The sequence below is a fragment of the Desulfovibrio sp. An276 genome, from assembly GCF_002159665.1.
GTDB lineage: Bacteria > Desulfobacterota > Desulfovibrionia > Desulfovibrionales > Desulfovibrionaceae > Desulfovibrio > Desulfovibrio faecigallinarum.
The window spans coordinates 57672-109564 of the sequence record NZ_NFJC01000005.1; the positions used below are offsets into that span (position 1 = coordinate 57672).

At 57.3% G+C, this 51893-nt stretch carries 43 protein-coding genes, 2 tRNA genes and 2 pseudogenes (1 of these 47 only partly in view); 19 read left to right on the plus strand and 28 right to left on the minus strand.

Annotated features, from left to right (window positions below):
- The 3 genes in view from hmcC to B5F76_RS04145 are tightly spaced (at most 37 nt apart) and all read right to left on the minus strand, a layout consistent with a single transcriptional unit that may run on beyond the window.
- Positions 1-1065 carry the 5' portion of a sulfate respiration complex protein HmcC gene (gene hmcC, locus B5F76_RS04135; RefSeq protein WP_204218321.1) on the minus strand. It extends 111 nt beyond the left edge of the window, so only the first 1065 of its 1176 coding nucleotides appear in the window; the start codon lies at positions 1063-1065; its stop codon lies off the left edge, out of view.
- A gap of 37 nt (positions 1066-1102) precedes the next feature.
- Positions 1103-2188, minus strand: a complete 1086-nt coding sequence (locus B5F76_RS04140; RefSeq protein ID WP_087351561.1) for a 4Fe-4S dicluster domain-containing protein — start codon at positions 2186-2188, stop codon at positions 1103-1105.
- 9 nt (positions 2189-2197) lie between these two features.
- Entirely contained in the window at positions 2198-3166 is a 969-nt protein-coding gene (locus B5F76_RS04145) for a cytochrome c3 family protein (RefSeq protein ID WP_087351564.1), read from the minus strand.
- Positions 3167-3696: 530 nt separating this feature from the next.
- Here B5F76_RS04145 and B5F76_RS04150 point away from each other — a divergent pair.
- Positions 3697-4458 (plus strand): sulfite exporter TauE/SafE family protein, encoded by a 762-nt coding sequence (locus tag B5F76_RS04150; RefSeq protein WP_087351567.1) that lies wholly within the window; start codon positions 3697-3699, stop codon positions 4456-4458.
- 24 nt (positions 4459-4482) lie between these two features.
- Here B5F76_RS04150 and B5F76_RS04155 read toward each other — a convergent pair whose 3' ends face one another.
- From B5F76_RS04155 to B5F76_RS04180, 6 genes and pseudogenes are all read right to left on the minus strand, one after another.
- The gene (locus tag B5F76_RS04155) at positions 4483-5112 is read right to left on the minus strand and encodes a carbonic anhydrase (RefSeq protein WP_087351570.1); all 630 of its coding nucleotides are present in this window, start codon (positions 5110-5112) and stop codon (positions 4483-4485) included.
- Positions 5113-5146: 34 nt separating this feature from the next.
- Entirely contained in the window at positions 5147-6076 is a 930-nt protein-coding gene (miaA, locus tag B5F76_RS04160; protein ID WP_087351573.1) for a tRNA (adenosine(37)-N6)-dimethylallyltransferase MiaA, read from the minus strand.
- A complete protein-coding gene (gene coaD, locus B5F76_RS04165) occupies positions 6073-6654 on the minus strand; it encodes a pantetheine-phosphate adenylyltransferase (protein ID WP_239406959.1) in 582 nt (193 codons plus the stop codon). The genes miaA and coaD (B5F76_RS04165) overlap by 4 nt, the downstream gene beginning before the upstream one ends.
- A gap of 168 nt (positions 6655-6822) precedes the next feature.
- Positions 6823-7281, minus strand: a pseudogene (gene coaD, locus B5F76_RS04170) (pantetheine-phosphate adenylyltransferase); the annotation flags it as partial.
- 57 nt (positions 7282-7338) lie between these two features.
- Positions 7339-7914, minus strand: a complete 576-nt coding sequence (gene rsmD, locus B5F76_RS04175; protein ID WP_087351576.1) for a 16S rRNA (guanine(966)-N(2))-methyltransferase RsmD — start codon at positions 7912-7914, stop codon at positions 7339-7341.
- The gene (locus tag B5F76_RS04180; protein WP_087351580.1) at positions 7914-9524 is read right to left on the minus strand and encodes an MBL fold metallo-hydrolase RNA specificity domain-containing protein; all 1611 of its coding nucleotides are present in this window, start codon (positions 9522-9524) and stop codon (positions 7914-7916) included. Before B5F76_RS04180 ends, rsmD begins: the two co-directional genes overlap by 1 nt.
- Positions 9525-9992: 468 nt before the next feature.
- Here B5F76_RS04180 and B5F76_RS04190 point away from each other — a divergent pair, with 468 nt between their 5' ends.
- Together B5F76_RS04190 and tadA are read left to right on the plus strand one after the other, a co-directional pair.
- Positions 9993-10658 (plus strand): LOG family protein, encoded by a 666-nt coding sequence (locus B5F76_RS04190; protein ID WP_087351586.1) that lies wholly within the window; start codon positions 9993-9995, stop codon positions 10656-10658.
- A gap of 8 nt (positions 10659-10666) precedes the next feature.
- The gene (tadA, locus tag B5F76_RS04195) at positions 10667-11176 is read left to right on the plus strand and encodes a tRNA adenosine(34) deaminase TadA (protein WP_087351589.1); all 510 of its coding nucleotides are present in this window, start codon (positions 10667-10669) and stop codon (positions 11174-11176) included.
- 13 nt (positions 11177-11189) lie between these two features.
- On the opposite strand, the gene B5F76_RS04200 is transcribed toward tadA, so the two are convergent.
- The 4 genes and pseudogenes from B5F76_RS04200 to B5F76_RS04215 all read right to left on the minus strand — a co-directional run bounded on the left by B5F76_RS04200 (position 11190) and on the right by B5F76_RS04215 (position 15041).
- On the minus strand, positions 11190-12548 hold the full coding sequence (locus B5F76_RS04200) for a glycerate kinase type-2 family protein (RefSeq protein WP_087351592.1): 1359 nt from the start codon (positions 12546-12548) through the stop codon (positions 11190-11192).
- A 56-nt stretch (positions 12549-12604) separates the two neighbouring features.
- Complete coding sequence (locus B5F76_RS04205) at positions 12605-13195, minus strand: imidazoleglycerol-phosphate dehydratase (RefSeq protein ID WP_087351595.1); 591 nt, start codon at positions 13193-13195, stop codon at positions 12605-12607.
- A 164-nt stretch (positions 13196-13359) separates the two neighbouring features.
- Positions 13360-14121, minus strand: a pseudogene (gene tatC / locus B5F76_RS15550) (twin-arginine translocase subunit TatC); the annotation flags it as partial.
- Between the two features lie 377 nt (positions 14122-14498).
- On the minus strand, positions 14499-15041 hold the full coding sequence (locus tag B5F76_RS04215) for a twin-arginine translocase TatA/TatE family subunit (RefSeq protein WP_087351596.1): 543 nt from the start codon (positions 15039-15041) through the stop codon (positions 14499-14501).
- 426 nt (positions 15042-15467) lie between these two features.
- Between B5F76_RS04215 and B5F76_RS04220 the strand changes: the two genes are divergently transcribed.
- From B5F76_RS04220 to B5F76_RS04230, 3 genes are all read left to right on the plus strand, one after another.
- The gene (locus tag B5F76_RS04220; protein ID WP_162608676.1) at positions 15468-16091 is read left to right on the plus strand and encodes a DUF4116 domain-containing protein; all 624 of its coding nucleotides are present in this window, start codon (positions 15468-15470) and stop codon (positions 16089-16091) included.
- A 369-nt stretch (positions 16092-16460) separates the two neighbouring features.
- The gene (locus B5F76_RS04225) at positions 16461-17216 is read left to right on the plus strand and encodes a carboxymuconolactone decarboxylase family protein (RefSeq protein WP_087351602.1); all 756 of its coding nucleotides are present in this window, start codon (positions 16461-16463) and stop codon (positions 17214-17216) included.
- Between the two features lie 165 nt (positions 17217-17381).
- Positions 17382-17684, plus strand: coding sequence for a hypothetical protein (locus B5F76_RS04230; protein ID WP_087351605.1), 303 nt, complete (start codon positions 17382-17384; stop codon positions 17682-17684).
- 116 nt (positions 17685-17800) lie between these two features.
- On the opposite strand, the gene B5F76_RS04235 is transcribed toward B5F76_RS04230, so the two are convergent.
- Positions 17801-18370 (minus strand): manganese efflux pump MntP, encoded by a 570-nt coding sequence (locus tag B5F76_RS04235; RefSeq protein ID WP_087351608.1) that lies wholly within the window; start codon positions 18368-18370, stop codon positions 17801-17803.
- 912 nt (positions 18371-19282) lie between these two features.
- On the opposite strand from B5F76_RS04235, the gene B5F76_RS04240 reads away from it, so the two are divergent.
- Positions 19283-19828 carry a hypothetical protein gene (locus B5F76_RS04240; RefSeq protein WP_087351611.1) on the plus strand — a complete coding sequence of 182 codons (546 nt, stop codon included), beginning with the start codon at positions 19283-19285 and terminating at the stop codon, positions 19826-19828.
- Between the two features lie 88 nt (positions 19829-19916).
- Here the strand turns inward: B5F76_RS04240 and B5F76_RS04245 are convergent, their stop codons facing one another.
- From B5F76_RS04245 to B5F76_RS04255, 3 genes are all read right to left on the minus strand, one after another.
- Entirely contained in the window at positions 19917-21299 is a 1383-nt protein-coding gene (locus B5F76_RS04245) for an aminopeptidase (RefSeq protein WP_087351615.1), read from the minus strand.
- A gap of 80 nt (positions 21300-21379) precedes the next feature.
- Entirely contained in the window at positions 21380-22834 is a 1455-nt protein-coding gene (selA, locus tag B5F76_RS04250) for an L-seryl-tRNA(Sec) selenium transferase (protein ID WP_087351618.1), read from the minus strand.
- Between the two features lie 19 nt (positions 22835-22853).
- Entirely contained in the window at positions 22854-24164 is a 1311-nt protein-coding gene (locus B5F76_RS04255) for a bifunctional folylpolyglutamate synthase/dihydrofolate synthase (RefSeq protein ID WP_144268383.1), read from the minus strand.
- 191 nt (positions 24165-24355) lie between these two features.
- Between B5F76_RS04255 and B5F76_RS04260 the strand changes: the two genes are divergently transcribed.
- Positions 24356-24432 (plus strand) — tRNA-Arg (locus B5F76_RS04260).
- 126 nt (positions 24433-24558) lie between these two features.
- On the opposite strand, the gene B5F76_RS04265 is transcribed toward B5F76_RS04260, so the two are convergent.
- Together B5F76_RS04265 and B5F76_RS04270 are read right to left on the minus strand one after the other, a co-directional pair.
- Entirely contained in the window at positions 24559-25449 is an 891-nt protein-coding gene (locus B5F76_RS04265; protein WP_087351624.1) for a DMT family transporter, read from the minus strand.
- A gap of 12 nt (positions 25450-25461) precedes the next feature.
- Entirely contained in the window at positions 25462-26133 is a 672-nt protein-coding gene (locus tag B5F76_RS04270; protein WP_087351627.1) for a B3/B4 domain-containing protein, read from the minus strand.
- Here B5F76_RS04270 and B5F76_RS04275 point away from each other — a divergent pair.
- From B5F76_RS04275 to B5F76_RS04290, 4 genes are all read left to right on the plus strand, one after another.
- Positions 26132-26461 carry a hypothetical protein gene (locus tag B5F76_RS04275; RefSeq protein WP_087351630.1) on the plus strand — a complete coding sequence of 110 codons (330 nt, stop codon included), beginning with the start codon at positions 26132-26134 and terminating at the stop codon, positions 26459-26461. The genes B5F76_RS04270 and B5F76_RS04275 overlap by 2 nt on opposite strands.
- A gap of 55 nt (positions 26462-26516) precedes the next feature.
- Positions 26517-26906, plus strand: coding sequence for a MucR family transcriptional regulator (locus B5F76_RS04280; RefSeq protein ID WP_342633802.1), 390 nt, complete (start codon positions 26517-26519; stop codon positions 26904-26906).
- 553 nt (positions 26907-27459) lie between these two features.
- On the plus strand, positions 27460-29787 hold the full coding sequence (feoB, locus tag B5F76_RS04285; RefSeq protein ID WP_087351679.1) for a ferrous iron transport protein B: 2328 nt from the start codon (positions 27460-27462) through the stop codon (positions 29785-29787).
- A 96-nt stretch (positions 29788-29883) separates the two neighbouring features.
- The gene (locus B5F76_RS04290; protein ID WP_087351681.1) at positions 29884-31431 is read left to right on the plus strand and encodes an outer membrane homotrimeric porin; all 1548 of its coding nucleotides are present in this window, start codon (positions 29884-29886) and stop codon (positions 31429-31431) included.
- Positions 31432-31601: 170 nt separating this feature from the next.
- Here the strand turns inward: B5F76_RS04290 and B5F76_RS04295 are convergent, their stop codons facing one another.
- Positions 31602-31949, minus strand: coding sequence for an HU family DNA-binding protein (locus B5F76_RS04295; RefSeq protein WP_087351633.1), 348 nt, complete (start codon positions 31947-31949; stop codon positions 31602-31604).
- 458 nt (positions 31950-32407) lie between these two features.
- Here B5F76_RS04295 and B5F76_RS04300 point away from each other — a divergent pair, with 458 nt between their 5' ends.
- Positions 32408-32779: a YgiW/YdeI family stress tolerance OB fold protein gene (locus tag B5F76_RS04300; RefSeq protein WP_162608677.1), complete on the plus strand. Its 372-nt coding sequence runs from the start codon at positions 32408-32410 to the stop codon at positions 32777-32779.
- Positions 32780-32914: 135 nt separating this feature from the next.
- Here the strand turns inward: B5F76_RS04300 and B5F76_RS04305 are convergent, their stop codons facing one another.
- Positions 32915-34084: an ankyrin repeat domain-containing protein gene (locus tag B5F76_RS04305; RefSeq protein ID WP_087351637.1), complete on the minus strand. Its 1170-nt coding sequence runs from the start codon at positions 34082-34084 to the stop codon at positions 32915-32917.
- A 242-nt stretch (positions 34085-34326) separates the two neighbouring features.
- On the opposite strand from B5F76_RS04305, the gene B5F76_RS04310 reads away from it, so the two are divergent.
- Positions 34327-34806, plus strand: a complete 480-nt coding sequence (locus B5F76_RS04310; protein WP_087351639.1) for a lipopolysaccharide assembly protein LapA domain-containing protein — start codon at positions 34327-34329, stop codon at positions 34804-34806.
- 159 nt (positions 34807-34965) lie between these two features.
- Positions 34966-35946, plus strand: a complete 981-nt coding sequence (locus B5F76_RS04315) for a DMT family transporter (RefSeq protein ID WP_144268385.1) — start codon at positions 34966-34968, stop codon at positions 35944-35946.
- 118 nt (positions 35947-36064) lie between these two features.
- On the opposite strand, the gene B5F76_RS04320 is transcribed toward B5F76_RS04315, so the two are convergent.
- On the minus strand, positions 36065-36472 hold the full coding sequence (locus B5F76_RS04320) for a hypothetical protein (RefSeq protein WP_087351644.1): 408 nt from the start codon (positions 36470-36472) through the stop codon (positions 36065-36067).
- A gap of 973 nt (positions 36473-37445) precedes the next feature.
- Positions 37446-39344: a DEAD/DEAH box helicase gene (locus B5F76_RS04330; RefSeq protein WP_162608678.1), complete on the minus strand. Its 1899-nt coding sequence runs from the start codon at positions 39342-39344 to the stop codon at positions 37446-37448.
- Positions 39345-39597: 253 nt separating this feature from the next.
- Here B5F76_RS04330 and B5F76_RS04335 point away from each other — a divergent pair, with 253 nt between their 5' ends.
- Positions 39598-39891, plus strand: coding sequence for a hypothetical protein (locus tag B5F76_RS04335; protein WP_087351648.1), 294 nt, complete (start codon positions 39598-39600; stop codon positions 39889-39891).
- Between the two features lie 693 nt (positions 39892-40584).
- Here the strand turns inward: B5F76_RS04335 and B5F76_RS04345 are convergent.
- Positions 40585-44817: an acyl-CoA dehydratase activase-related protein gene (locus B5F76_RS04345; RefSeq protein ID WP_087351650.1), complete on the minus strand. Its 4233-nt coding sequence runs from the start codon at positions 44815-44817 to the stop codon at positions 40585-40587.
- A 410-nt stretch (positions 44818-45227) separates the two neighbouring features.
- On the opposite strand from B5F76_RS04345, the gene B5F76_RS04350 reads away from it, so the two are divergent.
- Entirely contained in the window at positions 45228-45848 is a 621-nt protein-coding gene (locus B5F76_RS04350; protein WP_162608679.1) for a TetR/AcrR family transcriptional regulator, read from the plus strand.
- A 109-nt stretch (positions 45849-45957) separates the two neighbouring features.
- Here B5F76_RS04350 and B5F76_RS04355 read toward each other — a convergent pair whose 3' ends face one another.
- The 4 genes from B5F76_RS04355 to rsfS all read right to left on the minus strand — a co-directional run bounded on the left by B5F76_RS04355 (position 45958) and on the right by rsfS (position 50209).
- Complete coding sequence (locus B5F76_RS04355; RefSeq protein ID WP_087351683.1) at positions 45958-47514, minus strand: outer membrane homotrimeric porin; 1557 nt, start codon at positions 47512-47514, stop codon at positions 45958-45960.
- Between the two features lie 486 nt (positions 47515-48000).
- Entirely contained in the window at positions 48001-48237 is a 237-nt protein-coding gene (locus tag B5F76_RS04365) for a hypothetical protein (RefSeq protein WP_087351655.1), read from the minus strand.
- 20 nt (positions 48238-48257) lie between these two features.
- Positions 48258-49784 (minus strand): 2,3-bisphosphoglycerate-independent phosphoglycerate mutase, encoded by a 1527-nt coding sequence (gene gpmI, locus B5F76_RS04370; protein ID WP_087351657.1) that lies wholly within the window; start codon positions 49782-49784, stop codon positions 48258-48260.
- Between the two features lie 2 nt (positions 49785-49786).
- Positions 49787-50209 (minus strand): ribosome silencing factor, encoded by a 423-nt coding sequence (gene rsfS / locus B5F76_RS04375; RefSeq protein WP_087351660.1) that lies wholly within the window; start codon positions 50207-50209, stop codon positions 49787-49789.
- A gap of 147 nt (positions 50210-50356) precedes the next feature.
- Between rsfS and B5F76_RS04380 the strand changes: the two genes are divergently transcribed.
- Together B5F76_RS04380 and B5F76_RS04385 are read left to right on the plus strand one after the other, a co-directional pair.
- Positions 50357-51661 carry a phenylacetate--CoA ligase family protein gene (locus B5F76_RS04380; protein WP_087351663.1) on the plus strand — a complete coding sequence of 435 codons (1305 nt, stop codon included), beginning with the start codon at positions 50357-50359 and terminating at the stop codon, positions 51659-51661.
- A gap of 139 nt (positions 51662-51800) precedes the next feature.
- A tRNA-Gly gene (locus tag B5F76_RS04385) sits at positions 51801-51875 on the plus strand.
- Positions 51876-51893 lie beyond the last annotated feature (18 nt).

Sequence of the window (51893 nt, forward strand, 5' to 3'; positions counted from 1 at the left end):
GGAAAGACTGGGGAAGTAGCGCTCGGCTGCGGGCAGCTGGTAGTTGTAGGCAATCATGCTGATCGTCCAGCGGTTCAGCACGATACCGCAAACAGCCATTGCGGAAGCAGCGCGGCACAGAGGCACGTTCAGATCACGCGAACCCTTTGCATAGAGAATGGCAGGGGTCAGCACGAAGCCGAACATTTCAACCAGCCACCAGGCGCCGTAGGACGAGAAGAGGTAGGGGGCATTGCCATGAACCAGCATGTCCACAAAGCGCATGATGAAGTAGGAGCACAGGATGAAGGCTGCGGCCTTGGAGAAGCTCAGGGTTACGCCGTCTGCCTGGCTCAAGTGCTTCTTGTCCATGTAGGCATGCATGCCAGCGTGGGAGAGCATGCCTTCGAAAACCACCATGGATGCGCCGGCAATCATGGAGGACACGAAGAAGAACATGGGCAGGAAGGGGCTGTACCACAGAGGATGCAGCTTTCCGGGAGCGATGAGGTAGAGGGAACCGAGCGAGGACTGGTGCAGGGTGGAAAGGCAGACGCCCATGATGGTGAGCAGGATGCCGATCTTTTCAATCCAGTGCCTGTAGGTGAGCAGGAAGGGGAACTTCTTGCTCAGCCATTCTGCCGGGGCCACCGAGAACTCAAGGAAAAGAACGGTCAGATACGTTGCAACGCACAGGCCGACTTCGAAGAGCACGGAGGTGGTGCCGGGGAAGAAGAACATGTAGGGCAGACGCAGCGGATGGCCGAGGTCATACAGAAGGGCCACAACCACGAAGAGGTAGCCGAGGAAGGCGGTGAGCACTGCCGGGCGAGCCGCGGAGTGGAAGTGTTTCATGCCCATGACGTAGCAGGCAACCGTGGTAAAGTAGCCGCCTGCGGCCAGGCACACGCCGCACAGAAGGTCAAAGCCGATCCAGATGCCCCAAGGCTGGTTGTCGTCAAGGTTGGAGACGGAACCAATGCCCTGCGTGAAGCGCACGATGGTCACGACCAGACCGATTGCGAGCAGAATCCAGGTGATGATGTTGCCCGGGGTCGGCCTGAGCATCGGCCCCATGTTGAACATCTTGTCCTTGGTCGGGATGACGATTTTGGTTTCCATTCTACTTGTCCTCCCCACGTGCGGCAGCCTGCTCGTCCAGGGCCTTGTTCATGGCTTCGCGAGCCTTTTCGGCCGCTTCCTTGCCCTGTTCCCTTTCGATGAGCTCGACTGCGCAGTCGACCGTCTTCTGGCGCTCTTCCGCAACAGCCTGCTGCCTGTTGGCCTTCTCGATGGCCTCGCGGCGCTTGGTCATGCCGTAGGCGCCACCAAAGATGACAGGCCAGAAGGAAATAATCATGGGCACTGTACCCAGGGCACCGTAGGTGAGCTCGCCCATGGGCTGGGTGCCAAGATGGGTGTCAAGGCCGACCTTGGACATGAGGGGAGCTGCGGCGGAAGCGTTGCCAGTGGGAATCTGTTCTGCTCCCTTGGGTTTGGGTACGATGACCATCCAGGCTGTGCCGCCGGCATCGTGTTCGCCGTAGATGTAGTCCACGTACTTGTCGGGATCCTTCTCGATGCGCTTGCGGGCAATCTTGATGAGATCCTTGCGGCGGCCGAAGGTGAGGGCGCCCATGGGGCAGGCCTCGACGCAGCCGGGAAGCTTGCCTTCCTTCAGGCGATCCTCGCAGAAGGTGCACTTCTTGATCAGCGGATCAAAGGCTTCCTCGTACTCGAAGGTGGGAATATAGAACGGACAGGCGACCATGCAGTAGCGGCAGCCGACGCACTGGGAACCCTCGTAGTGGACGGAGCCGTCGGGGTTCTTCACATAGCATTTGGTGAAGCAGGCGCTGGCGCAGGCCGGATCGTTGCAGTGGAAGCACTGTATCTTGCGGAAGACAAAGTCGTTGTTGCCGAGATCGTAGCGGTTCACGACTGTCCAGGCAGTGGGGGTGGTGCGGCGTTTGGTGAAGGTCACGCTGTGATCTTCGAAGGGCACTGCAGGAGCGGGCAGATTGTTGACCGCGTTGCAGCCCTTTTCGCACTGACGGCAGCCTATGCAGCGGGACACGTCATGCAGGACACCGTAGCCATTGTCGTAATAGGGGAAGGTGTGGGTGCTGGCCTTGGCCACCTTGGCGGTACCGAGGGCCGAGACAACGCCGGCAGTTCCCATAAAGGTAAGAAACTTTCTGCGATTCATTGAACCCTCCTACTCGGCCGGCACAGCCTTGTGGCAGGCAACACAGTCTGTTGCCACGGGCCTTGCCACGTTCATGCCGTTGTGGCAGCCGATGCAGTTCAAGTGGTATGCGGCCTTCAGAGTAGGACGATCGGGGTTGGCCGGATCGATGGTCTTTGAATGGCAGCTGCCGCACTTCGGAGGCTGCATGGAGAGCGGGCTGTAATGATGGCAGGTAGCGCAGATAACTTCGGGCTGATAGTGGAAGGCGTCTGCAAGCTTGTCGTCCTTGATGCCTTCGACGAGGCTGGCGACATGGCGGCGGTGGGCGAACAGATGGGGCTTGTACTCGTCGGCCAGGGCGTCAATGGTGACCTTGGTGGGAGCAAAGTAGCCTACCTTCTCGTTGGCCTTCTTGTCGGTCACGACCTTGGTGGCGATTTCCAGATTCTCTTCCTCGCTCATGGCGCCGGAGGTACCCTTTGCGAGCTGTTCGGGTGTCACTTCAGCGTAGTGGCACACTGCGCACCACTTGTCGTCCTTCTTGGGCGTCACGATGCTGTGGCATCCGGCGCACTCGGCCTTGCTCTTGTAGTACTGCTCGTGGCAGCTGACACAGCTGACGGGCGTCTTGCCGTTGGCCCTGGGAGCGATGTTCGTGGCATGCATGGCGCGTTCAAGCGTGATGCCCTTGCCCTCGGGGCTGCCGGTGAGCGTGTGGCAGTCCGAACAGGACTGCGGATCGCCGGTGTGGTGACAGGTTGTGCAGTCTTCGACTGCCTTTTCGTGGACGAGATGGTTGAACACGGCAGGTTTCATGCTGCCGACGATAGCCTTTCCATCTCCTGTGACGGGAAACATGACCAGAGCTGAGGGTGCGCCGCTGTCTGTTTCCTCGAGTTCAGCTGCAATCGCAGCGCCCGTACACCAGGCGAACAGACAGAAGGTACACGCTGCAGCCTTGAGAGTCTGCGTAAGCAGTGCCTTACCATTCCTCATAAGAACATCCTTTGTATGCTAAACATCCCATACGACGGACCGCACACCGGTCCACCACCCTCACAGGGCGGTCGCATACTCCTCTTCTCACAGTAGACAAGAAGTGCCTAGAGGTCAAGGCAGGCCGGAAAGACAGCTCCATTCCTTTTACCATCCAAGTACCCTGTATCTCACTGTTTACAGGGGAATTTGCTCCCTTGTGCAAAAAAACGCAAATTCTGGCCAAGGCCGGGGAAGCGTGCACACGGGAAGGCAAAACTACTGCAAAAATACGCTTCGCACAAGGCTCGCCAAAAAACGGGCTCATTCATTTCCCTGAAAGTGTATTGTCTTGCTTTGTTATTTAACTGCACTTTTGCCAGCATATCAGGCGCAAAGCAGCCAAAGTACGAAAACGGCAGACAAAACTCCTTGGCTGCCAGGCCATGTGCATCCCTGGCTCCAGGGCCGCCTGCCCTGCACCTTAAAGGAAGAAAGTGCTTGTCAGGGAGCCCAAAAGAGGTCACAAGCTTTTGCCTGGAGGAGATCCTATGTTTACCGCAACTCTGGGAACAGTTCTTTTTTGCTCGCTTGCGGCCCTTGTAGCCGGCTTCATAGACAGCATAGCCGGCGGCGGAGGGCTCATCACCCTGCCCGCCCTGCTTCTGGCGGGCCTTCCCCCGCATCTGGCCCTTGGCACCAACAAGATGCAGTCGTCCATGGGAACGGCAGTAGCGCTCATAAGCTTTGCCAACAGCCATCTTGTGCTCTGGCGCGTTGCCCTGATGGGCCTGCCCTTTTCCCTCATTGGCTCCGGCATTGGCTCGAACCTCGCCCTCTATCTCGACGAGAAGCTTTTGGGCACCATCCTCATAGTGCTCCTACCCATAGCCATGGTCTGTACAATCGTGCCCAAGAAGGAGCGAAAGGATGCAAACGTGAGCCGGGGCTCCCACATCCTGGTTCCCCTGGTCTGCCTTGCCATAGGCACCTACGACGGCTTTTTCGGACCCGGCACAGGGAGCTTTCTCATCCTGGCCTTCCACTGGATTGTGGGTCTTGGGCTTGTGCAGGCGTCCGCCTCCGTGAAGGTGCTGAACCTCGCCTCCAACGTGGGGGCACTTTGCATCTTCTTGTGGAGCGGACAGATAGTCTGGGCCATAGCCCTTCCCATGGTGGTGGCAAGCATTGTGGGCAACTGGCTTGGCAGCAGGACAGCTGTGCGCCTGGGTGCAAGGGCTGTGCGCATCTTCCTTACCGTGAGCCTTGGCCTTCTCATGGTGACCCTGATTGTCCGCACCCTGAACGGCTGACATTGTGTCCGTATCTGTCCCGGGCTAGGGAATGGGCCTGTACACCTCATTGGCAAGGTCATATTCGAAAAGCTCGCCCTCGCGCAGGGAATAGAGCCAGGCGTGTATGGTAAGCCTCCCTTCCCCGAGCCCCCTGGCAACCCAGGGGTAGGCTTCGAGGTTTTTCAGGGAATAGACGGGCGCCAGGCGCTCGCACTCCCTTGCAAGCTCTTCTTCCTTGGCATTGGGATGAAGCTCTCTTGCCCTGGCAAGCACGGGTTCCGCAACCCGTATCCAGTCTTCCAGGGGGGTATCGGCAACACCCTTCACAAGGCCCGAGATGCCGCCACAGGCAGTGTGCCCAAGGACAATGAGGTCGCGCACCTTGAGAGAATCCACAGCGTAACAGGTGGCAGCGCGGATGCAGGCGCCAACTGGAGAGTCCAGAGGCGGGACCAGGGCTGCTATGGCCCTGTGCACGAAAAGATCGCCAGGATGGCAGGAAAAGAGCAGGGCAGGGTCCGTGCGCGAATCGCAGCAGGAGAGCATCATGGCGCCTGGGCTCTGCCTTTGGAAAAGTTCGCGCATCTTATCGGGGTACCTTTCGCAATAGTCCCTGTGATAGCTCGGGAAAGCGTTTGCAAGCCTTGTGCAGGGCCGTACATCCCTGTTCATTCCGCTGTTCTCCTTTTCTTCATGTTACCGTCTTCTATTGTGCGCAAAAATCACCCCAGGCGCGCAGGGCTGCCTCAAGGTCATCAGCCCCAAGCCAGATGGCTTCATTCCTTCCGCGAAACCAGGTGATCTGTCTCTTGGCATAGGCCCTGGTGTTCTTGAGCCACAAATCCCTTGCCTCGGAAAGATCAAGGCTTCCGGAAAGATGGGCGTAAAGCTCCCTGCAGCCTATGCCGCTCCAGCCTGGAGCCTTCGCATCCTGGCACAAAGCGTAGGCCTTCCTTGCCTCGTCAAGGGCGCCCATGGCAAGCATTTTGTCCATGCGCGCCAAAAGCCTTGGCTCAAGCTCCGAAAGTCTTGTGTTTACAACCAGGAGGGGGCCTTCGCAGGAAGGTTCCTTATGGGCGTTTTGCTGCCACCAGGTGAGGGGGTGGCCCGTGCCCATGGCAACCTCAAGACCGCGCACTATGCGCTGCTTGTCGTTGGGGTGCAGGCGGGCAAAAAGAACGGGATCCCTTTCTTCGAGCATGGCGTGCAGGGCAGGGGCGCCCTTTTTCTCCACCATGGCTTCGAGTTCCATGTGAATGCTCTGGTCTACTGCCGGAATGTCCGCAATCCCGTGCAAGAGCCGCTCGAAATACATGCCTGTTCCGCCCACAAGCAGCGGAATGCGCCCCTTTTCCAGAATCTCGTCCACCTTGCGCAGGGCCATGTCCATCCAGGTCTGCACATCAATGGCCCTGTCTGTTGCAAGAAAGCCGTAGAGGTGGTGGGGAGCCTGCGCCTTTTCCGTGGCATCCGGCTGGGCAGTGATGATGGGAAAATCCTCGTACACCTGGCGCGAGTCCGCGTTGACGATTTCGCAGCCAAGAGTATTGGCAAGACGTATGGCAAGGGCAGTCTTGCCTGCACCCGTGGGGCCGGCAAGGCAGAGGACGCGTCTTTTTTCGTATCCTTCGTTCATCCCTGCTCCCCTGTCTTTTTGTCCACCAAAACATCGTCTGGAGTGTTCTTGGCATAGCCCTTCAGGGGGGCTCCGAGACAGGGCGTGCTGTGGTGCAAGCGACCCTTCTGGTAGAGAGCCACCATGGTGTCGTGCACAAGGTCCGGCACAAGGCCCTCAATGGATCCGCCGTGGCTGACTGCAGCCTTGATGATGCTGGAACTTACGTAGAGCCAGCGGTAGTCCGTCATGAAGAAGACTGTCTGTATGTTGCGGCGAAGGCGCCGGTTCATGAGGGCCAGCTGGAACTCGTACTCGAAATCCCCTGTGGCGCGCAGGCCGCGCAATATGGCACAGGCCCCGTACTCCCTGGCAAATTCCACCGTGAGGTTGTTGTAGGGCCTAACCTCAATACGGGAGCTCTTGTCCCTCACTGCTTCCTTGACAAAGCGCACGCGCTCCTCAAGGGAGAAGAGGGGGTGTTTTCCCGCATTTTCCGCCACTGCCACTATGACCTTGTCGAAGACCTTGAGCGCCCTGCGCAGGATACTCAAATGGCCGTTGGTTATGGGATCAAAGGTGCCGGGATAGATGGCTATGCGGGAGGAGAGGCCTGTTTGCTGCTCATAGTCCTCGCCCGTTGCCCTGCAAAAGTCCGTTTCTTCGCAAAATTCGGGCGCAATGGGGCCATCTGCCGCAAAGCCCCGGGCCTCGGGCGCAAGACAGGGTGTGCCTGCAAGGCCACGCCCGCTTTTGAACACCTTGATTAGGCGTTCTTCCACATTGTCCGGCACAAGGCCGTGTATGTTGGCCCCGTGGCTTGCTGCTCCCTTCACAATAGTCGAGCTTATGAAAAGCCAGCGGTAGTCTGTGATGAGGAAGACCGTCTCCACAGAGCGATTGAGGCGGCGGTTCATGAGCGCCAGCTGGAATTCGGCCTCGAAGTCGGACACGGCCCGCATGCCGCGCAATATGGCGTCGCAGCCGCGCTCTGCAGCGTAGTTCACGGTCAGGCCCGTGAAGGGGACCACTTCCACGTTGGGCACGTCCTTCAATGCCTCGCGCATGAGTGCCACCCTTTCTTCCTGACTGAAGAGCGGCGGCTTCGGCGTCCTGTCCGCCACTGCGACAATGACCCGATCGAAGATCAGGCAGCCACGCCGAATAAGACTGATATGGCCGTTGGTGACGGGATCAAAGGTGCCGGGATAGAGGGCAGTGCGCATGGGCGACTCCGAGACTTTTTTTGGACAAGGAAAAGGCCCCTTGGGGCCTTTGGGTGATTAGTCGTTGCCCGGCATGCGGGCTATGAGTGTGGTGGTCTGGCCGAATTCCCGCTGGGTAACCACTGAGAGGGGATCTGGGAGGTTCAGGGTCAAGCCTTCCTCCACTTCCACACTCACAAAGGCGCCAGGGGCAAGCCAGCCGCACTGGACAAGGGCGTCCAGGCAGTTTTGGGTGAAGTTCTTTCTGTAGGGCGGGTCCAGAAAGACCAGATCAAAGGGACCGGCCACACTGCGGTCAGCGCCCTTGACCCTGCGCAGCAGCATGGGTGCGCTTTCCTGCACGAGGAAGGCCCTGCCCTCAAGGCCGAGGTTTTTGATATTGGTGCGAATGCAGCGGCAGGCCCTGTTGTCCAGCTCCACAAGGTGGGCAGTGGCTGCCCCGCGGCTGATGGCCTCGAAGGCCAGAGAGCCAGAGCCCGCAAAGAGATCGAGAACACGAAGTCCCTGCCAGTGCAGGCGGTGGCTCAAAATCGAGAAGAGGGATTCGCGGACCTTGCCCATGGCTGGCCTGTAGCCTTCGCCCTCCACTGTGGCAAGGCGCCGCGAACCCAATGTACCGGATATAATGCGCATCAGAGTTTCGAGAGCAGTCTGGTCATGGCGTAGTCCATCTTGGCCATGGCCTCCTGCAGGGTTGTCTGTTCTTCCCAGGGCCTGTTGTCAATGTCCTCAAGCCTGGACTTGAACATGGCCCACTTGCGTTCCAGCTCGGAAGTAAGGAAATCCCAGTTGACCTTGGGGTAGCCCTTGCTGATGTTGAGCTGGATGTCTTCCACGTTGCGGCCCTGCAGGGTGAGCTCTTCAAGGTGTCCGGGGATGAGGGGCTCAAGCCCGAAGCGTTCCTTGATAAGGCCTGCAAGGATGTTTTGCGCCTTGAGTTCCCCGTGGACCAGCACAACCTGCGGCTTGCCGCTTGCCAGGGGAGAGAGCCAGTCCAGAAGCTGGGACTGGCCCGCGTGGGCGGAAAAGCTGTTGATGAAATAGAGTTTGGCCTTGACTTCCATGTCTTCGCCAAAGAGGGTGAGCTTCTTTGCGCCGTCGACCAGGGAGCGGCCCGGGGTGCCCACTGCCTGGTAGCCCACGAAGACAATGCTGGCACCCGGGCGCCAGATATTGTGTTTCAGGTGGTGCTTTATGCGGCCTGCGTTGCACATGCCGGAGGCAGAGATGATGATGGCTGGCTTGTCGTAGGCATTGATGGCCTCGCTTTCCTCGCGGGAGAGCGTGTAGTGCAGATTGGGCAGCTCGAAGGGATCCTCGCCGCGGCTCAAGAGTGCCTGTGCGTCCTCGTCCAGAAGCTCCCTGTGGTGGCGGAAGACCTCGGTTGCGCGGATTGCCAGGGGCGAGTCCACAAAGATGGCCATATCCGAGGGGAGCTTGCCCTGCCTGTTCAGCTCGTGCAGGCAGTAGAGCATCTCCTGGGTGCGCTCCACGGCAAAGGCCGGGATGATGACCTTTTCTCCGCGGGAGTAGCTGTATTCAATGGCCTTGGTCAGTTCCTCCAGGGAGTTTTCGGCGCTCTTGTGGTTGCGATCGCCGTAGGTGGATTCCATGAAGACGTAGTCCGCCTGGGGCGGGGTCTCGGGATCGCGCACGATGAGGGCCTGGGGTCTTCCTATGTCGCCGGAGAAGATGATGGAGGTTGTCTTGTCGTCCTCGTCCACCTCAAGGCGCAGGGAGGAAGAGCCAAGGATGTGGCCTGCCTCGTAGAATTTGACCCTGATTCCAGGTGCTGGGCGCAGTTCCTCGCCAAGGCTCACGGTCTGCACAAGCTGGGCTGTCTTTTGCGCGTCCTCTGTGGTGTAGAGGGCCTGCGGGGGATTTTTGAGGCCCCTGCGGGTATATTTCTTGAGTTCGAAAAGCGCCTCCATCTCCTGGATGTGGGCACTGTCTTCGAGCATGAGGGAAATAAGCTCGCCCGTGGCAGGGGTGCAGTAGATGTCCCCCTTGAAGCCTTCCTTGACCAGCATGGGCAAAAGGCCCGAGTGGTCGATGTGGGCGTGGGTCAAAAGTACGAAGTCGATGTTGGCAGGGTCATAGACGGATGCATCCCTGTTGCGGGCCTCGATGGCCTTGTTGCCCTGATGCATGCCGCAGTCTACGCAAAAGCGGCGACCGCAGGCCTCGATGACAAAGCACGAGCCGGTGACGGTCTGTGCGGCACCAAGAAATTGTACGCGCATATGGTCTCCTTCAAGGAGCTGCAGGGGCAGTCCTTGCTGGATGGCGGGTTGGTGGGGGGCGCCCCCGGGACATTTTGGCGCAAGCCTTCGGCAAAGACTATCAAGGAAGGGCGAAAAAGCAAGATGCAGCCTGTGCATGCATTGGTCTAAAATTTGGGAAGCCAAAGCCTGCACATGAGCTGGAAATGACTCGTGGGCCCTTTTTTGTTTGCAAAAAAAACAGGACAACAAGGGCCTGCATGCGTACGGCAGATTGTCTGAAATGCTGGTACAAGGGAGGATATACAAGGCGTTCGAAAAAAGTACCTTTTGTTCCTCGCAGTATGCGTGTGCCTTTTGCCAGAGAAAAAGAGGGAAAAAAGACGGCTTGCTTGACGCAGGTCAGGCAAAGAGGCAAAAGGGAATACAGGAGGATCGGGGCTCGCTCAAGCACTTTTTTGCCGTCAACTTTTAGTCGTGGAGGAACCCATGCCGGAAGTTTCCCAGAACATCATTGACGATCTGACCAATGTGACAACCGAATCCTGGCGCACTTTGCGCATCATGGCGGAAACCGTCACAGCCCTCGACACCCTGAACAGTGTTTCGGCAAACTGCATCTCCATCTTCGGCTCTGCCCGCGTCACCCCGGACCGCAAGGAGTACAGGGACACTGTGGAAGTGGCAAGGCGCCTGGCTGAAGAGGGCTTTGGCATTATCACTGGCGGCGGCCCAGGTATCATGGAGGCAGGCAACAAGGGTGCAGTGGAAGGCAATGGCCCTTCCATTGGACTGAGCATCGAGCTTCCCAAGGAGCAGCACAGCAACGAGTATGTGCGCATATCCTGCAAGTTCCGCTATTTCTTCGTGCGCAAGCTCATGTTTGTAAAGTACGCAAAGGCCTATGTGGTCATGCCTGGCGGCATGGGCACAGTGGACGAGCTCTCCGAAGCCTTTGTCCTTGCGCAGACAAAGCGCATAAAGCCCTTCCCCATCATCCTCTACAACCAGCAGTTCTGGGGAGGCCTTGTGGATTGGCTCAAGACCACCATGGTGGATGGCAAGTTCATTGACCGCGAGGAGATAGACAGGCTCCTCATCTACTGCAACACCCCGGACGAGGTGGTGAGCACACTGTGTCGCTACACCTTCTAGAAAAAGGCATGGCGTCGGCTTTCAGGGCCATGCCCGTGGCTGGCCCTGTGCCGCGTGCCCCAATGGGCTTTTCCTGGGAGGCGCTCATGGAACGTGCCCTTTGCCTTGCCCGCGAGGCAGGAGAAGAGGGCGAAGTCCCCGTGGGCGCCCTTGTTGTGACTGGAAACGGCGAAATCGTGGGCGAGGGCGCAAACTGCCCCTGCAAAAGCCAGGATCCCACGGCACACGCGGAAATCATGGCCCTGCGCGCTGCAGGAAAACGCCTTGGCAACTATCGCCTCATGGACTGCACCATGGTGGTCACGTTAGAGCCCTGCGCCATGTGCGCCCAGGCCATTGTGCACGCAAGGCTGGACGGCCTTGTCTACGGGGCCCTGGACAGTCTTGCCGGTGCTGTGGGCTCTGCCACGGATCTTTTGGACATGCCCTTTCAAAACCACCGCGTCTGGCACATGGGCGGTGTTCTGGGCGAAGAATGCGCTTCTCTTTTGCGGGACTTTTTCAAGGATCGCCGCTGATTTCTCCGGGACCCTAGCCCCTCTTGGGGTAGACCAGGATGATGGCAGCGTCCATGACGTTTGTGCGCGTAGGACCGCTCTTGTAGAGGTTGCCGGTCTTTTCAAGGCAGTGGTAGCTGTCGTTTTCCCGCAAAAAGGCTGCCCCATCCACACCCATTTGAGGCCAGGTGCCTGCCTCGCCAGCCATGGCAAAACCGCCTGCGGCGTCCGTGGGCCCATCTGTTCCGTCCGTGCCGGCAAAAAGAGCGTAGATACCCTCGTCGCTTGCGAGCTCAAGGCCTGCCGCAAGCGCCATTTCCTGATTGCGGCCGCCAAGACCCCTGCCCCTGATGGTGACTGTGGTCTCGCCGCCTGCCAGAAGACAGACTGGCCTTGCATCGGGAGCAAGTGTTTTTTGAATCTCGCGGGCCTTGCAGACAAGCAGGCTTGCAGCGTCCCTGGCCTCGCCTGTGAGAGTGTCCGTAAGTATCTGGTGCGCAAAGCCAAGCTCGCAAGCCCTTTTGCCTGCTGCCTCAAGGGCCTGCCTCAAGGTGGCCACAAGAACGTTGTGCATGTCGGAAAAGAGCTTGTCGCCTGCCTTGGGAGTCTCGTGTATGCTCCCCTGAAGGCCCATGTCGAGGTGCCGCGCTATTGCCCTTGGAAGGTCTTGGGCAAGGCCGTATTTTTCAACGATGATCTTGCAGTCGGCAAAGGTGCTGGAATCCGGAACAGTGGGCCCTGAGGCTATGACATCGAGGTTGTCGCCCACAACGTCCGAGACAATGAGCCCTATGCCCCTGGCGGGAAAGACAGCCCTTGCAAGCTCTCCGCCTGAAAGGCGCGAGAGGTGTTTGCGCAGGGTGTTTATCTCGTGGATGGTCGCCCCGCAGGCAAGCAGGGCGCTTGTGAGCCTTTGCAGATCGGCAAGGCTAATGTCCGGTTGAAGAGCCGGTGTGAGAGCGGAGGCGCCCCCCGTGAAGAGGAGAAAGGCGAGGTCTCCCTTTGCAAGTGTCGCAGCCCTTTCCACTAGGCTTGTTGCGGCACGTTGCCCTGCCTCGTCCGGGACCGGGTGGGCGGCCTCCACAATGTCTATGCGTTGTATGTCTTCCTTCGGAAGGCCGTGTCCGTATTTTACGATAACAAGGCCCTCGTCAATATGGTCGCCGAGGAGATTTTCCAGAGCCTGGGCCATGGGGGCTGCGCCCTTGCCGGCTCCGAGAACCACGATGCGGCGATAGGAGGAAAGATCAAGGACCATGTCGGGCTCGCTTCCCCTCATCAGGGCAAGCCTTTTGCCGTCCCGGACAAGATGGCGCAGGACTGCGCCGTCCGGGGCCACTGCCGCAAGGGCAGCCCTGTTGATGTCGAGAAGAGTCTTTCTCAATACGTCCATCTTCCTCTCCTGGCAAATGCGAAAAAAGAGGGGCCTCAGGGGCCCCTCAAAAAAAGCTAGTCGAGATTGCCCTTGGTACTGCGTATGGCTGTGCCGCTTTTTGCAACCGCCTGACTCAAGGCAAGCCCCAGGCCCTTGGCAGCGCTTTCAAGCAGGTGGTGGCCGTTTTTGCCGTAGAGGAAGGACACATGCAGGTTCATGCGCACAGTGTTCGCAAGTGTCTTGTACCATTCCCGCCACACGTCCCTTTCCTCGCCTGCCATGACAGGGGGCAGGATATCGTCCCCGAGCCAGACGGTGTAGGGGCGTCCGGAAATGTCCACCGTGACCTCTGCCAGGGCCTCGTCCATGGGCACCCTGCCATAGCCCACCCGGGCTATGCCGGCCCTGTCCCCCAGGGCCTTTTGCATGGCCTCGCCAATGACCAGGGCGCAGTCTTCCACAGTGTGGTGTGCGTCTACCTCAAGGTCGCCCTTGCAGCGCAGGGTGAGATCCATGCCTGCCCAGAAGAAGGTGAGGGTGAGCATGTGATCGAGCATGCCGAAGCCTGTGGCAACGTCGATGCGGCCCTCGCCGTCAAGGCAGAGACTGACCTCTATCTTCGTCTCCTTGCTGCAGCGCTCGGCTGTGGCGCATCTTTTTTCCATCAGGCATCCCCCTCACTGGCTTTGGCAAGGCTCTTGTCGGACGGCTTTGTGTCAGACTTGTCCTTTTCCTGGGCTGTATTTGCGGCAATAGTTGCTGCTGCCTGGGCCTTGCCCTTGTCGCGGGCAGTTTCGTTCACATCGTCCTCGTCGTAGTCGTCGGCATCCTCGTCTTCGTATTCGTCTTCCTCGTAGTCGTCCTCATCCTCTTCCTCGGGCTTGGGTGCTTCCTTCTTGCCGAAGAGAGCCGCCACAAGGATGCTTATCTCATAGAGGATAAGCATGGGGACAGCCATGAGGAGCTGAGAGACAACGTCCGGGGGAGTGAGAATGGCTGCCACAATGAAGATGATGAGAACAGCGTAGCGTCTTGCCCTGCGCATCTTGGCTGCGGTGACAATGCCCATGCGCGAGAGGAAGAAGGCGAAGATGGGCATCTCGAAGATGAAGCCGAAGGCCAGGATGAGCTTCAGCACAAAGTCGAGATAGTCGCTTATCTTTGGCATTGCCTGTATTTCGGCAGTGACAAAGCTCATGAAGAACTGGAAGGCGTAGTGGAAGACAATGTAGTAGCAGAAAACACCGCCCAGGATGAAGAATATGGCCGAAATAAAGGCCACGGGCATGATAAAGTGCTTTTCCTCTTCGTAGAGGCCAGGCGAGATAAAGGCCCAGATCTGGTAGAAGATGGCAGGGCTCGCCACAAAAAGGCCCAGGATGAAGGCTATGTACATGCGGGTGAAGAACGCTTCGGGAAGCGTTGTGTACATGGCCGTACTGCCTTCCGGAAGAACGTCCAGAAGGGGTCTTGTGAGGAAGTTGAAGACCGGTTCCACAAAGTACCAGCACACAAGGAAGGCCACAAAGGCGGCCACAAGGGAGTAGAGGATGCGCTGGCGCAGCTCGCGCAGATGGTCCATGAGGGACATGCGTCCGCCTTCGCCTTCCTCTTCTGCGCCCTCTTCATCGTCCTCTTCTGGCAGGGCCGGAACATCATCGTCCTTCATGTCCGTGGTCTTCGGGGGCAGGGAGCCACCGTCGCCACCGGCAGAAGCCGGGGCCGGAACCGGGCTTTGAGCCTTGTCGTCAGCCTCTTTGGCCATGGCTGCAAAGTCCTCCCAGGACACGTCTTCAGGGGAATCACCAGACGATGCCCTGGCAGCGTCCTTTTTCTCGGATACTTTGGGATCGTTCCCTTCGGGAGCGCTTGCGGTATCGTCTGCGGGAGAAGGTGTGGGGGATGCGTCCCTGAAAGTTTCCTCTCCCTCGGCTGTACGCGCAACAATCTTTTCCTGTTCCTGCGTGCTCATGCCTGACCTCCAGTCTGGGCCTTGCCCACAGTGGAGGGCACATCGTCTGCCGCCTCCTGGGCAGTCTTTTTGAGCATGGCCTCAAGGGGGCTTCCCGCAGGAGGCTGCACCATGTTTTCATCCGCCGCCGCGTGGAGGCTTGCCTGCTCCACGCTCTTTTGCTCTGCCGGCTTCTCGGCCTGGACAGTTGCCTTGGCGCCAGTCTGAGTCCGGGCCTGAGCCGCACCTTCAGCCTGGCTTTCCTGGGCAGTACTTGCGTTTTGCGTCTGTGCTGCCTGGGCTTCCTTTTCGGCCTTGAGCTTCCTTGCCCGTGCGGCCTTGGCCTTTGCCACCTTCTTGCGTATGGCCTCGCGGTTTTCCTCGCGCTCCTCGTCAGCCACTTCGGCGTTCAGGGTGCGCTGGAAATCGGTGGAGATTCGCCTGAATTCTCCCATGTACTTGCCAACTGTTCTGGAAGCCTTGGCGAGGTTCCGTGGTCCAAGCACAAGCAGGGCGACCAGGATGATGACGAGAAATTCGGTGCTGCCTATTCCAAACATCCAAAACGCTCCGAAAAAGGAATTAGAGATCCCGTATGCAGTCCGGCGTTCAGGCCGGGACAATTTCCAGTAGCGGTTTTGGGCTTAGCCACGAAGGGGTGGGATCACAAGCTGCTGTGCCCCAGGCCTGCCGAAAACCGAACAGTTAGACTAAACGATCCTTCCGAGAGGCGCAAGCGTGTGCAAAAGGCCGGCCGGAAAATGCGCAATACTGGCCGCTCCCGGCTTTGGAGTAGCTGGTGGAGGCATTCATGAAGGGCAAGGAAGGATTTGTCACAGGTAGTCCCCTTCTTGTCAGGATAGCTTCTGTCGGGCATACTCAAAGGGAAAAGAACGGGTGCGCAGGAGGGAGAGTCCTGCGCAAAATGTCCCGGTTTTCGGGACCGGCGGATGGCGACATCAAGGGCAGCATACAGGAGGTCTGCCATGGACATCAGAGAATGGTTTCTCATCGGACTGGAAAACAACTGGCTTTCCCTGCAGAGTATCCCCCAGGACATGCGCACCGAGGATATGTACGGGTCTGCGCTTGAGCGGGGACTCATATCCCTGGCCGACGTGCCCTTTGCCTACCGTACCAGAAAGCTGTGCATGGCAGGGGTCGAGCATCAGGGCTGGGAGCTTTCCGACGTGCCCCTTGGCATGCGCGACAGGGAGATGTGCCTCATGGCCGTGAAGGCCGACGGCATGGCTCTTGCCTGGGTGCCGGAAACATTGTGCGATCATGAAATCTGCCTTGAGGCAGTGAAAAACAACGGCCTTGCCCTGCGCGAGGTGCCCTTGCGCTGCAAGAACGACGAGATTTGCGCAACAGCCCTCAAGGGCAACGGCGAGGCCCTTGAGTGGCTTTTGGAAGACAGGAGAACGCCGGAATTTTGCCGCATGGCAGTAGAAAGCAATGGCATGGCCCTGGCCTTTGTGCCCGAGGCCCTCAAGACAGAGGAGCTGTGCACCATCGCAGTGCAAAGGGACAGCAGCGCCCTGCGCTTTGTTCCCTGGGAGCTGCGCGAAAAGATGCGCGCCCTTGTGCGAGGGGAAAATTCCCGTTAGACCCTGCAAAAAAGCACCTTCCCAAACAGGGGGAGAGCCCTTCTTTATATAATCGGCCCCGCAGGCCCCTTGTCGCTTTTATTTGCGCAAAGGGTCTTGCGGGGCTGAAAGTTTCAGGCAAGAAAATGGCTCGAATGTGGTCTGGTCTCGCAAGGCAATCTTCTGTAGAAACAGGCTTTGGGTGTTCATGTGGCAGACCTGCCAGTGCCTTGTCCGAAGGTCGATACTCTTGCTTTCCCCAAAAGACTTTCAGGTCCGGTTTTTTGGGCACTGGCATTTCCTGAGTAACAGGAGGCAGTCTGCTCTGGACACCCTTTTTCCATCTTTTCGCACAAGGCCTGGGGAAAGAAGCTGCAGGAGGTTTGTCCAATGAGAAGTGATGCTGCAAAGGAAAACAGGCAAAGGTTTGCCAAAACCTTCCTTGACGATCTGAGGGCCACGGACCCGGAATTTTGTGCCATGCACGACAATCTGGTCTATGGCGAAATCATGGACCACGGAAGTCTTACGGACGAGCAGCGCGTTCTTGTCCTCCTGTGCTCCTGGACTGCCAGCCAGACCCTGGAGGGCATGGAGGACCTTGTCCTTTCAGCCCTTCGTCAGAACATTGCCCCCCTTGTCATGCGCGAGGCCATCTACCAGTGCGCCCCGTACGCCGGCTTTTTGAAGACAGCCCAGGCCCTGCGCCACTTCAACCGCGCCCTTGAGGCCAGTGGCGTGACCCTCCCCCTCGAGAGCGCAGGCACTGTGACAGAAGAGAGCCGCTTTGCGGATGGCCTTGCAGCCCAGAAAGGCATCTTCGGCCAGGGCATAGATGTCATGCACGCAAACGCTGCACCAGATCAGAGGGATATTGTGGTGAACTACCTTTCTGCCTGGTGCTTTGGCGACACCTATACCCGCAAGTCCCTGGATCTCAAACTGCGCGAGCTTTTGACCTTTTCCTGCATTGCAAGCCTTGGCGGCTGCGATCCCCAGGTAAAGGCCCACGCTCAGGGCAATGCCAATATGGGCAACTCGAAGGAAAACCTCATCGACGCCCTGGCCCAGATGCTGCCCTACATAGGCTTTCCCCGCACCCTGAACGCCCTTGCCTGCGTGAACGAGGTCTACAAGGCCAGGTAGAGCGCCGCAAAGCGGGCTGCAAAGCAGACTTCCGCCAGAGAACAGTTCCCGATCTTGTGCTTTTTGGCTCCTTCGTGCTAGCCTTCATGCCGATGCATGGGCTTTTTCCATGTTGGTTCATTACGTGGGAAGGCCTCAACCATCTAGCAACAGGGGATTTTTTCTTTGAACGAAAATATAGACGAACTCACTGTTCAGTTCGAGGACGACAACGGAACCGTTGTCATAAAGGAGCTGGACAAGGTTGTCCTCTCGCGCGGCGCCTGGACAACCATACTCTTCCGTTATCAGGAGTGGCGCCAGGATCGCGGCGACTATGGCCCGGACAAGTACACCCTGCGCCGCTACAAGAAATCAGGCGGCGTCTACCGCGCCCAGTCCAAGTTCACCATTTCGAGCCCGGACCAGGCAAGAAAGATCATAGACGCCTTGAGCGGCTGGTTGGCCGAGGCCGAGGAAAAGGCCTGAAGCCCTTTGCAAAAGGCGCAAAAACAAAAAAAGACGTCTCCGAAATGCCGGAGGCGCCTTTTTGTTTTGGGCAAACTGGCCCGAAAACTGTGAAAGACTGGAAAAAAGCGTGACGGCTAGAAGACGCCGTGATCGTGCAGGATGAGTATGCCTATGGCAAAGAGGGCGAAGGAGCCTGCAACGCCGCTCCATTTGCGCAAGGCTTCTATACGGCCGATGCAGGAGCCGGCCAGCATGCCGGCAAGGCTTATGGCTGCGCAAACAAGGCCTATAATAATGGCAGGAAAGAGTATGGGTTTGGCAAGCAGGGCAAAGGAAAAGCCCACTGCCAAGGCGTCAATGCTGGTGGCTATGGCCAAAACGACTATGGTCCAGCCCCTTGTGGGATCCACGGGCTTTGCGTCCTCGTCCTCTCCGCTCAAGGTTTCGTGGAGAAGCTTTGCGCCCACAATGACAAGCAGGGCACAGGCAACCCAGTGGTCCCATTGTTCTATGAACTGATGCACGCTCTTTCCCAGAAACCAGCCGATGATGGGCATGAGGGCCTGGAAGATGCCGAAGGCCGCTGGCATGCGGACAAGCTGGCTTGCGTTCGGGCGCTTCAGCGTGACCCCTGTGGTTACAGAGACTGCCAAAGCGTCCATGGAAAGAGCCACGGCAATGGCCAGAATTTCTATGAAATACATATATTGTCCTCGCTTGCGGGCAATGGGCGTAGGGACGAAAAAATGCTGTTACCCCGAATGGGGAGGGGAAGTTTAGCGGGCAAGTTCCGGGCTGGCAAGAAATTTCTGAAATCCGGACAGGGGTTCCTTGAAGTGTGCGGCACGTATGGATGTATATCTGTATATAGTGATTCAGTATATGCAAGAAAATCAAAATCTGAATATTCTGATGAATGCATATTACCGACAACAAAGCTCTTTTGGCAAAAACAGGAATCGCGCAATTGCCCCAAAATCTATCGCGCAACTGTCTAGCATTTATCCAGAGGGCTGGGTGGCAAGGGAAACGTGTCGAAAAAATATGCACCCCGGGCTTTTGCAAGGGGGCAGGGGGATGTGTTCGCACAAGGGTTGGCCTGATTTGAAATCTGGATAGCCTTTTTTTTGTCTCATGCCGAATAGAAAAATATCCCTGCAGACGACATGTATTTTTCAAAAACAATAAAAATTTTTTGTTTGAAACACCTGTTTTTGATGTATATATTTTATGGAAATACAGGTTGAACATTTGGGATAGAAAATCATGTCAGGAGAAATTTCCTGTTTTTGGTAGCAGCTCTTTCAGTGGTGCGGAGAAAATCTCATTTTGGGGACTTTCGGAAACATCCTGCCCGTTTGTGCTTGTCAAAATGGCACACATTGTGCATTTTCCGGGTAGAGGCGCTTGGCCTCAAGCCTTGTGTCATGCGCAGATTTCGGGATGCAGTCACCTGAAGCTGCGGGATCTGCCCCCAGGATCAGATCATATCGGGAAGCGCTCAAGTTTTCTTCAAGCTTTCCGTTAAGAACTACATGATATATCGCCTGTCCCGCCCAATCACCCTTCCGGCGCATTCCTTGCGCCCTTGGCGGGACACTTCGAAGGGGTTTTTTATGGTATACTGCTTTCGTTCAACGGTTTTCATCCTTGTCCTGACACTGGCCCTTGTCTGCGTGGTCAATGCCGAGGAAGGACAGGGTGGAGAAAAGCCTTCGCCCCTCGCTACCATGCGAGACAGCCTTGCGCAGTACGGCGAAGGCGAGAGTTCCCAAACTGTCCGGGACGAAGCGCAGGAGCAGAGCGGCTACAACGGCTGGAACTCGCTCTACAACTGTCTTGATCAGCTGCCTAATGAACAGAGGATCAAGGCCAATGCCATTGTGAGCGATTCCCTGCCCAAACTGCAGGAACTCGACGGGCAAATCCACTGCAAGGTGGATGAGCTGCAGGCTCTGACCTACAGCGACAACGCAGACCCGGAGGCTCTTCCCAAACTCGGCCTTGATCTGCAGAGGCTGCGCAACGAGCTGCGCGCGACTCTTGCCGCTGTGAATCTGCGCCTGCAAAGGGAGGCCGGAGTGCAGCTGCAGCATCCCATGGGCCGTGGCTGCCAGTCCATGCGCGTCTACGGCCAAGAAATGCAGCAGCAACAGCAATAGCTTCGGCGCACATATTCCAGGTGACGAGAAAGAAGGCGCCAGTCTCCAATGGGGAGACTGGCGCCTTCACGTATGTCATTTGTTCGGACTATCCTTCATAGAAGGCCTGGTAGGCCTTGTAGGATGCGTAGACGTCCACCACGCTCGAAAGCTCAAAGGGGCTGTGCATGCTCAAAAGTGCCGGTCCGCAGTCCAGGACGTTCATGCCAAGGGCAGCCAGAAAGAGGGAGACAGTTCCGCCGCCGCCCTGGTCCACCTTTCCGAGCTCGCCCGCCTGCCAGGGAATGTTGCGCCCATTAAGGAGGCCGCGCATCATGCCCACGAATTCGGCATGGGCCTCGCTTGCCCCGTACTTGCCGCCGGAGCCAGTGTACTTTTCGATGCACACGCCATAGCCAAGGCTGTGGCTGTTGGTCTTTTCGTGCACGTCCTGGTAGTCGGGATCAAGGCCTGCTGTCACGTCTGCGGACAGGGCATAGCTTGCAAGAAGAACGTGCCTTAGAGGTGTCGCAGGCTCGTGGGCCTGCACAACGTCCGCAAGGCAGTACTCGAAATAGCGGGAGCTTGCGCCCGTGGAGCCCTCGGAGCCGATCTCTTCCCTGTCGCTCAGAATGAGGACGCAGTTCTCGCTGTCCCTTCCCATATCCGTCAGGGCACGCAGGGCCGTGTACACGCAGATGCGATCGTCCTGGCCGTAGCTGCCCACAAGGGAGGAATCAAGGCCCACGTAGGATGCCCTGCCAGCCGGCACGACCTCGACTTCGGCGCTGACAAAATCCTCCTCGCTCACACCGTACCTTTCAAGCAGAAGGTCGAGGATGGCTGTCTTCACGGGTTCGGAAACCTTCTCCTCGTCCGCATTCAGGGGCATGGAGCCCAGGATGACATTGAGCTTCTCGGCCTCGAAGGCCTCGCGCACGGTCTTGGTGGCCTGCTTCTGGGCAAGGTGGGGGAGAAGATCCTCTATGGTGAACACGGGCTCTCCTTCCTTCTCGCCAAGGCACACGTTCACCACCTCTCCGTTGTCCCTCACGATGACGCCATGCAGGGCAAGGGGACGGGCCAGCCACTGGTATTTGCGCAGGCCACCGTAGTAGTGGGTCTTGGCCTGGGCAAAGCCTGCCTGCTCCATGATGGGGTGGGGCTTGAAGTCGAGGCGCGGGCAGTCCGCATGGGCTATGATGAGGCGCACGCCCTCCTTCAGGGGCCTTGTGCCCTTTTTGAAGGCAAAGAGGCACTTGCCGTTCAGGCTTGTGACATAGGCATTGCCCTTGGGATCGTCCCCAAAGTCCCTTGCACGCAGGAAATCCCTGCAAAAGGCCACGGTCTCGCGCTCTGTCTTGCAGCGGGAGAGAAAATCGATATAGGAGTCGCAAAAGGCGCGCACCTCCTTCCTTGCGGCCTCGTCCTTATAAACGGACCAGGCGTTTTTCGGCGCGTACGCTGCCCTGGATTTGAGTTCGTCTGCCATGGTTTCTCCAATCATACTGTCTTCAGTATTGAGTGTCCGTTTTCCGGAAATTGTCCGGAAAGCGGGTTTGTGTGTCCTGTTTATCCTGCAATGTCTTTGTGGGGATCGCACAAGGCCCTCTCCACAAGGTGGGTAATGGTTGCAAAATCCTCGTCCTCGAGGGTGCGCGCGTCAAGCAGGAAGGCATTGTCCTCTATCCTGCCTATGAGGATTGGGCGCATGCAAAGGAAGCGCTTGCGCATGTCCTCAGGCGTTCCTTCCTTCGGATGAATGGCGCACAAAACCGTGGGCAGGGGGTATTCCGGAAAGGCACCTCCCCCGCAGCGCGAGTTCCCGTCTACAAGGCTAACCTCGCAGGCATCCCCTGCATGTTCGCGCAAAAGCTCTGCAAGCCTTTGCGCCCTTGCGCCAATCTCGTCCCTGGAAGCAAGGATGCGGGCAACTGTGGGCACAGTCTTTCTTGCCCGTTCCGGGTCAAGATAGAGGCGCAGCGTTGCCTCGAGGGCTGCGTAGCAGAGCTTGTCGCAGCGCAGGGCGCGCAGGAGCGGGTTTTGGCGAAGCCTTGCCACAAGATCGTTTTTTCCGACAATGAGCCCTGCCTGGGGGCCGCCCAAAAGCTTGTCCCCGGAAAAGAGCACAAGGTCGCTTCCCTTTGCCACCGCCTCCTGTACCGTGGGCTCTCCGGGAAGGCCGGCCGCAACAAAGTCCGTGAGCGAGCCTGAGCCAAGGTCGTTGACAAGGATGAGACCGTGCTCGTGGGCAAGATTTGCCAGCTCCTCTGTGCCTACTGCCTTGTGGAAGCCGATGACGCGGAAGTTGGAGGTGTGGACGCGCACAATGGCGGCTGTTTCTTCGCCAATGGCAGCCGCATAGTCCTTCAGATGGGTCCTGTTGGTTGTGCCTACCTCGCGAAGGTGCACACCAGTAGCACTCATGACGTCGGGAATGCGGAAGGAGCCGCCTATTTCCACGAGCTCCCCGCGGGAGATGACAGCCTCCCTGCCCTTGCAGAAGGTGTCCATGACAAGGAGCACTGCCGCAGCGTTGTTGTTGACAACAAGGGCGTCCTCGGCACCGGTCAGGGTGCGCAAAAGATGTGTCAAAAGGCTGTTTCTGCTGCCGCGGCCACCCGTTTGCGTATCGAGCTCAAGATTTGTGTAGTTTGATGCTGCAAGCTCAAGAGCCTGCCTTGCCTCTGGAGCCAGGGTGGAGCGTCCGGAGTTCGTGTGTATGACAACACCTGTTGCGTTGATCACCTTCTGCAGCCTTGGGGCAATGTAGCGAGCCACATGGCGGATTAGGTGGGAAAGCCTAGTCTCAAGGGACAAAAAGGCGGGATCCGTGACCAGCCCCTTTCGCAAGCGCAGGCGCATATTGTCCCAGTAGGCGGATACGGCTTCCCGCAAAAGGGCATGGGGTGCGTCCAAAATGGCTTTGGCGTCTTCGTCCTGCCTGCCGTCCAGGGCCCTTGCCAGGGCATCGAGGCTCTTGTCCATGGAAGGGATGGCGCGAAAGAGGGTGGATGGATCGGGCATGGTGGTCTCCGTATGTGGGCTAGGCTTGGGCTGGCGCTTTCAGGGTGTCGGGCCAGACAGCAAAGAAGTCCCCAAGAAGATAGAGCGAGCCTGTCACAAGTACAGGGGCCGAGTCCGGAAAATGTTGCGGAGCTTCCTGGTATTTTCTGGCAAGGCTTGCAAGGCATGTTTTGGGGTCCGGGTAGGTCGTGACCTTTGTGACGCCCAGGGAGGCGAGATGGGCTTGCACTGTTTCGGGCTTTTCCGCGCGCTCGCCTGAAAGCATTGGGATATGCCAGGGAAGGTGTGCCAGCAAGGGGGCAAGCAGGGCAAGAACGCATTTCCAGTCCTTGTCTGCAAGGCAGGAAAAAACCACGCAAGCTGGCATGGGAACCCTCCCTTCCTTGAGAGCCTTTGCAAGGGTAGCCATGCCGTGGGGATTGTGGGCCCCGTCCAGCAAAAAGGCAGGCCTTGGTCCTTGCCAGTCACTTTGCCCATCACTTTCCTTCATTGCTTTCACAAGCTGCAGGCGACCAGGGATAAAGGCCCTGGCAAGGCCCCTTGCAATGGCCACCTCGTCGGGAACAAGGGAGAGTTTTTTGGCAATCTCCCTAAAGGCAGCAAGGGCTGTTGCCGCGTTTTCCAGCTGATGCGCTCCGGCAAGACCAGGGCAAAGGTGCTCCGGCAGGGGAGACGCTTTGGTCAGGGGTGCTGCAAAGGATCTTGCACGCTTTTGAATGACCTCCATGGCCTCGGGCACCTGGCTTGCCGTGATGACAGGTGCGCCTGAGCGTATGGCATGGGATTTTTCCAAGGCAATTTCCGCAATGGTGGAGCCCAGGATGCGCACATGATCGAGGGCAATGGGTGTCAGGACAACGCAGTCTGCGGCTGTGGCCGTAGTTGCGTCGTACTTCGCCCCAAGGCCTGCCTCGAGAATGGCGCAAGCAACGTTATTTTGCGCGAAAAGCTCAAGGCCAATGACAGTCACAAGCTCGAAGTAGGTGAGGTCCGGACAGATGGAAAGGGCCCTGTTGGCAGGTTCTACCCAGTCCTCAAGGCTTGTCCATTTCCCGTCAATCTGTACACGTTCCGCAGGCGTGTAGAAGTGTGGGGAGGTGTAGAGGCCTGTTGCCACCCTGTGTTCGCGTAAAATGCAAGCCAGAAAGGTGGCAGTCGAGCCCTTGCCGTTTGTGCCGCAGACCTGGATGGTGAAATAGGGGGGGCTTGCGAGCCCCATTTCCTTAAGGACCCTGTCCATGCGTTCAAGGCCAAGGTCCATGTGAAAGAAGTTGAGCCTGTCGAGATAGGCCAGAAGATCGTCAACTGAAGCAAGATATGTTTGTGCCATGGTGTTATTGATGAAAGCTGTTTTGATGGAAGCGGGAGAAAATATGGTGCAGCGCGGGTGTGGAGGCAGATGGGAGTGAACATCAAGAGCAGTCTTTGTCCTTGCCACCTGCAAGGCCAGACCCTTCGGGCAAAAGAAAAATCTTGACAGAGGGACCGTTTTGCTAGAAGTAAGCCTTTGTTGCCGCCTGTGGGCTCGTAGCTCAGTTGGACAGAGCAGGAGCCTTCTAAGCTCTTGGTCGGGGGTTCGAATCCCTCCGGGCCCACCATTTATCCCCAAGCGGCATATGTCTGCTCCCACCGGGAGCATTTTTTTTGCAAGAGAGGCCTCGCCCGGGTGTTTTTTCGGACGAGGCTTTTTTCATGCCCCGCAAGATGCAGGGAAGAACCCCAGGCTATGTCCTGCACTTCTTTTCCAGGGTGAGCAAAAAGACTGCGCCCATGATGAGCGCGCACCCGCCCCAGCCTATGGCCCTGAAGTTTTCGTCAAAGAAGAGCCAGACCCAGAGGGTGCCGAGTACCGGCTCTATGTTGCCCACCACTGCGGACTGCACCTGGGTGATGCATTTGAGGCTCAGGGCCAGGAAAATGTAGGCCAAAAAGTTTGTCGAGACGCTCATGAGTCCGAGCAGTCCCCAGACCTCTGCGCTCTTTCCCAGATCCAGGGGGAAGATGAAGGGCAAAAGGACAAGGGCGCTGCCAAGGAAGGCGTAGGAATAGATGGTCTGGGCCTTGTATTTTTGCACAAAGTAGAAGGTGAAGGGAAAGTAGGCCGCGTAGCCAAAGCCCGAGGCAAGGCCGCAGAGTATGCCTGCCCAGGAAAAGACGCCGCTGTGGCTTCCTCCCGAAAGGCTCACAAGGACTACGCCAGCAAGGGCAATGGCAATGGCAAGAAGCTTTGTGCGCGAGATGGCCTCGTGAAAGAGCACGCGGGAAAGGACAGCCACCCAGGCAGGAGCCGTGTAGAGAAGGACTACGGCAGTGGCGCCACCGCTCATTTCTATGGAAAGCTGAAAGGCGCCAAACATGAGGGCGCCCAGCAGGCCGCCAAAGAAGAGTATCCTGACACCATCCCTGAAGGGAACTTTCAGGCACCCCTTGACGAGAGAGTAGGCCACAAAGCACGCGCCGCCAAAGAGCGAGCGCCAGAAGGCCGTTTCCAGGGGCGAGGTGTGAAGCTCGAAGAGCAGGCGGGAAAAGGGGGTGATGAGCGACCAGAGTGCTGCCGCAAGAGCTGCGTAGAAAAAGCCCAGCACAAGGGTCCTTTGCGAGATGGGAGCTGGCATGGCAGTTATGGATCAGATGATGGTGGTATAGAGAATTCTTGCCCCGGCAAGCCTTGCAAAGAGAGCTCCTGCCTTTTCAAGGAGAGGTGCGAGAGAGTCTTTTCCGCAAAACGCGTAGACAACAAGGAGGGCCCTTCTTGTGTCCTGGGTCACCATGGTGCGGTTGCTGTCGCTCACAGGGCTTCCGAAGGGGCCTGCATCGTCCGAGAGCAGGGGCATGTTTTGCAAGGGCAGGCTGCCCTTGCCAAGGCCCTGATAGGTTTCCCCCTCAAGGCCAAGCCTCAAGACAACGTTTCCGGCAATGGCGGCTGCGTCGTAAATCCCGCAGGAATGACCGCACTGGAGGGAGAGGACGTTGTTTGTATCGACCAGGGAGTTGATGCGATAGATGTCCTTGCCCTGGCGCAATCTGCGGTAAAGAGCCTCAGAGGAGACGCGATAGCGGCCGGGGTCGGTGCCAAAGGCCTTGAAGGCGGATCTGGCCTCCCCGATGCCTGGCATTTGCGCAAGGGGAATGGTGGAAAGATCCTTCCGCAATTGGGGCCCAGTCTTCCGTTCAAATTCCTCCCAGATGGAGGAAGTGTCTGCAAATACCCTTGCCTCAAGGCCCATAAGCCCCAGGGCCGTGTTGGGCCAAAGAGTTGCAAGGGCTGGATCAATGACAAGGGAAGGAAAGTTCTCCATGCGTGCCTCCAAAAGCCTTCGGGAGATTGTCCGAAGGCGGGAAGGGCAAGATAGCCAAAAAAGGTTGTGCCCTCAAGAAAGGCAAAAGGACTGTACAAGCACTGCCCTGAGCCATGCTTTGGGGAGCATGCTCTATTGTTTCACTAAACATGGGAGAGATTTCACTGCCACAACTGAAGGGGCAAAAAAGGCTTTGAAGGGGGAAGCAGAGCATGCCAATAGCGAGGTTTGGGGAAGCTTTTGGCTTTTTGTTTGCAAGAAATACAAGCAATGGACTTCACATGGGGAAAAAGTGAAAGTTTGGCTGGACAAGAGAACAAAACAATGATTATATAAGGTATCAAAACAGCCATTATTTCAGTTTTTTCAGGGAGGGAATCAACGTGGCGAACACGGACATCATGCAACAGGCCATTGAAATTGCTCGTGCACAAGCAGGCGTGCGCCCCATGACTGCAGCAGAAATTGCATCCTATGTCAGCGAGCTGGTGCAGACGCTTGGAAACGTCATGAACCCCGAGGAGGCAAAGCCCAGCCCTGCAGTGGATCCCAAAAGCTCCATTGGCGAAAGCTACGTAACCTGCCTTGAGTGTGGCAAGAAATACAAGGTAATCGGCAACCGTCACCTCAAGAGCCACGGCCTCACCACTGAAAGCTACAAGGAAAAGTGGGGTCTGAAGAAGGACGTGTCCCTTGCCGCCAAATCCTTGGTGCGCACGCGCCGCAAGAAGATGCTGGACATGCGTCTGTGGGAGCGCAAGCAGGGAGCCTAGGCAAGCTGCATTTCCCACATGCGGGGCGTTGCCTTGCAATGATCCTGCCCGCACCTGAAAGTACAAGCCCCTCGCGTGATCATGTATGGACCACGAGGGGCTTTTTGTTGCCCTGCCAGTATCTGATGGACAGGGAAGAGCCACCATCCTGTCACGGGCCGCCTTCGATCAGAGTACAGAAAATCCCTTTGGCAAAAAAAAGTTTTTTGCGCGAGTCCCGGGATATTTGCGCCAAAAAAGAGAAAAAGCTTTGTGACAAAATTCAAAAAATTTAACCCATTACGGTTGACAATGAAAATGAAGTTCAATTACAAGAGCGCTACAAAATTTGTCATCCGGCTGGTCCCTGGCAATCGAGCCCTGATGTTGTGAGCTTTGGGGTGCGCAAAAGGACAATGTCCTGTGGTGCACCTTTTGTTGTCCGAAAAGGGTTTGTCTGGATGAAAACGACATTAAAATTCCTTTTTTCGGCTCGTGGGAAAGGACGAAATAAAGGATGATTTTGGGAGGAGTTATGGCAACTGAATGCTGCTGCAGTCAGGAAAACAAAGCCATGGAAGCAGAAAACGAGGTAACCAGGAATTCTGTTTCCAGCAAGAGTGAGCTGCGTATCGCTCTTGCCGGCAATCCGAACTGCGGCAAGACAACGCTGTTCAACACCTACACGGGTGCCCGTCAGCATGTGGGCAACTACCCTGGTGTGACTGTTGATCGCAAGGAAGGCAATGTTCATGTGGGGGGCAAGCCAGTCACCATCGTGGACATCCCCGGAACCTATTCCCTGACAGCCTATTCGCAGGAAGAGCTGGTTGCCAGAAGCGAACTTTCCTTTGGCATGGTGGACGCGGTCATCGACATCGCCGATGCCTCTGCCTTGAAGCGCAGCATGCTTTTGACTGTGCAGATCATGGAAATGGGCATGCCCGTCGTTCTTGCCTGCAACATGATGGACGAGGCCAGAAAGGCTGGCGTGCACATCGACATGAAGCGCCTGTCCCAGCATCTGGAAGGCACCCCCTGCATGCCGCTCGTTGCCCGCAGCGGCGAGGGCGCCCAGGAAATCCTGCGCAAGGCAGTGGCTCTGGGTGAAAAGGGGCGCATGGAGCCTTTGCGCATCAGCTACGGACCCGAGATCGATCCCGTCCTTGGTCCCCTGGAAGAGCGCCTTGCCAGGGAAAAGGCTCTGACCAACCTCTATCATCCCCACTGGACCGCCATAAAGCTTATCGAAGGCGACCAGGAGGTCATCAAGACCTTCCGCGAAACCCATGGGGACATAGCTGACGAAATTCTCGAAATCTGCGCGGAGACGGAAAAGCGCGTGCGCGAAGTGCGCCATGCCTCCTGCGAGTCCGTGATTACGGACGCCCGCTACGGCTACATCAACGGCCTTCTGAAGGACGTGGTAAAGCAGGATCCCGGCAAGGATCGCCTGGCCCTCTCCGACAAGCTGGACAAGGTTCTGACCAACGTCTTCCTTGGTCCCATCATCATGATTGCCGTGCTCTACGCCATGTTCTACATAACCATAGAATATGGCGCCTATCCCCAGGGCTGGGTCGAAGAATTCTTTGGCTGGCTGGGCGGCATAGTCGACGGTGCCATGGAAGATGGTGCTCTGAAGTCCCTCATTGTTGACGGCATCATCGGCGGTGTCGGCGGCGTTATCAGCTTTGTGCCGCTTATCGCCATCATGTTCGCCCTCATAGCCTTCATCGAGGACAGCGGCTACATGGCCCGCATCTCCTACATGATGGACCGCATCTTCCGTATGTTCGGCCTGCACGGCGCCTCTGTCATGCCCTACATCATCGCCGGCGGCATTGCGGGCGGTTGCGCCATCCCCGGAGCCATGGCTACCAGAACCCTGCGCAGCCCCAAGGAAAAGCTGGCAACCCTGCTGACCCTGCCCTACATGGCCTGCGGCGCAAAGGTTCCGGTCTTCTTGCTCCTCATTGCAGCCTTCTTCCCCGAAAATCCGGCCTTCGCCTTCTTCATGGTTCTTGTGGCCGGCTGGCTCTCCGCTCTCTTTGTGGCCCTTCTTCTGCGCCACACCATCATCAAGGGCGACTCCACTCCCTTCGTCATGGAGCTGCCCCCCTACCGCCTGCCCACCATTTTCGCCATCCTGCTCCACATGTGGGAGCGTACCTGGATGTATCTGAAAAAGGCCGGTACCGTTATCCTTGCCATCTCCATCGTTGTCTGGGCAGCCCTGACCTATCCGTCCCTGCCCGATGACATGGCCAAGCCCTTCAACGACAAGATCGCCCAGATTGAGGAAACCATAGCCAGTGCCAAGGCCACCATCGAAAGCCTGGGCGGCACGGTTCCCGCAGAGGAAGAAGAGGGTGAAGAGGCTGCGGCTCCTGCAGCAGAAGCACAGTCTCCCGAGCTTGCAGCAGCCATTGCTGCCTACAAGGGAGCCGAGGAACAGCTGACCAACGCTCAGAACGAATTGGCAGAAGAAGAGCTCCGCTACACCTATGCTGGCCGTATCGGTACTGCCCTTGAGCCCTACACCCTCGTTGCCGGCTTTGGCTGGCGTACCAACATCGCCCTTGTGGCCGGCGTGGCAGCCAAGGAAGCCGTTGTATCTACCCTTGGTACAGCCTACTCCATGGGCGAACAGGATCCCGAGGACGCAGCTCCCCTTGGCGAGCGCATGAAGCAGGATCCCGGCTTTGACAAGGCCGCAGCGCTCTCCCTCATCCTCTTTGTGCTCATGTACTCCCCCTGCTTCGTGGCCCTTGTTGTCATAAAGTCCGAAGCCGGTAGCTGGGGATGGCTCATCTTCAGCATGGTCTTCAACACGGCCCTTGCCTTTACTGTGGCAACCATTGCCTACCATCTCGGCAAGAACTTCTTCTTTGCGGCATAACGCCTTGGGGGCGGGGTATTGGAAGCTGCCCGCCCCCTTGCAAACAAGGCGAAATTTCATCAATACACAGATTTTTCATTTTGGGGTTTCATAAAAATGAAAAAGTTAATGACTCTGATTCTGGCTGCCGGTCTCTTTTTTGCCGGAACAGTTCCTTCTGCAAACGCCATTGAATTCAAGGCCCAGGGCGAATGGCTGATGGGCTTTGGTGCTGGCGATGCAAGCATGATCAACAAAGCTCGTGAGAATCGTGCAACAAGCAAGAGCAAGTACAACAACGACGACAAGTTCAGCGCCATGCAGCGTGTGCGTCTGCAACTCGACGCAGTGGCCTCCGAGAACCTGTCCGGCACAGTGCTCTTCGAGCTGCTTGAATCTACCTGGGGTCAGGCCGAATCCGGCGGCGCCCTTGGTGCTGACGAAAAGATCGTGGGCGTGCTCAATGCCTACATCGACTGGGCAGTGCCGAACACGGATCTGAAGGTTCGCATGGGCCTTCAGCCCATCGAGATGCCCAACGTGGCCGGCGGTTCCAGCATCCTGAACACGGATGCCCTGGCTGCCGTGACCCTGAACTATCAGTTCAACGAGAACGTGGGCGCCACCCTCATGTGGGGCCGTCCCTACAATGACAACTATTCTGCCTGGGGTGCTGATCACAGCAACAACAAGAACAATTTCCTTGACAATGTTGATCTGATTGCCCTGTCCGTGCCGATCACCTTTGACGGCATTGAAGTGACCCCCTGGGTCATGTACGGCATCATCGGCCAGAATGCTGGTCGCTCCTATGAGTTAGACGGTGAAGATCCGGTATATACAGGATCGACTGATCTTTTCTCAGTAAATTCTGGCCTTGGTCATCCAATTGACTTCGAGCGCCGCCATGCCAATACCTCCGCCTTCTGGGCTGGCCTGCCCTTCAAGCTTTCCCTGTGGGATCCGCTGAACATCGAGGTTGACCTCAACTACGGCTACGTGCAAAGCGCTGGTCGCGGAGACATCAAACGTTCCGACGGTACTTGGAAGCGCATTGATTCCAAGCGTGAAGGCTGGCTGGCCAAGGCGTTGATCGAATACAAGATGGATTGGGGTACCCCCGGCATCTTTGGCTGGTATGCCTCTGGTGACGACAGCAATGTGAAGAACGGCTCAGAACGCCTGCCTGCCATCGAGGCCAAGGGCAACTTCACCTCCATGATGGGCGACGACAACTTCGGCTGGGCCTCCAACAGCTGCTTGTACGACAGCACCCTGAACTACGCTGGTACCTGGGGCATTGGCCTGCAGTTGAAGGAGATGAGCTTCCTTGAGGATCTGACCCACACATTCCGCGTTGCCTACTGGGGCGGCACCAACTCTCCCGAGATGGCAAAGTACGCCAATGATCCTACTGCCTGGAACAATCAGGGCGACTTCGCTATTTCCGATGGTCTCTATCTGACCAGGAACGATGGCCTGCTCGAATTCAACCTTATCAACTCCTACCAGATGTACGAGAATTTCGAGATCAATCTCGAACTCGGCTATATGGTGAACTTCTTCGATCAGGATACATGGAAGAAGGCCGGTCACGATACCTATGCGGCCTATGAAAAGCAGGACGCCTGGAAGGCCCAGCTCATCTTTGCCTACACCTTCTAGTCAAACTCTCTCCTAATCCGGCAAGAATCGTGTAGCTAGACTGTTTTCCTTCCTCATGACAAAGGGGATCTCCATATCGGGGATCCCCTTTTTGCATATGTTTTTTTGAGAGACAAAAAAAGAGCATGGAATGTTCCATGCTCTTTGCGACAATATGAATCTGGCAATCTTTAGGCGTCTGCTTCCGGCATCTGGTCGTTGAGCTGGGAGCGGAGCTTGCGGGAAAGCTTGAATGTGGCAACCACGCGTTCGGAAAGAGTCATCTTTTCGCCAGTCTTGGGGTTGCGGCCAGGACGCGGTTTCTTGAGTCTTGCCTCGAACTTGCCAAAGCTGGAGATGAGAACGGCTCCGTCTTCCACAAGGCCGCGCTTGAGCAGGGAGATCAGACCCTCAACGCCCCTCTTGGCCTCGTCAACCGTGAGCCCTGTGGCTTCCCTGACGTTGTCCACAATGTCCGCCTTGACCAGAGTGTGTCCGGTCTTGACCGGAATTGGTTTACGCCTGATTTTCTTAGTCATGCCAGCCCTCCTTCGTGCGTAGCAAGTAGCATGGTTGCAGTCTGCCCAAATTCCCAAAAAAGTCAAGTTCCCGGCAATATATACAAAAGGTTTGCCGCTCTTCTTTTGCGGAGAGGCAGGGGGAGGGCAGTTTTTCTCGTTTGGGCAACCCCTGTAGGATATGCACAAGAGGGCCTTCGGGAGTATGGTGAAGAGCAGGGTGAGCGAACGGAAAAGTTTTTTGGAAAAAAACTGTCTTGGGGCCCGACTCTTAACATTTTTTTCACGGCACCTGAGCCAGAGTGCGTCCATACAATGATTCGGAACAGTGAATGGAGCAGTGAAACAGGGCACCGCAAGGTTTTCTCAGCCCCATCAACAACAATTCTGGACCAACAGACAAGGCGCAAGCCATCAACATTTTCATCGCAAACCAGTACTTCAAAAAACAGCACTGCAAACCAATGAAGGAGTATTCCATGAAGACCATCGCCACCATCGCTCTCGCAGCCGGTATCGCCCTTTCCCCCGTTGTCGCCGAAGCAGCCTTCCAGGGCCCTGCAGCCACCCCGGATTCCGCAAACAACATGACAGTCAGCGATGTTCTCTCCTTGAAGCTCGACCGCGAACACGTGTGCATGACAGGCAACATTGTGAACAAGGTCATGACCGACCACGAAAAGTACACCTTTAAGGACGCAACCGGCAGTATGGTCATCGAGATCGAGGACAAGGTCTTTGCAGGCCAGGAAGTGACCCCCGAGACCAAGATTCGCATCTGCGGCGAAGTGGACACCGAAACCTTCAAGCCCAATGAATTCGACGCCGAAGGTCTGCAGATCCTGCGCTAGACATTCTGCCAGGGGCTGAAAGCCCAGGAAGTATCCCGGAAAAGGAAAGGCCCCCTTCAAGGGGGCCTTTGTTGTGCAAGATACGTGCAGAAAGGTTTTCGTTACGGAGCCGGAGCAGAAGGTGAAGAAGGCTATTTAGAAGGGATCGAATTGTGCGTCCATGTTGTCCCAGAACTCCTTTTTGCCAAGGTCAATGCCCATACTGTCTAAAAAGCGCAGGCTCTCCACACTGGAATAGGTTTTGCCATTGTGCCAGATGATCACGTCCCTGGCTGCGCTGTCGCCAGGCATGACAAAGCGATCGTCCACAAAGCCGAAGGGAAAGCAGATGGATGTTCCGTCGCTTTTGAGGCGTCCAAGGAAGATGACCTTGATGTTGCAGTAGTTGGGGTATTCGCGCACGAAAAGATGCTGATCAAGAAGACCCCAGGCCGTGTTGGTACAAAGGCCTTCGAGCAGGCTTTCCAGGGTTTTTAGGGAACCGTCCTTCATGGGTACGGCAAAGTTCTGGGCCAGAGAGACCACATAGCGCTCAAGAACGTCCCGTTTTTTCTCGAGCAGGTTTTCCAGCTGTTCGTAGCGTGCCCCGTGATCCAGCAAGGTGTAGATGAAGCCGGGGTAGTTGCTGGTTTTGCTGATGTGCTTTATGGCTGTGGGCGTCACATGCATGGGATTCCAGGTGTGCAGCCAGGCGGAAAAGGCAACCAGCATGGGTGTTTGCCCATTGTTCATGGCGGCATTGGGATCTGCCTTGGCGTGCAGAAGGTAGCGTGCCGTATCCGTATTGCCCACAAGTGCTGCAAAATGCAGAAGAGTGACACCCTGCAGGTATTCGCTCTGGTGGCCGTCGCTTGTGAAAAGCCCAAGGAGCCTGCGCCTCAAGGCACTGCCAAGCTCGCTTGTGTCCTGCCCGGGGCCCGGGAGGGCGCCCAGGGTGAATTTTGCCTGGACCGAGAGGCCTGCCTGTTTCAAAAGATAGTCCAGAATGCCCGAATCCGTGTGCACGGCCGCAAGCCACAGGCATTCTTCCGTGAGCTCAGCGCCCTCGTTGATGGCTGCCTGTATTTCCCTGCTGCTGGATCTGCGTATGGCCTCGTGCAGCCATCTTGTGGCATCTGTCACGATCTGTACGCTGTCTGTGCCCCTGTTTTCTGTTGGCTGTTGCGTCTTCACCTCTTCAAAGGGCAGATCCGCATCCCTTGGGCCAGCCGCAAAGCTTCCGTCCGCAGCAAAAGTGCACTGCAGGAAAGAGAGCAAGAAAAGAAGAGACAAAAGTGGCAGAAGATATGCTTTCGGTATGGACATGTGCCTTCCTGTTGTTTGCGATGGATACATTTTTCATAGCGCAGATACAGGGCAAGGAAAAGGGAAATGCCTTGATCCTGCCCGGATTGGCCCAATAGTGCGAAGGAGAGGCCCCTTGTCCCATATTTCATGCAAGAGTCGGGCCATGGCAATTTGTTGCATAATGTCCTTCCCTGTGCTCTAATGGGCCAGCAAAATTTTTGGGGCCAAGGCCCCAACCCGCTTTGGATGAGGGGAGAGTTATGCAGTATATCAAAGCACTGGCTATGGTGGTGTTCTTCTTCCTGGCCATGGTGTTCCTGTGCCAGAACCAGGTGCCGCTTTCCAAGGACGTTGCCCTGCAGCTGAATCTCATGCTTGTGCCGTCCACTTCCACCGTGACCCTGCCGTTTTACTTTGTTGTCATCGCGGCCTTTTTGCTTGGCATCGTATGCTGTTTCCTGCTCCTCATGTGGGACAGGGTCCGCATGAGTGCCAGGGCAGTGCGCGCGCAGTGGCGTGTACGCTCCATGCAGAGCGAACAGCTGCAGATGATCAGTCAGCTCCGTCAGCTTGCCCACTCGCCAGTGGAAGAGCGCCCGGCACTGCTTGAGAAATTCAGGTCCGGCTACGAGGCCCGCAAGAAGGCCTTCGAGGAAGAGCGCAAGAAGAAGAAGGAGCTGGACATCAAGCAGCTGACCATTGATGCAACAGCCAGCCCCACGCCCACAACAAATGCCTAGGGACAATACCCGGGAACTGAAAAAATTCTTGCAAGCTTTTGCAATTTGACACAAGAAGGCCTGAGAAATCGGGCCTTTTCTTTCCTGTACGAAAAACAGCCTCTCCGGCAAAATCCTGCAAGGCTTGTTGCCGGCAACCTCCAAGCTCTCCATATAACTATGAAGGCAACCAACACTCCTCCCACCCATGTCGTTCTCTTCGTGCTTTTCATGGTCTACATCTCCTGGGGCACGGTCTATCTTGGCAACAAGCTGAGCCTGGAAGTGGCAGGCCCCTTTGTTGTCTGCGGCGTGCGCAACATTCTGGCAGGCATGCTCATGCTGGCCTGTGCCAGACTGAGCAGAGGCTCCTGGCGCAGGATTTCGCCCAGAGACTGGGGTATGCACTCCCTGTTGGCTGTTTTGCTTGTGGTGGCCTCGGGTGGTCTGCTTGTTCTCGGTCAGACCATGGTCACCTCTGTGGCCACGGCTGTCATCATGAGCTCGACGCCCATCTTCATGCTTATTGGTGCCTTTCTCTTTGCAGGAGAAAAGCCCCCGAACCTTCCGCAGTGCATAGGCATGATCACGGGCGCCTGCGGCGTCATCTTTCTGTCCTGGCATGAGCAGAGCAGCGGAAGTGCCAGCATCTGGGGTGTGATCTCCCTTCTGGGCGCTGTCCTTGGCTGGGTTTCCGGCTCCCTCATCATGAAGAAGGTCCCGGTCACAAGGGAGCTGTCCATGCTGCAAAGCACTGGCCTCATCCTCTTTTTGGGCGGCGTTGAAAGCTTTCTTCTGGGACTTCTTCTGGGCGAGGCATCAACCTTCCATCCGGAAAACATCAACGCTGCCAATGCGGCAGCCTTTGCCTGGATGGTTGTGGGGGGCTCCTTCATTGCCTACTGGAGTTACTTGTGGCTCTTGGCCCACGTCGCGGTCTCCCTGGCAGTCTCCTACGAATATGTTGTGCCAGTCATAGGCATCTTCCTTGGCTGGGCCCTGGCAGGCGAGACAGTTACCACGAGCACCATTGCTGCCTGCTGCGTGACCATTGGCTCTGTCTTCCTTGTTGTGCGGCACAGGCACAGCTTCAGGGCCTACGTCCGCCACTATTTTGTGCGCAGGGCAAGCTCTGCTGCAAAAGGCAGGGGCCAGGCCTAGAGTACGAAAAAAGAGCGCTTCCTGCGGCAAGGGTCCAGTGTCCGAAAATGAAAGCCCTGTCTTCCTCAAGGGGAAGGCAGGGCTTTCATACAGTGTGCATGTGTGAGTATTTGCCCGATCAGAGGCCAAGCTTTTCACATGTTTTTCTGAAGGGCAGAACAACTGCGAGATCGCGGCTTTTGTCCTTCCTGGCAAACTCCGCCTCGCAGGAGGGGCAGAGCCATTTGTCCCTGTCCTTTTCGAGCAGAATGAGGCTTTTGTCTGCAGCGTGGCACATGGGGCAGAAGGGGCCGCACTGGCCCTTGTCCGTGTCCAGCATGAGCAGATTGTCCTGCATGCGCAGCCTGTGCTCCGGGTCGGCTCCAAGCAGATGCTCCAGAGTCTGCACGCGCAGCCCCAGGTGGCGGTTTTCCTCCATGAGGGTAAAATAGCCGGCCTGCAGAGCCAGCAAAAGATCCCTGGCCTGGTCTGTTTGTCCGCTTTTGAGCAGATCCTTGAGTTCTGTGAAGGCAGCATTGGAAATCATGGTGACGCGCTCGTTTATTCGTGTGAGTACATGTGGTGAGGAGAAAAGTGCAAAGACAGTTACAGTGACTGCCTTCTCAAACTTCTTTTCGACTATCCCCGGGGAAATCTTAAGTGCCTGAAAAAAGGTTTTCGAAAAGAAGAACCTCTCTTTCCCTTCCCAAGGCGGATTTGCTCCTCCGTCTCAGCCTCCACCTTATGCTCCTCCCTTCTCTCCCTGCCCTTTGTCCGCAGCGCGCATTTTGGCAAATATCCGTCTGCAACCCTCCAAGGCACAAAAAAAGGCCTGCCCGAGAAAGTCGGGCAGGCAAAATGTCCTAGCGTGGTCTTGGGCCGCCATGGCCGCCTGGACCACCCGGGCCACCGGGACCAGGTCTGCCATGGCCTCCGCTGGGCCTTGGCGCAGGACGCGGACCTCCGCCTGGTCTTGGCCCACCTGGTCTCGGACCACCGGGTCTTCCACCGGGACCAGGTCCTCCAGGCCTTGGTCCTGGCCTTGGACCTGGCCCAGGTCTTGGTCCTGGCCCAGGCCTTGGTCCTGGCCTTGGACCCGGGCCTGGTCTAGGTCCTGGGCCTCTGCGCGGTGGAGGCGGTGGTGGCCTTCTATGACGCGGCGGTGGTGGTGGAGGCGGAGGGCGATGGCCGCCGTAATAACCTGGCTGTGTACAGGCGCTCAAAAGGCTTGAGCCCGCAAGTGCACACAGCGCGAGAAGAAATCTGCGTCTGTCCATAGGATTTCTCCACAAGAGTTGCAAAAAAGCCATAGGCAAAGACAGGTACGAAACCCGGCTTTTGCCTTTCTTCGCATGTCTTTCTTCTAGCTGCTCCCATGGGTTCTGCCAAGAGCCCCAAATGCGCAAAAAATGGGGAAAAGGACGCGCAAGGCGCCATACTGGCCGCTTGGAAGGGATATGAGGGGTAGGCGAAATATTTTGCGTGCAAGAAGGGCAGGTTTCCTCATCCCCTCACATTCACTAGCCTTCCTTCTTGGCTGTCTTTCTCCCTGCGCCGGGTTTTTCCGCTTTTTGGGCTTTGTCCGTTTTCCCGGGTTTGGAAGGGTTCCAGATCACCTGGAGAAAACCGCCCATTGTCTGCTTTACGACCAGTTCTGGCGGGATGCGCACAAATGCCCAGCGGGCTACAATGCCAGCCTTGGTGCCAGGAAAGGTCCCCTGTCCGCACAGGGACCAAAACTCCCTTGTCTGTGTATGCGCCCACCATGTTGTGCGCGATTTGCGTCCCATGGCTCCCTCGGGATCGAGGATAACCTGCAACAGCCTTCTGCCATAGCCCGCAATCTGCAGGGTCAGATCGAATTTGAGCACCTGGGCTCCCTTGGCAGGCCCTGTGCGTATCTGCCAGGGCTGGGGAGAGCCGTAGGTCACAACAGTAGCTGTCACGGGCTTGCCCTGGTTGATAAGGCCCTGCCGTATTTCTGCGCGCTCCCTGGCAGCTTCTTCTTTCTGTGCCTTTTCCTCGGCTTTTAGGCGGGCGTCCTCCTGAAGGCGCTTTTGTCGCACGGCCTCGCCCTTGAGAGTCAGTTTTTCCAGGCGCGCAAGGTCGATTGCACGAAAGCTCTTGCCCTTTTCCTCAAAGTCGTAGAAGGGGGCCTGACACTGCGGGCAGCGCAGGACGGATACATCGGGAAGGATGCCCTCGCAGTAGGGGCAGCGCCTTGTCTCGTCGCCTTCCTCATCCTCGTTTCGGGAAGAGAAACCGGAAATGTCTCCCACAAGCTGTCCCCCAAGGCGTATGCGCGGGGCATTGGGGGAACCGTGTCTGTAGATGTTTCCGGACAGATCCAGCAACAGGCAGTCCGTCTTTCCTTCGGCTATCCTGAGTCCCCTGCCAACCATCTGCACGTAGAGGGCAGGAGAGAGGGTTGGCCTGCACATGAGAAGGCAGTCCGTCTGCGGACAGTCCCAGCCTTCGGTGAGCATGCCAACGGAACAGAGGACCTGCACCCTGCCATTGGCAAAGTCCTGAAGGACCTCAAGATTGGTCTGCTGGCCTGCCTTGCTGTCAATGGCGCAAGCCGCAAAGCCTGCCTCGCAAAAGCGCCGTGCAAGGGCCCTTGCGTGGGCTATGCTCACGCAAAAGACTGCTATGTGCCTGCGCTCCTTTGCGTGAGTCTCGATGGCCTTTACGGCACTGCCAAGGTGCAGGGGCTTTAACAGTGTCTCTTCCAGGGCGTCCTCGCGAAAGTCCCCCGATGCGCCTACTGGCAATTGCGCAAGGTCCTCGTCTGGCTTGCAGGCAAGGGCAGTGAGGGGGCAAAGCCAGCCCTGTTCCTGAAGATGGGCAATGGAGATGTGCACATCAAGGCTGTCCCACCATGTGACACTACCTTCCGAGGCTGCTGGGCCGTAGATATAGGTCTGCCCAAGGCGCCAGGGCGTTGCCGTGATGCCCACAATGCGGGCATTGGGACGCCTGGCTATGACTGCCTCGATGACGTCCCTGTAGAGCGAGCCCTGATCCTTCGGGGGCACACGGTGGCACTCGTCTATGATGACCATATCTATCCTTGGCAGATCGTCTAGGCGCCGCGCAAGTGTCTGGGGGGAGGCCACGATGATGAGGCTCTCCACATGTCCGGGTTTTTGCACAGAGGCGCACAGGCAGTCCACGTCAAAGTCCGCGTCCTCGAAGCTTGCCTGCATGCGCGTGAGCGCCTGGCGCACAAGTATGGCCTTGTGAGCCAGAAAAAGGCAGCGAAAGCCCCAGTTGTTCGTGTAGTACTGCATGAGGCTCGTTGCCATGACTGTCTTGCCCGCACCGGTCGCGGCCTGCAGGAGCAGAAACTGTTTTTTGCGGGCAAGGGCAGTGATGGTATCCACCGCCTGCTGTTGGTAGGGCCTTAAAGTATCCACCTGATTTTTCCTGTCTGAAAACAATGAGTTGCTTTTTTGCGCGCAGATTGTGAACAAAAGCGTGGCGTATGGCAAGCTGCAAAAAATATGCGTGCAATCGCAGGCTGTAACAAAAAGGTTGCAGATTTTTGGGGTGGGTGGTGTTTGACTTTTTTTTGAGGCAAAGGCTACTGTATTCGTAGGGAATGACAAACCCTGCACCGCGGCACAAGGAGTTTGTGTGCGACGGTGCTTTTGGGACAAGGAGAATGTCATGCTGGAACGCAGAGCGCTTTTGAGAGGTCTTTTCGCAGCTACGCTTGTGGCTGCCGGAACGGTGCTGACGGGTGGTGTGGCCCATGCCGCTCCAGGGGATCACGCAAGGCCTGACCCAGGCCCCAAGGGACATCAGTCAAAACCTGCCCAGCACAAGCCGGCTCCTGCAAGGCCGGCGCCTCGACCGCAAAAGCATGAGCCCCGTCCCCAGCCAAAGCCAAAGCCGCAGCCAAAGCCGGCTGTGCGCCAGCACGGCAAGCCCGACCCCGAACCGGGCCGCAGGCCCAGGTAGGCGGGGAAACTGTTCCCTAACAAACCCCAAGGAAAACAGACAAACCCATAACTCTGTCACTCGACAGGAGGGTCATCTATGATTTCCAGACGCAAGTTGCTCATTGGGCTTTTCGCAACCGGCGCAACCATGGCCGGAAGCCTCCTGGCAGGCGATGCCCACGCTGATCCGAGACATCGCCCCGGCCCCAGACCGGGACCGAGACCCGGCAGACCAGGACCCGGCCCCAGACCCGGACCTGGACCAAGACCAAGGCCCGGCAGACCAGGGCCCGGACCGAGACCGAGGCCCGGCAGACCAGGACCCGGGCCAAGACCAAGGCCAGGCAGACCCGGACCCAGGCCAGGCGGACCGCGGCCTGGAGGCCCCAGACCCGGACCGAGACCAGGTGGCCCGAGACCCGGACCAAGACCAGGTGGCCCGAGACCCGGTGGACCGCGGCCTGGAGGCCCCAGACCCGGACCGAGACCAGGTGGCCCGAGACCCGGACCAAGACCAGGTGGCCCGAGACCGCCCAGGCCTCCGAGATAGGTCGCAAGCCTTTTTGATACTCTGACAACAAGGCCGCATTTCCCTTTTGGGAGTGCGGCCTTTCGTTGTGGTTTTCGTCAGGGCAAAGGCAAAGGGGTACGGAGCAAATCCGTACCCCTTTGGACCTTGTTTTACTTGCACAAGGACGAATGTCTGTTAGCGCTACTGTCCAGGAGTCTGCGCCATGGACATAAAGAGCTTTATACGGTTCAAAAGGTTTGCCTCCGAGCTTCCGCCCTCGTAGTCCATGGCCATGAGGTTGGCGTCCGCGCACAGGCGCTTGATTTCCTTGAACACGCCGCGGCCAACCACGTGGTTTGGCAGACAGCCGAAGGGCTGCAGGCACAGAGCGTTGGTCGTTCCCTGGGAGATGAACTTCAAAAGTTCCGCGGACAAGAGCCACCCCTCGCCTGCCTGGTAGCCAGGGGAGATGAGCTTTCCTGCGCTGGCAAAGAGATCCTTGAACTTTGCCACCTGCGGGAAGGGAGAGCCTGCCAGGGCCCTGCGCAAGGCATTGCGCATGTGATCGAACTTCTGGATGAAGTACCAGCCAAGGAAGGCAGGCAGGGCCTGGCCGCCCAGCCTCTGCCAGCGGTAGATGGGATCCGAGAAGCAGTACAGGAAGAAATCCACCATATCCGCGAGAACCGGCTCGCCGCCTTCCTGTCTTGTGAGATCCGCGATGTGGCGGTTGGCATCAGGATGGTAGCAGAGCAGGATTTCGCCCACTATGCCCACTCTCGGACGCTTGTCCTTGTGCATGGGGATGCTTGCGAACTCCCTGGTCATGGCCTGCATGTCTGCGTCGAGATCGCGGCTTTTGCCAGCTGCGAAATCCCGGGTTATGGCGTCCACCCACTTTTTGATCAGGGTGTCCGTGTCTCCCTTGTTGATCTCGTAGGTGTAGGTGTGCTGCGAGAGCCTTTGCACCATATCGCCGTAGAGTATGGCCCTGAAGGTATTGTTGAAGAGATCGCGCGTGAAGGTGAAGCCAGGCTGGTAGGAACCGGTCTTGCTCCTGAGTGTCAGGGCAGGCACGTTGTCAAAGCCTGCCTCCTTCAGGGCGCGCTTCAAAAGGCCTGGGTAGTTGGTGGCTCTGCAGGGGCCGCAGGTCTGCGAGAGCAGAAGTGCAGAATGCTTCGGATCCACTGCGCCGCTTTGCAGGGCGTTGATAAGCTGGCCGATGACCACCTGGGCCGGATAGCAGGCGTCGTTGTTCACGTATCTGAGACCTGTCTCGATATCCTCGTTCGAGACAGTGGGCAGCACATGGAACTTGTAGCCAGCACCCCGAAAAACGCTTTCCGCAAAGGCAAAGTGCACTGGCGACATCTGCGGAGCTATGATGGTGTGGGTTGCCCGCATGTCCTTTGTGAACACAGGCGGGTTCAGAAGATAGGAATCTGCTTCCTGCTTCCTCTTCTTTCTGCGCTCCTTCCTGCGCTCCTCGATGGAGGCGAGCAGGGATCTTATGCGTATGCGGGCAGCACCAAGGGACGGGCCCTCGTCGATTTTGAGCAGGGTGTGCATCTTGCCTGCACGATGCAGGATTTCTGCCACCTGATCCGAGGTAACAGCGTCTATGCCGCAGCCAAAGGAGGTGAGCTGGACCAGTTCCAGATGCTCCATGGCTGCCACGACCCTGGCGGCCCGATAGAGCCTTGAGGGGAAGGTCCACTGATCCACGACGCGCAGGGGCGTTTCCTCGTCTGCATCCTCGAAGAGGGCAGCCATGCTGTCTTCGCTCAACACCGCAGCCCCAAGTGAGGTGATGAGGTTGGGGATGCCGTGGTGCACAAGCGGATCCACGTGGTAGGGGCGACCGCACAGGACAATGCCTATGCCGTCCTTTGCCTCCACCTCTGCCAGAATGCGCGAGGCCTCATCCCTGAGATCCTTTCTGTAGGCCGCCTGGGCCTCCATGGCCTTTTTTATGGCCTTTTTGACCTCCCTCTTCGGGATGTCGAATTCCTCGGCCAATGTCCTTGCCATGGAGGACATGTCCTCGGGATTCAGATAGGGGGTGTGCAGCTTGCTCTTGCCCTGCAAAAGCTCCTCTGTGTTGAGGCGCACAACCTCCGGGTAGCCGCAGACAACAGGGCAGCTGTAGCAGTCAAAGGCTTCCTTGCCTTCCATGCGCTCGCGGGGAATGCAGGGATAGAAGATGTGGGGAACCTTCTGTTCTATGAGGTAGTTCACATGCCCGTGGGCAAGCTTTGCCGGGAAGCACACTGTCTGCGAGGGCATGGAGGAGATGCCAAGGGAATAGATGGCCTTGGAGGAGACAGGCGAAAGCTCCACACGATAGCCTAAGGTCGTGAACAGCGTGAACCAGAAGGGGTAGCGCTCGTACATGTTGAGCACCCTGGGAATGCCAAGGCGCCCGCGGGGGGCCTGGCTTTCGGGCAGGGGCGTGTAGTCGAAGAGGCGCTTTTCCTTCCAGGTGTAGATGGACGGCATGACAGGCTTTGACTTGTCGCGGATCTCGCCGCCGCGCTCGCAGCGGTTTCCGGAAACAAGGCGCTGGCCGTTGGAAAAGGTGTTGATGGTCAGATGGCAGTGGTTGCCGCAGTGTCTGCAAAGCACAGCCTTCGACTTGAAGGAAAGGTTGCGCAGATCCTGGGCCGTGAGTGTGCAGGGGGCAAGGGTATCCTTGTGCTTCAAGCACATCAGGGCAATGCCGTAGGCTCCCATGTGGCCGGAAAGGCTTGGGCGCACCACCTCGCGCTCAAGCATGGTTTCCATGATGCGCAAGAGGGCGTCGTTCAGAAAGGATCCGCCCTGCACGAGCACGTGCGCGCCAAGATCCTCTGGCGAGCGCAGGCGCAAGACCTTGTAGAGTGCGTTGCGCACAACAGAGTAGCAAAGTCCTGCGGCAATGTCCGGGACGCTCGCCCCTTCCTTTTGAGCCTGCTTGACCTTGGAGTTCATGAACACCGTACAGCGGGAACCAAGGTCCACGGGGTGTTTGGCAAAGAGCGCTGCCTGCACGAAAGCCGGCATGGACATCCCAAGGCTTGTGGCAAAGGTCTGCAAGAATGCGCCGCAGCCGGAGGAGCAGGCCTCGTTGAGGCGCACGTCCGCAACAGCCCCGTCCTGCACTGCAAGGCACTTCATGTCCTGGCCGCCAATGTCTATGACATAGGTGCAGTCGGGTTCCATGAAGCAGGCTGCCTTCAAATGCGCCACTGTCTCCACTTCCGAAATCTGGGCGTTCAGGGCTGCCTTTGCGAGATTTGCACCATAGCCTGTTGTGCCTATGCCCCTAAGGTGTGCTGTTTTGGGAATGCGTTCGAGAAGATTTATGAGATAGGGGATGAGGGCCTTTAAAGGATCGCCGTCGTTGCGGTTGTAGGACTGGTCAAGGACTGTGCCCTTCTCGTCAATGAGCACGCTCTTGACCGTGGTGGAGCCAAGGTCAACACCAAGGAAGAGGTCGCCAGTGGCAGTTTCCAGCGGGGCCTGCAGTATGGCGTCCTTGGCGTGGCGGGCACGAAACTGCGCGTAGTCTGCCTCGTCGCGGAAAAGGGGCGGCAGTGCCTGGGTTATCTCCATCTTGTCGCGGGCCGATTCCAGGCGTTCCAGCAGGGTGGTCACTGGCAGGGGATCGCCACCTTCGGCCTGGGCCGAGAGGGCTGCGCCACGGGCCACCATGAACTGGCCTTCCGGGAAGGTCAGGGTCTGCTCCGGTGTCAGCTTCAGAGTCGCCACAAAGCGTTTCACAAGCTCCGGCAAAAAGTGCAGGGGTCCGCCAAGAAAGGCCACGTTTCCGCGTATGGGCTGGCCGCAGGCAAGGCCGCTGATGGTCTGCTCCACAACTGCCTGCAGAACGGAAATGGCAAGATCCTCGCGCGAAACACCCTCGTTCAGAAGGGAGACCATGTCCGTCTTGGCAAAGACGCCACAGCGCGAGGCTATGGGGTGTATGGTCTTGGCCCTTGAGGCCAGTTCGTTGAGGCCAAGAGTGTCCGTGTGCAGAAGGGTTGCCATCTGGTCTATGAAGGCGCCAGTGCCGCCTGCACAGGCCTCGTTCATGCGCAGATCTATGCTTCTGCCGAAATAGAGGATCTTGGCGTCCTCGCCGCCGAGCTCTATGGCAACATCGGTCTGGGGGGCCACCTTTGCGATAATGCGCGAGGAGGCAATGACCTCCTGGATAAAGGGGAGGCCCAGGATCGTTGCGAGGTTGAGGGCAGCCGAGCCTGTGACAGCTCCCTGGACTGTGAGGCCCGGGTAGAGTGTGTTCAGCTCTGTCAGTATGTCTGCCAGAGTCTGGCGCGAGGCAGAGCCATGGCGCTGATATTTTTGAAAGAGAACCTCGCCCTGGGCGTCGGTCAGGACAGCCTTGACCGTGATGGACCCAAGGTCGATTCCCAGAAAGTGTGGGGCGGGCATATATCCTTGCTCCATGGAGGGGGCAGCAATTGTGCCCCGGGGGAACTAGAGAAGTAAGTTTGTAGTGTGGAAACGCTTGCGCAAGAAAGGTCCTGCGTCCGCTTCCCTCAAATGGCTCATGGCTATCCGGAAGCGTCTCGTGCAGTCCTTGAAAAAGCCTTCTGATGAGTCTTGCTCAAGGATAGCACACAAGGGGGAGAAAGACAAAAAGCCGTTTTTGCAAACAAGCCAAAAAGGCAAGGGAAAGTATATACGCGGCCTGCCATTGAGGCAAGAAAACAATAGCCATTCGCATTTGTGGCATTTGCCCGACAGACATCGGACGCCCCGTTTTTGCAGGATTGGGATAGACGTTCTCTTTTGCACAGATGGGCAAAGAAGTGTATGGTCACGGACAAAGGAGTGGGGCCATGTCAAAGCTTAAAGATCGGATACTGGAAAGCGCCTGGGAGCTCTTCCGGGAAAAGGGCTACGAGAAGGTAAGCCTAAGGGCAATAGCCGAACATGCAGGCACTACGGTAGGCAATCTCACCTACCACTATCCCCAGAAGGAGGATCTGCTCCTTGCCATGCAGATTTCCACGCAAGGGGAGATTTTGGCCATAGTAGGCTCAGTGCCGGACACACCCGAGGGCATTCTGGAGGAACTCTATGTTCTGGCAGAACAGGTGGAGCAGAAGATGCTTGAGCGGGCCTTCTATTTCAACAGCCTCTTCCGCCTGGCAGAGGATCTTCCCTCTTTGCGCGACAATATGGAGCGCTCCCACGAGCTGTGCTACGCAATCTACGAAAAGCGCTTTGAGATCCTGCGAAAGAAAGGCTACATCCGCGAGGAGATCCCCGAGACAACCCTCCACAATCTTGTTACTGCCCTGATATTCTGCTTTTCAAGCTGGCTTGCCATGCGGGAAAAGTTCCACAGCCGCGCATCCTCCACGTCCATTGCAGCAGTAGTTCGCGATCTTCTTTTTTTGTGTTTTACGAAAAAGGGCAGGGACTATTGGGAAGAGCTCGCCAGAAAGTACGGATAGCAGGAAAATTTCCCTCGGACTGCAATACATTCCACAAAAGCAAGGGGGCCATCAGATGTGTATCTGATGGCCCCGAATGTTTTGTGCAGTCAGCGACTGCGCATGGAGACTAGAAGGTGTAGGCGAAGATCAGCTGGGCCTTGTAAGCGTCCTGCTTTTCGTAGGCTTCACCCAATTTGCCGCCAGCGGACCTCTTCCAGGTGTCCTGATCGATAAAGTTGATCATGTAGCCCAGTTCCAGGTTCACTTCCAGGTTTTCGTAGATCTGGTAGGAGTTCACAAGGTTGAATTCGAGGATACCGTCGTTGGTGGTGAGATAGTGCTCAACATCGCCAATATCACCATCCTCGTAGTTGGAACCCCAGCTCCAGGGGCTGTTGGCGTACTTTGCCATGGTGGGGGAGTTGGTACCGCCCCAGTAGACAGCGCGGAAGGTGTGCTTGAGATCCTCAAGGAAGCTCATGTCGCGCACCTGCAGGCCAACGCCCCAGGTACCTGCGTAGGAGAGGTTGCGGTCATAGATTCTGCCGGAGCTTGCCCAACCCCAGTTGCCGTCACCCATGAAGGAGGTGAAGTTGCCGCAGGGGGAGACGCTGGGCATGCGCTCGGAGCCATTGCCGGGATTGCCGTCGTCACCGGAAGAGTACCAGCCGAGGATGCCGGGGGTACCCCAATCCATCTTGTACTCGACCAGGGCCTTGGCCAGCCAGCCTTCGCGCTCGGTGCTGTAGCGCTTGTCATGACCGTAGGAATCAGTCATCCAGCCACGCCCTTGGCTTTCCACATAGCCGTAGTTGATGTCGAACTCGATGTTCAGCGGATCCCACAGGGTGAGCTTCACGGGCAGACCTGCCCAGAAGGCGGAGGTGGTAGCCTTGCGGCGAACGAAATCATCCTCGTCGGTCATCCAGCGTCCATTGCCGGGGCCATAGCCGCTGGTGGTGTAGAAGTTGCGGTAGTTGTCGTTGCCGTAGCTTTTGCCACCGCGGAACACATTCTGGCCGAGGGTGCCGTACATGACCCAGGGAGTGGCCTCGATGCCCTCGAACTTCAGCGGCACTGCCAGGGAGATGAGGTCCATGTTGTCGAGGTAGTTGCTCTTGTCGTTGGGATGGCTGGTTCCACCGGCAGTATAGTTGTCGTTGTAGGGGCGGGCCCAGGACAGGGTCAGGCCCACGTTCTCGTTGAACTGGTAGCTGGCAACGACAGCAGCCACGTCATCGTCCAGGACAGCGGAGCCACCGGCTGCATTGGGCATGGCAAGGCCCTGGAGGCCCATACGCACCTTGAGTTCGGTGTTCGGCACAGCCCAGTCGATGTAGGCGCGCTTGAGTTCGATGATGGTCTGGTCGGCACCAAGGGCGCCGCCGGTTTTGGCCTGGCCCCAGGTGGTGTCACCGATTTCGAAGAACACCGTACCGGAAAGGCTCTCGGAGGCAATGGCGTCCAACTGCAGACGGATGCGCTGGCCGGCAGAGAAGATATCCTCGTTGTTGGCCTTCTTCATTTTGCCGTCCTGACCGCGAGTTTTGTTCACAAGGCTGCCGTCAGCTGCGTTGAATCCCATGAGCCACTGGCCGGAGGCCTTGAACTCGATGGCTTGAGCTCCGCTGGCAGCGGAAAGGACAAGACCTGCTGCCAGAACAAGAGTAACAAGACGTTTCATAAAATTGCTTCCCCCAAAGTGTGAATTTGCCCCGCAGGGCGTCTTGTTCCGCATCTTCCCGCTCCTCTTTTGGGATAAGGACAAAGGCCCCGCAGACAGGCCCATAGGCTCGTGGCTGCAGTGCCGTTTCAGGAAAACGCAGGGTATTTGCATCATATACACGAAACGGAGTTTTTTTAGCAAGCTTTTTTTCTGCCATGGTTGGGCAAGCTCTTTCTGCTGTGCGCAAGATGAAGGAGAATTTTTGGAAAAAGCTTGTCAAAGCATGTTCACTGTATGCAATTTTCAATAAAATTGCGGAACATGCTCGTTCTTTTTGGTGTTTTTACATCAATATAGTGGAGAGAATAAAAATAATTGTCCGCCATGTCTTTCTTTTTCATGTGCGCGACAAAATTTTTTGACAAACAAAAAGGGGTACGGCTCAGCATGAACCGTACCCCGATATTTCCTGAATGATGTCTGCCAGGAGGCTACAGGAGGCTATCAGATGTAGTCCTGATGCACGTTGGCAAGGCCGCCAAGGGTCATGACCTGCAGGAACTTTACCGATGCGTCGTCAATGGGGACCAGGGCAAAGCGCTCCTTGCAGTAGGGGCAGTTGATGGACACTTCCTTTGGTGTCGGAGGAACGCGCACGGTCTTGAGGCAATGAGGGCATACATAATGGATGGCGATATCCATGCCGCTCGGATAGACCGGGTCGTTCTTGCGCTGCAGCATTGTCTTCTCCCCCAGGTGTTCTAATTTTCCACAAGGCTTGTGCCATTCATCTCTTCCGGAATGGCAAGGCCCCAGAGGTCCAGAATTGTGACAGCCACGTCAGCCAGCTTGCCGTCCTTCAGCGTGAGGCCGGGATTTTCCGTATCGAGCAGGATGCAGGGCACGGGATTGGTGGTGTGAGCCGTGTGCGGCTTTCCTTCCTCGTCCAGCATCTTCTCACAGTTGCCGTGGTCCGCAATGAGGATCATGCGGCCATGACGAGCGCGCACTGCCTCGACCATGCGGCCGACACAAGTGTCCACTGTCTCGCAGGCCTTGACTGCAGCCGGAATGATGCCCGTGTGGCCGACCATATCTCCGTTTGCAAGATTGCAGACAACCAGATCGTACGTGCCTGCGCTCCACTTTTCCACAAAGCGGTCCGTCACCTCGACTGCGCTCATGGCAGGAGCCAGATCGTAGGTTGGCACGGATCTCGGGGAAGGCACAAGGATGCGGTCCTCGTTTGCAAAGGGTTCTTCCACGCCGCCGTTGAAGAAGTAGGTCACGTGCGCGTACTTCTCCGTTTCCGCAAGGCGCAGCTGGCTAAGGCCTGCCTTTGCCACCACCTGTCCCAGGACATTGGGGATATCCTGGTCCGGGAAGGCCACGGGGATGGTGAGGGTCGCATCGTAGCTCGTCATGGAGGCCACAGCGCTTAAGGATGGAATGGTCCCGCGCTCGAAGCCGTCGAACTCCTGCGCCGTCAGGGCGGACACTATCTCGCGCATGCGATCCGCGCGGAAGTTGAAGAAGAAGACGCTGTCGTTGTCCCTGAGACCCGGGCCTTTTGCGCTCACCCAGACAGGCTTTACGAATTCGTCAAAGACCTTTTCGTCATAGGACGCCTGCAATGCCTTTTCGGCACCCAGGATCCTGGGTCCCTTGCCGTGGACCAGGAGATTGAAGGCTTCGGAAACGCGCTCCCAGCGCTTGTCCCTGTCCATGGCGTAGAAGCGGCCGTAGATGGCAGCAATTTCCTGGTCGTCGTACAGCGCAAGCTTCTCTTCGAGAGCCTTGACGTAGCCCATGGCGCTGTCCGGGGGCGTGTCCCTGCCGTCGAGAAGGCAGTGGACAAGGACAGGCACGCCAGCCTTGTGGGCAAGGTCGCAGAGGGCAAAGAGGTGGTTGATGTGGCTGTGCACACCGCCGTCCGAGAGAAGGCCCACAAGGTGCAGGGTCCCCTTGCTCTCCCTTGTCTTGCGCAAAAGATCGCTTATGGCAGGGTTTGTCGCAAAGGAGCCGTCCTCTATGGCAACGTCGATGCGGGTCATGTCCTGGTAGACAATGCGGCCTGCACCGATGTTGAGATGCCCCACCTCGGAATTGCCCATATACCCTTCGGGAAGACCCACTGCGCGGCCCGAGGCCGTGAGGCGGGAATTGGGGCAGCTGGCAAAAAGAGCGTCCATGTTGGGTGTCGCGGCAAGGGATGTCGCGTTGCCCGGCCCTTCGGGGGCAATGCCCCATCCGTCAAGGATGAGGAGCAGGGTGGGGGTGAGGTTCATTCCTATTCTCCCTTGGGCTCTCCGGCCTGTTCGGCCATGGCCTTCAGTTCCTCGCGGCTTTGCGGCACGCTCCACAGGGCCTCAAGCTTGTAGAGACTCCTTGTGTCCTTCAAGAAGACGTTGACCACAAAATCGTTGCAGTCGACTATGATCCACTGGCCCACATTGTAGCCGTCCATGCGCAAAAACTCGTAGTTCTTTTCGCCGCACAGCTGGTTCACACCGTTGGCAAGGCTCTGGGCATGGCGCACGGAATTGGCCGTGGCCACGATCATGATGTCCGTAAAGGAGCCACGGCCTGTCAGATCGATTTTCTCGATATCCGTTGCCTTGTGTTCCTCAAGCCAGGTGATAACATCCGCTGCCTTTTCGGCTGCGGGCAGTTCGGAATATTTCTTGGGTTTTGCTGTGAGTGTATTGGGCATTGCTTTTTTCCGTTGCGGGTTGCGAACAAAAGAGCCCTGTTTTCCAGCCAGTCGGGTAGTGCCCTCTTGATCAGTATGGAAAAACAAGGCAAAATTCCAAATCATAACTCCTCCGAGTTTATCCCATGTGCAATGAGGTGTAAAGCCGTGCTGTTCGACATCAAGAATGAAACCCTCCCCAGGGAGGATCTGGCCAAATTGCAGCTGAAAAGGCTGCAGGATGTGTGCCGCCGCGTCTACGCGAATGTCCCCTTCTACAAGAAGCGCTTTGACGAAATGGGCGTGAAGCCCGAGGACATTCGTTCCCTGGACGATCTGCGCAGACTGCCCTTTACCGTAAAGCAGGATTTGCGCAACAACTACCCCTACGGCCTCTTCGCACTGCCAAGGGCCAATCTGGCTCGCATCCAGGCTTCCAGCGGTACAACAGGACAGGCCATCGTGATGGGCTACACGCAGCGCGATCTCGACAACTGGGCCGAACTGGTTGCCCGCTGCATGTGCGCAAGCGGCGTGACACCCACGGACATCGTGCACGTGGCCTACGGCTACGGCCTCTTCACCGGCGGCCTCGGAGCCCACGACGGCGCCCAGAAGCTCGGTGCCATGGTTGTGCCAGCCTCGGGCGGTGCCACCCGTCGCCAGGGCCAGCTTCTGCGCGACCTTGGCGCGACAGTGCTTGCCTGCACGCCCTCCTTTGCCCTGCATCTGTGGGAATCCGCCATGGAGATAGGCATTGACTTCAGGGAACTGCCCCTGAAGATCGGTATCTTCGGTGGCGAGCCCTGGTCCGAGACCATGCGCCACACCATGGAAGAAAAGATGGGCATCGACGCCCACAACATCTACGGCCTCACGGAAATCATGGGCCCCGGTGTTGCCATCGACTGCATGGAACACAACGGCATCCATCTGTGGGAAGACCACTTTATCGCGGAAATCATCGATCCCGAGACAGGCGAGAACCTGCCCGAGGGCGAGGTGGGCGAACTTGTCATCACCACCATCACCAAGGAAGGCGCACCGCTCATCCGCTATCGCACCCGCGATCTCACCTCCATTGACACCACACCCTGCCGCTGCGGTCGCACCCATCTGCGTCTCACCCGCCTTGCAGGCCGCACGGACGACATGCTCATTATCCGCGGCGTCAACGTCTTCCCGCAGCAGATCGAGAGTCTGCTCATGGAAATCCCCGGCCTCTCCCCCAACTACCTTATTGTTGTGGACCGCAAGGGCACTCTCGACACTATCGAGGTCCAGGTGGAAATCACGCAGCAGCTCTTCAACGATCGCATCAGCGACCTTCAGGCCCTCGAAAAGCGCCTGCAGGGCAATATCAAGGAATACTGCGGCGTGACAGCCCGCATTCGCCTCATGGAACCCCATTCCCTGGATCGTTCCGGTGGCAAGGCCACCCGTGTGATCGACAACCGCCCCAAGATGAACTAGGCGTGCAGAAAAAATTTGGTGCCAAAATCGGCCAGTGAAGCCATTTTTGACACTTTTTCAACAAAAGTTTGCCAAAAATGAAAAATTTTGCTTGACGAGAGGGCCGGCTTCGCGTAGAAGCTCTTTTCGCACCGACTGAGCGGGAGTAACTCAGTGGTAGAGTGCAACCTTGCCAAGGTTGAAGTCGCGGGTTCAAATCCCGTCTCCCGCTCCAGAACACAAGGCGGAATAG

Coding starts and splice junctions, on each gene's coding strand:
- B5F76_RS04140 (WP_087351561.1), bottom strand. CDS start 2,188: ATGAATCGCAGAAAGTTTCTTACCTTTATGGGAACTGCCGGCGTTGTC.
- B5F76_RS04145 (WP_087351564.1), bottom strand. CDS start 3,166: ATGAGGAATGGTAAGGCACTGCTTACGCAGACTCTCAAGGCTGCAGCG.
- B5F76_RS04150 (WP_087351567.1), top strand. CDS start 3,697: ATGTTTACCGCAACTCTGGGAACAGTTCTTTTTTGCTCGCTTGCGGCC.
- B5F76_RS04155 (WP_087351570.1), bottom strand. CDS start 5,112: ATGAACAGGGATGTACGGCCCTGCACAAGGCTTGCAAACGCTTTCCCG.
- miaA (WP_087351573.1), bottom strand. CDS start 6,076: ATGAACGAAGGATACGAAAAAAGACGCGTCCTCTGCCTTGCCGGCCCC.
- rsmD (WP_087351576.1), bottom strand. CDS start 7,914: ATGCGCATTATATCCGGTACATTGGGTTCGCGGCGCCTTGCCACAGTG.
- B5F76_RS04180 (WP_087351580.1), bottom strand. CDS start 9,524: ATGCGCGTACAATTTCTTGGTGCCGCACAGACCGTCACCGGCTCGTGC.
- B5F76_RS04190 (WP_087351586.1), top strand. CDS start 9,993: ATGCCGGAAGTTTCCCAGAACATCATTGACGATCTGACCAATGTGACA.
- tadA (WP_087351589.1), top strand. CDS start 10,667: ATGGCGTCGGCTTTCAGGGCCATGCCCGTGGCTGGCCCTGTGCCGCGT.
- B5F76_RS04200 (WP_087351592.1), bottom strand. CDS start 12,548: ATGGACGTATTGAGAAAGACTCTTCTCGACATCAACAGGGCTGCCCTT.
- B5F76_RS04205 (WP_087351595.1), bottom strand. CDS start 13,195: ATGGAAAAAAGATGCGCCACAGCCGAGCGCTGCAGCAAGGAGACGAAG.
- B5F76_RS04215 (WP_087351596.1), bottom strand. CDS start 15,041: ATGTTTGGAATAGGCAGCACCGAATTTCTCGTCATCATCCTGGTCGCC.
- B5F76_RS04220 (WP_162608676.1), top strand. CDS start 15,468: ATGGACATCAGAGAATGGTTTCTCATCGGACTGGAAAACAACTGGCTT.
- B5F76_RS04225 (WP_087351602.1), top strand. CDS start 16,461: ATGAGAAGTGATGCTGCAAAGGAAAACAGGCAAAGGTTTGCCAAAACC.
- B5F76_RS04235 (WP_087351608.1), bottom strand. CDS start 18,370: ATGTATTTCATAGAAATTCTGGCCATTGCCGTGGCTCTTTCCATGGAC.
- B5F76_RS04240 (WP_087351611.1), top strand. CDS start 19,283: ATGGTATACTGCTTTCGTTCAACGGTTTTCATCCTTGTCCTGACACTG.
- B5F76_RS04245 (WP_087351615.1), bottom strand. CDS start 21,299: ATGGCAGACGAACTCAAATCCAGGGCAGCGTACGCGCCGAAAAACGCC.
- selA (WP_087351618.1), bottom strand. CDS start 22,834: ATGCCCGATCCATCCACCCTCTTTCGCGCCATCCCTTCCATGGACAAG.
- B5F76_RS04255 (WP_144268383.1), bottom strand. CDS start 24,164: ATGGCACAAACATATCTTGCTTCAGTTGACGATCTTCTGGCCTATCTC.
- B5F76_RS04265 (WP_087351624.1), bottom strand. CDS start 25,449: ATGCCAGCTCCCATCTCGCAAAGGACCCTTGTGCTGGGCTTTTTCTAC.
- B5F76_RS04275 (WP_087351630.1), top strand. CDS start 26,132: ATGCGTGCCTCCAAAAGCCTTCGGGAGATTGTCCGAAGGCGGGAAGGG.
- B5F76_RS04270 (WP_087351627.1), bottom strand. CDS start 26,133: ATGGAGAACTTTCCTTCCCTTGTCATTGATCCAGCCCTTGCAACTCTT.
- feoB (WP_087351679.1), top strand. CDS start 27,460: ATGGAAGCAGAAAACGAGGTAACCAGGAATTCTGTTTCCAGCAAGAGT.
- B5F76_RS04290 (WP_087351681.1), top strand. CDS start 29,884: ATGAAAAAGTTAATGACTCTGATTCTGGCTGCCGGTCTCTTTTTTGCC.
- B5F76_RS04295 (WP_087351633.1), bottom strand. CDS start 31,949: ATGACTAAGAAAATCAGGCGTAAACCAATTCCGGTCAAGACCGGACAC.
- B5F76_RS04300 (WP_162608677.1), top strand. CDS start 32,408: ATGAAGACCATCGCCACCATCGCTCTCGCAGCCGGTATCGCCCTTTCC.
- B5F76_RS04305 (WP_087351637.1), bottom strand. CDS start 34,084: ATGTCCATACCGAAAGCATATCTTCTGCCACTTTTGTCTCTTCTTTTC.
- B5F76_RS04310 (WP_087351639.1), top strand. CDS start 34,327: ATGCAGTATATCAAAGCACTGGCTATGGTGGTGTTCTTCTTCCTGGCC.
- B5F76_RS04315 (WP_144268385.1), top strand. CDS start 34,966: ATGAAGGCAACCAACACTCCTCCCACCCATGTCGTTCTCTTCGTGCTT.
- B5F76_RS04320 (WP_087351644.1), bottom strand. CDS start 36,472: ATGATTTCCAATGCTGCCTTCACAGAACTCAAGGATCTGCTCAAAAGC.
- B5F76_RS04335 (WP_087351648.1), top strand. CDS start 39,598: ATGCTGGAACGCAGAGCGCTTTTGAGAGGTCTTTTCGCAGCTACGCTT.
- B5F76_RS04345 (WP_087351650.1), bottom strand. CDS start 44,817: ATGCCCGCCCCACACTTTCTGGGAATCGACCTTGGGTCCATCACGGTC.
- B5F76_RS04350 (WP_162608679.1), top strand. CDS start 45,228: ATGTCAAAGCTTAAAGATCGGATACTGGAAAGCGCCTGGGAGCTCTTC.
- B5F76_RS04355 (WP_087351683.1), bottom strand. CDS start 47,514: ATGAAACGTCTTGTTACTCTTGTTCTGGCAGCAGGTCTTGTCCTTTCC.
- B5F76_RS04365 (WP_087351655.1), bottom strand. CDS start 48,237: ATGCTGCAGCGCAAGAACGACCCGGTCTATCCGAGCGGCATGGATATC.
- gpmI (WP_087351657.1), bottom strand. CDS start 49,784: ATGAACCTCACCCCCACCCTGCTCCTCATCCTTGACGGATGGGGCATT.
- rsfS (WP_087351660.1), bottom strand. CDS start 50,209: ATGCCCAATACACTCACAGCAAAACCCAAGAAATATTCCGAACTGCCC.